Origin of the sequence: Pseudomonas sp. B19125, assembly GCF_044218855.1 — a bacterium.
Lineage (GTDB): Bacteria > Pseudomonadota > Gammaproteobacteria > Pseudomonadales > Pseudomonadaceae > Aquipseudomonas > Aquipseudomonas edaphica.
In genome coordinates, this window is record NZ_CP162589.1 from 5156306 (window position 1) to 5212143 (window position 55838).

Here is a 55838-nt window from a genome sequence, read left to right on the forward strand (position 1 = left end):
CGCGTTCTCGGGGATTGTGGCCGGTAACGTCAAGGACAAGGGTATTCGCCTGATTGAGCAGCATGGCCCGTATGAGATTCACGGTGACCCGGCGATCATGAAACCCTTGGACGAGCTGTTGCAGGCATTTGTCGCCCAGCACCGTATGAAGTTGCCGGGCGGCGCAGCCTATGTGCCGTGCTATCGCGTGGTGCAGTAACTAGCGCTGCACCGCCACGCATTTGATTTCCACCAATAGGCCGGGGTGTGCCAGTTCGGACACCCCGATCGTGGTCCAGGCGCAATGCCCGCGTGGGAACAGGCGGTTTTTCACCTCCCGAAAAACCGCCATGTGCTGGCGCATGTTCACGTGATAAGTGGTCATGTCCACCACGTCATCGAAGCTGCAACCGCCCTCTTCCAATACTTCCCTCAGGTTTTCCCAGGCCGCGATAAATTGCGCCTCGGGGTCTTCGATCACGGCCAGCTGCGGTGTACGGCCGACCTGGCCTGCGCAGTAAAGAGTGTTGCCAACTTTTACCGCAGGCACGTAGCCGGCGCGCTCGACAATGGGTTGCATGGCGGCAGGAATGATGAGCTGACGTTCGGTCATAGCGTGTATCTCTTTGGGTCGCAGGCGGGCGTGTGAGCGCGCAGAGTTCGAGCTAGGGTTTTACCTGTTCCCACTCACTCACACCAGCAGAGCACCCTATGGACCAACGGATCTTGTCCTTCATCAATCCTTACCTTAACGTAAGGAATATCACGATGGAGATTTTCACTATGGCCACCGCCACACTCACCTCGAAAGGGCAAATCACTATCCCCGTGCAAGTGCGCACCGCGCTTGGCCTGGAAACAGGCGACCGGGTTGAATTTGTCGAAACGGAAGACGGCAAGTTTTCCATTATCGCCGCGAGCAAAACCGTGCAGGACCTCAAGGGGCTGATCCGCAAGCCTGCGCAGGCCGTGTCGATCGAAGACATGAACCGCGCCATCGCCGCGCAAGGAGCAAACGCCGGATGATCGGGCTCGATACCAATGTGCTGGTGCGCTATGTCACCCAGGATGACCCCGTGCAATCGCCCAAGGCCTCGGCGCTGATCGAGTCGCTCACCAGCGTGTCACCGGGCTTTGTCAGCCTGGTGTCGGTGGTGGAATTGGTCTGGGTGCTGCAAAGCTGCTATCAATCGGCCAAAAGCGACGTGGTGACCGTGCTGGAAACCCTGCTGCGCACCCGTGAACTGACCGTCGAGCACGCCGAGATTATCTGGCAGGCACTGCGACGATTCACAGGCGGCAAAGCCGACTTCGCCGACTACCTGATCGAACGCTGCGCCCATGCAGCCGGCTGTGAATACACCGCCACCTTCGACCTTGATGCGGCAAAAGCCACGGGAATGAAGCGCCTGGCTTGAGCCGCCGCATTGCGACGCATGCCGGGCTTTGGTAAAAAACGCCACTGCCCTTGATCAAGAGAACTCCCCACGTGCGCATGCTGCTTCTTGTTGCCATGGCCCTGGCGCCCACCCTCGCCCTGGCCGAGACCATCACCTGGCCCGACCTGCCCAAAACCTGCTTCGTCAGCGGCCGCTCCGCGACCAGCGTGGATATCGACAGCGGCTGCGCGGCGTTTACGCTGAATGTGCAAGGCAAGCCCGCGGGTTCACCGATCAAGGTGGATGTGCCGCAGTACGCCCTGCATGTGGATGAAGCCACCGGCAAGGAAACACCGGTGATCATCATCCAGGCCGAAGAACACGGCGACACCCAGATAGTTGGCTATCAGGAGTTGGGCAGCGATCAACTCGGTGCCGCGCTGCTGCGCGAGGTCAAGCTGTTAGGCACCCAAAAGCCGAGCTAGCCGTTTTGTCAGGTGCCAGGTTCAGCGAACCCAGCCACCGCCCTGCCAGTGATAACCGTCATTACGCTGCACCCAGTGCGGATGCACATAACGATAACCTTCGCGCACCTGCTCCCAATGGCCGTGCACCGCCACATAGCGCCCACCTTCCCAACGCCAGTAGCCGCGTGACCACACATAACCGTAGCGAGCCGCTGGCTCGACTTCGATCACCTGCACCGGCGGCGGCTGCGGCGCCACCACCTCGACATACTCTCGTTGCACCGGCCCGCGCTCGTGCACCACGCGCTCTTGTACACACCCGGACGCCGCGACGACAAACGCCGCCAATGCCGCATAACGTAGCAACATACACACCCCTCGGGCGCCAGCGCCCAACGAATACACCGGTAAAAAATGCCCCCTTGCTGCAGCCTCGCTCCTGCTTGGCTCTGGGTTATTTTTAACAGGTGGTGTCTGTCAGGTTGCTGAACCTGAGGTATTCGCACCACAGGGCCGGTATTTGAGCGCTCAAGCGGGTCCGAAACGCCCCAGCACCGCCTCGACAAAGCGCCGCAACTTGGCCGTGCGCTGGCGGTTCGCCGTGTAGACCAGGTGCATCGAGCGGCTCGGCGCCTCGAAGCCTGGCAGCACCCGCACCAACTCGCCCTTGGCCAGTGCCGTGCGCAAGAAGTCTTCAGGGCCAAGCACGATGCCGAAACCATCCAGTGCCGCCGTCATCAACGCCCGGCTTTCGTTGACCTGCAAACGGCTGGCAACCTGCACCTTGTGCACAGTGGTGCCTTGGTAAAAGACCCATTCACGCTCTGCCGGGCGTGACCAGAACGCATAACCCAGGCATTCGTGATGCTCAAGGTCTGCCGGCACCAAAGGCACGCCCCGTGCGGCCAGGTAGGCAGGCGCGGCGCAGGCCACCAGGCGATAAGGTGCCAGCGGCCGCGCCGTAAGGCCCGTCGTTGCAAGCGGGCCAATGCGAAAAGCCGCTTCATAACCCTCCTCCACCAGGTCGACAAAACGGTCGGTCAGGTGCAAGTCGATTTCCACATCCGGGTTGTCACGCAAAAACCCGGTAATCAGCGGCATCAGGCTGTAGGAGCCGAACGTGACCGGGGCGGTGACCTTCAACTTGCCGCGCGGGGTGTCATTCATGATCTGCGCCAGCGAATCGGCCGCCTCAGCTTCCGTGAGAATATGTTTGCAGCGCTCGTAGTACGCGCTACCCAGCTCCGTCAGGCTTTGCCGGCGCGTGGTGCGGTTGAGCAAGCGGGCGCCCAGGTGTTGCTCCAGCGCGGTGACATGCTTGGCCACCATCTGCGGCGACAGGTTCAAGCGCTCGGCGGCGCGGGCATAAGAGCCCAGCTCGGCGGCCGTTACAAACGCACTCATGCTGGTTAGACGGTCCACAATTAACTACTCCCAGTAACTACACTGACTCCAAACCACACATTTATCACCCAATGGTTGCCAATCATCATAGCCACTCCCCCACTTCGCAGGAGCAAGGCCATGAAGATTGGCGTGATTGGAGCAGGTTTTATCGGGCGCGCCGTGGCCCAACTGGCCCTGGCTGCCGGGCACGGGGTGATGCTGAGCAACTCCCGTGGCCCGCAGACCATGAGCAGCGTGCGCAGCGGCATACCCGGTGTGCAAGTGGGCAGCGCGCAGGATGCCGCCCAGTTTGGCGACGTGGTGCTGGTGGCGATCCCGCTTGAACACTACCGCAGCGTGCCCGCGCAGTGGCTGGCAGGCAAAACGGTGCTGGACGCCAACAATTACTACCCTGACCGCGATGGGCATATCCCGGTGCTGGACCGTTTTGAAACCACCACCAGCCGCCTGTTGGCCGAGCATTTTGCCGACTCAAAGGTCGTCAAAGTGTTTAATGCGATCTTTGACTCAGACATCAACCGCGATGCACGCCCCCACGGCGCGCCTGACCGTCGCGCCCTGCCGGTGGCCGCCGATGATGCGACGGCAAAGGCGCATGTGATCACGCTGCTCGACGAGCTGGGTTTCGACGCCGTGGACGCGGGAACGCTGGATGAAAGCTGGCGCTTTGAGCGGGCCAAGCCTGCGTACTGCGTGGCGCTGGATAAAGCCGGTTTAAAGGCCGCATTGGCCGCCGCCGAACGCACGGTGGAACTGCCGCCAGCCGAACGCTCCCGCACCTGAACCCACGCCCACAAAAAAGCCCGCTGACCGTTACCGGTTCAGCGGGCTCTTTAAAATCAGGCTTGGCTTACAGCGCCAGGTCAGACGTCGGCTTGCTCGGCTCAGCCGCAGGCTTGGCAGCCTCGGTGGCCTGGGTTGCCTTCGGTGCGCTCAACTGCGGGATCGCAGGCGGAGGCGTCAGTTGCAGGATACCGGCGGTGTAGGCCCATTCCTTGGCAACAGCCTCAGGGCTGTCGTTCAGCTTGGTGCCGTAGCTCGGTACGATCTGGTGCAGTTTGGCCTGCCACTCAGGCGTCGCGACCTTGTCCTTGAACACTTTTTGCAGCACGGTCAGCATGATCGGAGCCGCGGTGGACGCGCCCGGCGATGCACCCAACAGGCCGGCGATGGTGTTGTCGGCGGAGCTGACCACTTCGGTGCCGAGTTTCAGGACGCCGCCCTGCTCTTCGTCACGCTTGATGATCTGCACGCGCTGACCGGCTTGCCACAGGCGCCAGTCGGACTGCTTGGCGTTCGGGAAGTACTCTTGCAGCGCCTTGAAGCGGTCGTCATCGGACAGCATCAGTTGGCCGGCGAGGTACTCGACCAGTGGGTATTCACGAATACCGACTTTGGTCATAGGCCAGATGTTGTGGGTGGTGGTGCTGGTCAGCAGGTCCAGGTACGAGCCTTCTTTGAGGAACTTGGTCGAGAAGGTCGCGAATGGGCCAAACAGAATCACACGCTTGCCATCCAGCACGCGGGTGTCCAGGTGCGGAACCGACATCGGTGGCGCGCCAACCGAAGCCTTACCGTAGGCCTTGGCCATGTGCTGCTCGGCGATGGCCGGGTTATCGGTCACCAGGAACGAACCGCCCACCGGGAAGCCTGCGTATTCCTTGGCTTCAGGAATGCCCGACTTTTGCAGCAGGTGCAGTGCACCGCCGCCGGCGCCGATGAACACGAACTTGGCGTCGGTTTCGGTCTTGGTGCCGTCTTTCAGGTTTTTGTAGCTCACACGCCACGAACCGTCGGCGTTCTTGGTGATGTCCTGCACTTCGCTCGACAGTTTGAGATCAAACTTCGGCGTGGTTTGCAGGTGAGCGACGAACTGGCGGGTGATCTCGCCGAAGTTCACGTCGGTGCCGATCGGGGTCCAGGTGGCGGCGATCTTCTGCTTCGGATCACGGCCTTCCATCATCAATGGAACCCACTTGGCGATCTGCGCCGGGTCTTCGGAGTACTGCATACCGGCGAACAGCGGGCTGGCTTGCAGGGCTTCGTAGCGTTTTTTCAGGAACTTGATGTTGTCATCGCCCCACACAAAGCTCATGTGCGGTGTGGAGTTGATGAACGAACGCGGGTTCTTCAGCACGCCCTGCTGGACCTGCCAGGACCAGAACTGACGGGAAATCTGGAACGCTTCGTTGATCTCGACCGCTTTCGGGATCTCAACGGTGCCGTCCTTGTTTTCCGGGGTGTAGTTCAGCTCGGCCAGGGCCGAGTGACCGGTACCGGCGTTGTTCCAGCCGTTGGAGCTTTCTTCGGCCACGCCATCAAGACGCTCGACCATCTCCATCGACCAGTCCGGCTGCAGCTCATTGAGCCAAACACCCAGGGTCGCACTCATGATGCCGCCGCCGATCAGCAGCACATCGACTTTCTTTGCCTCTTCCGCGTGAACGGACGTGATCCCCATCGACAAAGCCAGCCCCAGCAGGGCAGTGTTTACTTTTTTAAACATCAGTAGCACCTATGATAAAACGCCATCCGCCCCACCGCCCCTGACTCTGCAGGCCGTAGGGTGGGCACACAAGGCCGACGTAGCGACCTCACTGTTTTTGTCCCTTCTGCGCTGACTTCTTATCATTATTGGCTTCAGCTACCTGGGCGACAGCCAACCGCCGGGACGTATACGGGTGTACGCACCGGGGAAAGACTAGACCAAGACGGCGCGCAGAATATCACGCTGAACCGCATTTATGCGCCGTTTGGCCAATTGACAGCTCTAAATCGCGGCTTTTAACGCGCACGTGTCAAGCATCGCAGCCGCGACCTGGGGTCACAGGGCGTTTAATCAAACTGAACCCTCGCGCAAAACGCTGTTCTAGACACCTTCGTGGCGGCTTGCGTAGCATCGCCACTGTCCTTCGTGCACTTTTTTCCTACAGAGTTACCCATGACTATCCAGCAAACACCCGGGCACGTACTGCCCGCGCGCAGCGCCGCCAAAATGGAAGCTGCCATGGCCGTGGGCGCCTTCGCGATCGGCACCGGCGAATTCGCCATCATGGGCCTGATGCCCGACATCGCCCAAAACCTGGGCTTAAGCGAACCCCAAGTCGGCCACGCGATCAGCGCCTACGCCCTGGGCGTGATGGTCGGCGCGCCACTGCTGGCGATCCTCGGCGCCAAACTGCTGCGCAAACACATGCTCTTACTGCTGATGGGCCTCTACGCCCTGGGCAACCTCGCCACCGCCTTCACCCCTACCTTTGGCTCGCTGGTGGCCTTCCGCTTCATCAGCGGCCTGCCCCACGGCGCCTACTTCGGCATCGCCGCCGTCGTCGCCTCCAGCATGGTGCCCAACGACAAACGCGCCGGCGCCGTGGCCCGCGTGATGATGGGTCTCACCCTCGCCATGCTGCTCGGCAACCCCATCGCCACCTTCCTCGGCCAACACCTGGGCTGGCGCTCGGCGTTCGCACTGGTCAGCGCCATCGCCCTGTGCACTATCGCCCTGGTCTGGCAATTCGTCCCCGACCGCCACGACGAACCGCGCAGCGACCCGCGCAAAGAATTGCGCGCCTTCACCAAACCCCAAGTGTGGATGGCCCTGTCCATCGGCGCGATTGGCTTTGCCGGCATGTTCTGCGTGTTCAGCTACCTCGCCCCGACCATGCTCGAAGTGACCAAAGTCTCGCCCCAGTGGATCCCCTTCGGCCTCGCCGCGTTTGGCTTGGGCGGCATCATCGGCAACATCGCCGGTGGCAAACTATTCGACCGCCTGCAATTTCGCGCCGTGGGCTGGATCATGGTGTGGTCGATGGCCGTGCTGATCTTCTTCACCTTCGCCGCCAGCTCGCTGTGGAGCGTACTGCTGGGCATCGGCCTGGTCGGCACCATGATTGCCATGGCCGCGCCGCTGCAAATCCGCCTGATGGACATTGCCCACGAAGCCCCAAGTTTGGCGGCAGCCTCCAACCACGCAGCGTTCAACCTGGCAAACGCGCTAGGGCCGTGGTTCGGCGGGATGGCGATTACAGCGGGATATGGCTGGACCAGCACCGGCTACATCGGCGCCGCCACAGCACTGGTCGGCCTGGGCATCTACCTCATCGCCCGCCGCATGAAAGACGGCCACTGATACATCACAGGCCACCCCTGTACCAATGTGGGAGCCCTGCACCAATGTGGGAGCGGGCTTGCCCGCGATAGCGGTGGGCCAGTCAACATATCAATGACTGCCCACCCGCCCATTCAATCATCATGCAACAACCCCGACCCATACTCCCCATAACTACTCCCCAACCCACTCCCGCCAAAACTCATCTTGGCCGCCTTGCTCGGGCTATGGTCCCCAAACGCCTGGCATCCGCCAGTAAAACAAGGGTCACCGCTCCCGCCCGACGACTCCGTCGAACAAGCGCCCAACAGCAACGTGCCAGCAATCAGCGCGACTTTAACCAGATTCGAGATCATGTTTTCAGTTCCCTATGGGCTGGAGGTGCGGGGAGCCTCTCTTGAAGAGGATCGTAGACCTCAAAGGTGCTGGGGACTATGAAATTTTGCGCGGTGACAGCAGGGGTTCAGGTTGCCGCCTTGGGGTAAGGCGGCGGGGTTGGGGTCAGGCGGTGGCTGGGCTGGCGGCAGGGGCGACTTGCTCTTGGGCGCGGGCGACGAGTAGAGCGCTCAGGTCGATGAGTTGCTGGATGCCGAGGATGATCGCGCGGTGCGGGTCTTCGAGATCGAAGGCCAGGGTGGCGGTTATTTGGTTGGCGGAATCGAGGTGCTCGGCGGCGTTGGCTAGGAGGGTTTCGGTGTCGATGTTGGGGCTGACGGAGAATAGGTTGCCGGGTGGGTGGTCGGCGGGGGCGGCGTTGTCGTCAGATGGCGGCAGGTAATGATGAATTGCTCGTTCGGCCGCTGCGTGAAGCTTGGTGTCGATGGGTGCAGGGTTGTGATCTACATAAGGATGGCGTGATTTGTTAGGCATGGGCGAAGCTCCAAATATTTTCGGGAGTTAAAACGCCTTAGCAATACGGACTTCCACCTCCGGCCGCTGGGTTTGCAGCGGTTGGATGAGGTTAGCGATGGGTGGTCTGACGAGCAAGCTGAAAAAAGCGTAGGAAGGTTCCTATGGTATATCGTGGTCTGACCCCGATTACCCCAGATTTCTGCCTATCACCTTTCATCCATACCTTCTGCAGAAGAGCTTTATGCTTCTGTAGGGAGCCCGAAAATTGGGCAGTAGTTTGCAGACACTCAAAAGCCGCGCAATGCGCGGCTTTTGAGTTGGTGGACTCACACGGACTTGAACCGTGGACCAAAGGATTATGAGCCCGAGTTAAAGTGTCGTAAATATTGGTAACCGCCAGCAAAAATCGAGTAGCTTATGAATTTGAAGCCAGCCGACCGTACAGGTCGTCGTACTCCATTAAAGGGGAAAGACGTATTTCATTCAACCGCGACACACTGCGCACTCTTCGTAGAGCACCATACACAGCTATAAATATTTTGTTCGCAGAGCCTGGAACTGCATCTTCAAAAACGTTGGAGCTGTGAGATGCACCTAACAAAAATTTTATGACTTCTTTAAAATTATTACTCCCTGGCGACACAAAATATGAGTAATAATCACTTTCTGTACTTTTTGCCAAAACAGAAACCGCTTCTGCAGTAGATCGCTTCGAAAGAAGAAAGTCCACTGCCTGCTCAAGGCTCATAGTCGTCCCAAAGCTCTCAAAATAACTATCTAACTCTTTCCTTATAACGCCATCCTTTGGCTCCTCCCAAAGCGCACGTCTATCTGGAAGAGAGCGTGTTCTAGAGAGCATCTCAAAAAACTTTTGAATCACTGAGTCGGCCTTTTCATCCAAGTCAAGATCTCTATATAGACGCACAATACTACTTAACCGATCGACATTCAAATATTCCAAATAAGCATCCACCGCCAAATCAAACTTACCAAAAAAATCATCTTGACTCATCCCTAGTTTGCTATGAAAGCTCATCCAAGCAGAATTATACATGTATTCAGCGCTGCTCGCCCTCAAACTCTCATTTGCTGCAAGTACTACTGCATCGAGATCTTCCTGGTCGACATACCCTTTCAAAACCAAATTAATGACTGCCACGTCGAGTTGACTAGTAGATAGATAGCCATAAGACCTCATAGCATCTGCCTGCTTCTCGTGATGTTTATAAACTTCCATCTCCTCAGCACTAGCGTCCGAAAGAGGGGATGCAATCCAGCCGTCGAACTTCAAAAGCATGCTCAGTTCAATAGGAGACTGGGAGCCCGCATATCTTGCTAAAATCGCCAATGGCAAAACACAGCGGATATCAGATAAAATCTTGTCATTAGTCACATTAACTTTACTGAGAATATAATCGTAATAGTATTTAATTTTACCGATAAGTCTGATATTCCTTATATCCAACTTAGTAATTCGCGACACAAACTCCGCGTCGCCTACGCCCCCTCCATCAAAAACCAACAACGCACAATCTCTGCTTGATGGCTTATATTCAAGCTCATAACCAAATACTTTTTCGCGATAACTTGCAAATTCATCACCAACTGAAGCATGCTCATCTTCATTTAAAATAAGAACAACCTTACAGTTTCTCTTTTCAATAAGAAATGAAACAAAGCCTAAAACCTCACCATCAGCAAGGCCTTTACCTTTGCGTTCAAAGTCATCTAAGCAAACCAATACGTTATTAATTGCTGATGATTGATAGGCCTCAACTAAGAGTTCAAGCTGTTTCATTCCCGACAGTAACGTAACATTTTTACGAAAAAATCTTGAAATACTATCAGCGCCATCTTTCACCGTAACAGCATTGCCAGACAGCTCTGCTTTATCCATGCCTACTAAATTTTGATAGATAGCCTGCTTTAAATCCTTAAGACTATTCAAGCCAAAAAGAGATACGTAAGAATAAGATGCACTACAAAACTTTGTTTTGTTTTCTTTTACAATACTTTCCCAAAGATGGGTCTTCCCCACCCCCCAGCCCCCTTTAAGAATAATCGCTTCGCCTTTTTTATGACTGGCGAACTCTAATAACTTCTCCTCAACTGCGACACTCATATAATTACTCACTCTTAACTTTTTGATATTTTTTTAATATACCGTATCAAATCAAAAGTAGCTATCAGCCATCATTTCAATGATAACTCGTGGGTTCCCCATCATTCATGCCGCGAAAAGTGTCGCTGTTCAGGCCTACTGCGCCGGACAAGTGCAAACCTAGCAAACGCGCTGATTTAGAAGCAAGGTTCCGAGTCGCTACCTGCAAGCAACTGACCAGAGCTGATCAAGCCTAGTTGTAAAACTTTGGCTCATCATCTCTCTCCGCATCCCCCAATCAGGATCCATAGGCACACTAGCCAACCGAAGTGTTCCCCTTCCTCATCGTTGGTTGATCACAAAAAAGGGGACAGATTTATTTAGCCGTCCTACGGTGGCCTACCGAACCAAAACAGCAACCAACGATTTAAGATCCCGACTGGATGCAATCATTGAGGCTGCTATGACACGGAATCCCTGACGCTGCCGGAAGATTCAACTCCCTCAACGATGTAGCCGCCAACCTCACCCGATCCCAGCCCCAATCCTGATAAACTCCCCGCCTCTGCCTCACCCATTCAGATTGCCCAATGTCCTTAATCACAGCTGCCCCCCAATCCCTCTCCCGCCGCTTCTCCGTCGCCCCCATGATGGATTGGACCGACCGCCACTGCCGGTACTTCCTGCGCCTGCTCTCCAAGCACGCCCTGCTCTACACCGAGATGGTCACCACCGGCGCAATCCTGCACGGCGACCACGACCGTTTCCTGCGCCACAACGAAGCCGAGCACCCACTCGCGCTGCAGTTGGGCGGCAGTGTCCCTGCCGACCTGGCCGCTTGTGCGCGTATGGCTGAGGCTGCCGGTTACGATGAAGTGAACTTGAATGTCGGCTGCCCGAGTGATCGGGTGCAGAACAATATGATCGGCGCGATCCTGATGGCGCACCCGGCGCTGGTGGCGGATTGCGTGAAGGCGATGCGGGATGCGGTGTCGATTCCGGTGACGGTGAAGCATCGTATCGGGATCAATGGGCGGGACAGTTATGCCGAGCTGTGTGATTTCGTTGGCACGGTGAGGGATGCGGGGTGTACCAGTTTTACGGTGCATGCGCGGATTGCGATTCTGGAGGGGTTGTCGCCGAAGGAGAATCGGGATATTCCGCCGTTGCGGTATGACGTGGCGGCGCAGTTGAAGCAGGATTTCCCGGAGTTGGAGATTGTGCTGAATGGTGGGATCAAGACGCTGGAGCAGTGCCAGGAGCATTTGCAGGTGTTTGATGGGGTGATGTTGGGGCGGGAGGCTTATCACAATCCGTATGTGTTGGCGGAGGTGGATCAGCGGTTGTTTGGCAGTGAGGCGCCGGTGGTGAGTCGGGCGCAGGTGTTGGCGTTGTTGCGGCCTTATATTGCGGAGCATTTGGCCAGTGGTGGGGCGATGCATCATGTTACTCGGCATGTGTTGGGGTTGGGGACTGGGTTTCCGGGGGCTCGTCGGTTCAGGCAGTTGTTGTCGGTGGATATTCATAAGGCGAGTGATCCGTTGGCTTTGTTGGATCAGGCTGGGGAGTTGTTGGAGGGGCGGTGAGGGGTTGGGTGTCAGTTGGTTTATTTGGAGGCTGACAGGCCGCTTTCGCGAGCAAGCCCGCTCCCACAGGCTTGAGTGCAGGGTGTCAGGGGGTTGGTTGGTGGCTGGGCTGGCGTTATCGCAGGCAAGCCAGCTCCCACAGTTTGAGTGCGGGGTGTCAGGGGGTTGGTTGGTGGCTGGGCTGGCGTTATCGCAGGCAAGCCAGCTCCCACAGTTTGAGTGCGGGGTGTCAGGGGGTTGGGTGGTGGCTGGGCTGGCGTTATCGCAGGCAAGCCAGCTCCCACAGTTTGAGTGCGGGGTGTCAGGGGGTTGGGTGGTGGCTGGGCTGGCGTTATCGCAGGCAAGCCAGCTCCCACAGGTTTGAGTGCGGGGTGTCAGGGGGTTGGGTGGTGGCTGGGCTGGCGTTATCGCAGGCAAGCCAGCTCCCACCGTTTTGGGTGATGGGTGTCAGGGTTGGTCGGTGGCTGGGCTGTTGTGGCGAGCAGGCTTGCCCTGCGTTGGGGTGCGTAGCGGCCCTGATGACTATGACGGCGTTCTGAATGAAAAACTCGATCGCCTTACTGGGGCTGCTTCGCAGCCCAACGCAGGGCAAGCCTGCTCGCCACAGCAAGCCTGCTCGCCACAGGGAGCCAGCTCTCACACGGGGCCGCGTGGGTTGGGGGAACTTGGGTTGAACCTGTCGGGGGTTTTGGTCTCCTATTTAGCACCAAGACGGGGCATTCAAACGGCTGTTTTCAGGTTGTTGCCCTCGCAAACAACTGAATGTATTTGCGCCCTTGAGCGCTTGTCGGCGCTCGGGTAATGTCATCAGACCCACAGGACAGAGCACGCCCATGACTTCCAAGCTGGAACAACTCAAGCAATTCACCACCGTTGTAGCCGATACCGGCGATTTCTCCACACTCGCCAAGCTCAAGCCGCAAGACGCCACCACTAACCCTTCCCTGCTGCTCAAGGCGGCGTCGATTCCAGGCTATGCCACGCTGCTGGATGAGGCTGTGAAGGACTGCAACGGTGACGTGGGCCTGGCCAGCGACCGTTTTGCGGTGGCGGTAGGTCAAGAGATTCTCAAAGTCGTGCCGGGGCGTATTTCCACCGAGGTGGATGCGCGTTTGTCGTTCGATGAAGCCGCGATTCTCAAGCGTGCGCACCGTCTGATCGACCTGTACGACAAAGCCGGCGTAGGCCGTGACCGCGTGCTGATCAAGATCGCCTCCACCTGGGAAGGCATCCGCGCAGCGGAGAAGCTGGAAAAAGAAGGCATTCAAACCAACCTGACGCTGCTGTTTTCGTTTGCCCAGGCCGTGGCCTGCGCCGAAGCCGGTGTGTTCCTGATTTCGCCGTTCGTGGGCCGTATCTACGACTGGTACAAGAAGGCCAACGGCAACGACTACACCGGCGCTGAAGACCCAGGCGTTGTGTCGGTAACGCGCATCTACAACTACTACAAGGCCAATGGCTATAAAACTGTAGTAATGGGTGCAAGCTTCCGTAACCTCAGCCAGATTGAAGAGCTGGCCGGCTGTGACCGCCTGACCATCAGCCCGGACCTGCTGGAGAAGCTGGCCGCCGATGAAGGCAAGCTGGAGCGCAAGCTGTCGCCAGGCCATGCCGGTGAAGCGCGGGTGCATTTGACGGAAGCGCAGTTCCGTTGGGAGTCCAACGAGGATGCGATGGCGACTGAGAAGCTGGCGGAGGGGATTCGTCAGTTTGCTCGGGACCAGGAGAAACTGGAGGCGTTGTTGACTGCCAAGCTGTAAGGCAGGCGGCGACAAAAAGGGCGGCACCTGTGAGGGTGCCGCCCTTTTTCATGTTTGCTGATCTCAAACCAAACCCCATTCAAACTGTGGGAGCTGGCTTGCCTGCGATAGCGGTGGGTCAGTGATGAATAGGTGGCTGACACACCGCTATCGCAGGCAAGCCAGCTCCCACATTGGATTGTGGTTTCAACTCTGGGGCTTAGTGGCGTTCCAGCGCATTGACCAGGTCGTGGAAGGCTTCGCGGTTGGACTCGTTCAAGCCCATCAAAATCTTGTGCGCTTCCAGCACCTTGACCCGTACCACTTCTTCGGACTGGTCTTGCGAAGGCAGGTCGGTCAGGCATTCCGGGCACGGGATCGGGCGGTCAACGATGTTGAACACTTGATCAAAGCCCATGGACTGCAACAGACGGGTGATGTCTTCGTGGGTGGTGACCACAGTCGGCAACAGGCCGACCTTCTGCCGAGACAGAATGGACAACTTGGCCAGCAAGCCAAGGGTGGTGCTATCGATGCTGCGGGTTTCGGTCAGATCGATCACGATCGCTGAGAAGTTCAGCGCGGTGAAGATCCGCTCAATCGTCGCATCCAGCGCCGAACACAAGGTCAGGCGCACTTCACCGACAAACTTCAGGACGAAGGTCCCGTCTTGCTCGGCGAATTGGATTCTTCCGGTACTCATCAAAGATTCCTGCTCAACACCAATAGGGCGATATCATCCGGCATCTCCCCTAGCGTGGACAATCCAAAAACCTGCCGCAGGCCATCCAGGCTGCCGCCCGCCGACTTGACCTTTTGGGGCAAGGCGGCTTCTTTCTCTTTGAGTGTAGGCTCTGGAAGAAGGTCCAGTATGCCGTCGGACATCAGCGTGAGGCTGAACGTCGGCGGCAATTCCAGGATGTGGTCTTCGTAGGTGGCTTCGTTAAACAAGCCCACCGGCAAACCACGGCCTTCCAGGTAACGCACACTGTCGGGAGTGTATAAAACCGGCATCGGCAGGTGACCGCCGATGCTGTAGGTCAAAAGACCGGTTTCTTCATCAATAACGCCGCCAACCATCGTCACGTGCTTGCCCAGCTTGCAGCTGATCAGGCCTCGGTTGATGTGGCCCAGCACCTCGGAGGGGGTGAACTCCGGCAAGGTGCCATTGCGCTTGGATTCGAACAACAGCCGTGTGGTCATGAATTTCAACAACACGGTAACAAAAGCAGAAGAAGCGCCGTGGCCGGACACGTCGGCCAGGTAGAACGCCACACGTCGCTCATCGACGCGGAAGTAGTCGACGAAATCACCCGACAGGTACAGCGACGGGATGATCTGGTGCGCAAACTTGAATTCGTCGATGGTCCACGGGCTCACCGGCAGCATGTTCATCTGCACCTGGCGACCGGCGTTCTGGTCTTCCTGGAGCAAATTGAGGCTGGCTTCGAGTTCGCGGTTGGCGGTTTCGAGCTTTTCGCGGTAGCGCTGGTTTTCCAGCAGCAGGCGAGCACGGTCCAGCGCGCGGCGCACCGAATGCTCCAGCACCGCCAGGTCTTCCAGGGGCTTGATCAGGTAGTCGGCAGCGCCCAGGCGCAGGGCCTCGACAGCATCGTTCATCACGCCGGCACCGGACACAACAATCACTGGCGTCTGCGGCGCACGCTCGGTTACCTGGCGAATCAGCTCGAGGCCGCCCATTTGGGGCATGCGCAGGTCGCAGATCACGAGGTCGGGCTTGTCGCGCTCGAACACCTGGAGACCCTGTTGGCCATTACTGGCCTGCAGGACGCTGAAGCCACTGTCTTCCAAATAGGCCGCGAGGCTCGCGCGCACTACTTCGTCGTCATCGATTATCAGCAGCGTGGCACTGGTTTTTTGCATGTGGGCAAACGGCGCCAGAATTAGGTTGGCGTAGGCGGCTCGGCAATGGCCGGGCTCACGTACTGGATTCGCTTTCTAGCCTCTCTGTCCTACAAAGTACTGGGATTTCTCCCATGCACAACGGTAAAGCAGAGGTGCCCTTCTAAGGCGCAGACGGTACTCCCATCCGTCAGGGGTTTCAAGCTCATGCCGATGGTCGCCGGGCGTCTTTACACCGCAAATCACCGGGAGTTATAAGAACAGTCACCACCACAACACAAAGTAAGGATGGAACCCGTGAGCGAACATGAGCGCGGCTACGACGAAAAACGCGATTTCATCCGCATGCGCGTGGATGCCGATGTGGCGCTGATCCACGCGGGGCAAGAGATTGCCGGGGTTTGTGTGGACCTTTCCAGCTCCGGCATGCAGGTTGAGGCACCTCGCCAGTTTCAAGTGGGAGACCAACTGACCGTGCGCATCGATTCGGAACATGCCGCCCTCACGGGCCTGGAGGCGGACACCGAGGTGGTGTGGGCCAAAAACGAAGGCGAGCGCCAGCACCTGGGCCTCAGGATCTTGAAAATGCGCTGAAAAACGCGCACAAAAAAGGCGACCTATAGAGGTCGCCTTTTTTCATTTCAAAACGTCACGGCTTAAAAGTCGTCGACGACCTTGCCGTCTTTTACCTTGAACTCACGGTTCTGCAGGTAAGCGTTACGGATAAAGGTGTATTTGTCGCCCGTGATCAGCTTCTCGCTGTCGAGCAGGCTGGCACGGGTATCAACGATGTTCAGGCCGAAGGTGCTGTTGCGCCAGCCGATATCGTTCATGTAGCGGTACGGTTGGGTGTAGCTGTCGACGTATTTGGACGGCGCATCACGCAGGGTGCTTGGGCCGAGCAGCGGCAGCATCACGTAAGGACCGCTGCCGACGCCCCAGTAGCCGAGGGTCTGGCCGAAGTCTTCATCGCTGCGTTGCAGCCCCATTTTGGTGCCCACATCAACAAAGCCAAGCACGCCGAAGGTGGTGTTCATCAACAGGCGGGCAGTGTCCACACCAGCGGCGTGCGGCTTGAGCTGCAGCACGTTGTTGGCCAGGTTGCCGACATCGCCGATGTTGCGGAAGAAGTTGTGGATGCCGTCTTGTACAAATTGCGGGGTTACAAATTGATAACCCTGGGCAATCGGCTTGAGCGCGTAGGTATCAACGGTGTCGTTGAAGGTGAAGATCGGGCGGTTGACGCTTTCCCATGGATCGTCTTCCGACGCAGCCTGGGCCGCGAAGGGGGCGAGCAGGATAGTTGCACACACAGATAGCTGAGCGAAGTACTGGCTCCAGCGCATAGCTTTGGCTCCTTGAATGATCTGTCATGGGCGCTATGCCCTGAATAAGACCGTCAGTATATGACGGATGTGTGGATTTAGGCAGTAACGAGGAAACGACATACGCAAAATGCACAAAATTCCTACAAACAGGTTAAGTGTCATCCGCTTGTCATGCAGCCCGGATAGCGTCGTAGCTATTTCAGGATAGTTATTTCAGGGAAGTCGAAATGCCTCACGCCGAAATTGCCATAGCCAGCGCCCCCACCTTGACTGCCGTGCTGTTTGGCCTGAGTGGCTGCCTGGTGGATTTCGGTTCCCAGGCCCGCACAGACTCGCCCTGCCCCGACTCCCAGGCCACGCCCGGCGCGCTGAAGATTCTGCGCAGCCTCAAGGACCAGGGCGTGCCCTGCGCCTGGCTGGATGAACTGCCCGCTTCTGTCACCACACCCCTGTCGGCCGCATTGCCCGACTGGGTGAAGGCAACACCGCCCTCCTCCCTCCGCTGGCCGGCGCCACATGCCTGCTGGCAAGCCTTGATGGCACTGAATATCGAACGCCTCGAAGGCTGTGTGCTGGTCAGCGGCGAGCCACGTTTGCTGCAATCGGGCCTGAATGCCGGGTTATGGACCATCGGCCTGGCGTCCTGCGGCTCGCTGTGCGGCCTGTCACCTGAGCAATGGCAGGCGTTGACCGAACAACAGCGGGAGCACAAGCGCGGCAAAGCCACGGTGGCGCTGTATGGGCTGGGCGTGCATTCAGTGATCGATCACCTTGGCGAGCTGGGCACGTGCCTGGCGGATATCAGCCTGCGCCAGCTTAAAGGCGAGAAGCCCTGATAGAGATCATGCACTCAAGGCGCCGGTGGATTAATCTACAGGTCAGCCCGTAGACCTTTCACGGCGTGCCGCGGTCTATGCCAGTGCCTATCGATAAAAGGAAGAACGTCATGCCTGACCGCATAAAGCTTGAAGAACAGGTCAACATCCTGCGCGGGCAGTTGGAACAGCAACCGCCGCTGTCTGAAGAAAAACGTGAAGCACTGGAAGCCTTGATTGCCAAGTTCGAATTACAACTCGAACTTGAACCGGCCACCCAAACGCCCAGTATTTCCGACGATGTGAATCAAGCAGCCATAGAGTTCGATGCCGAACACCCGGTCATTTCCGGGACATTGCGCAATATCATGATCACCTTGGGCAACATGGGGATCTAACCCGGCCCCAAGCCAAACACAGAACCAAAATGTGGGAGCAGGCAAGCCAGCTCCCACATTTGTTTTGTGTGACGGCTACTGACGAGCCAGGCGCACGTTCTGGAACTGCACATTCTCAGTGCTGCGATACGGGTTGATATCCAACCCACCGCGCCGCACATAGCGCGCATACACCGTCAACTTCTCTGGCTTGAGCAACCGCTGCAAGTCCAAAAAGATCCGCTCAACGCACTGCTCATGAAAGTCCGAGTGCTGGCGGAAGCTCACGATATATTCCAGCAAACTGGCGTGATCCAACGCGTGACCACGGTACTCCACCACCACGCTGCCCCAATCCGGCTGGCTGGTGACCGGGCAGTTGGATTTGAGCAGGTGGCTGTGCACGCTCTCCTCGATAATGCGCGAGTCGTCGCAACGCAGCAGCTCCGGGCGCGGGTGCTCGTAGTTGCTGACGCTGATGTCCAGGTCGTCGATGCACGCGCCCGGCAACGCCATCACGCCTTCGGCCTCAACCTCGGCCAGGCTGCGGATGCGCACACTCACAGGCAGGCCGGCGGCGGCGCTGAGGTCGGTGCACAAGGTGGCTTCCAGGCTTTGCGTGTCGGCAAACGCGGTCTGGTTCAGCGAGTTGAGGTACAGCTTGAAAGATTTGGACTCGATGATGTTCGGCGACTCGGCCGGGATGCTGAATTCACCGATGGCCACCACCGGCTTGCCCGATGGCAGCAACCACGACAGTTCGAAGCAGTTCCAGAAATCCACGCCCTTATAAGGCAGGGTTTCGGCAGTCAGGCCCAGCTCGGCCCATTTGGCGGCGCGAGGGATCGGGAACAGCAACGACGGCGTGTAGGTAGAGATGTATTCACTGGACTTGCCCAGCGGCGAATGTTCGGCTGCGGGATGCATGGCGGAAACCTGGCTAAATAAACCGCGCCAGTCTACCAGCCTTTGCTCCCGCCCTTAAGAATCGCCTCACTCAACGGTCAGCTTGCCGACCATGCCCGCCTGATAATGCCCCGGAATGTTGCAGGCAAACTCAAGACCGGTGGCCTTGTTGAAGGTCCAGGTCAGCTCGGCGGTCTTGCCCGGTTCCACCAGCACGCTGTTGGGATCGTCATGCTTCATGCCACCCATCTCGCCCATATCGCCATGCCCCATGGCGGCGTGGTCCATCTTGCCCATGCCGGTGGCCGTGAGCATGCCGCTGGCCTGCATCTTGAGCATTTCTTTTTGGTGTTCGGCGTGCATCGCCGCATCACCCAGGTTGAACTCGTGCAGCAACTGGCCTTTGTTGACCAGCACAAAGCGCACGGTCTCACCGGCTTTTACATCCAGAGCCTTGGGCGAAAAGGAAATGTCCTGCAGGGTTACTTCTACGGTGCGCGTGGCTTTATCGGCCGGTGCCGGGTGACCAAACGCGTAGGTGTGAGCCTCATCAGCCATTGCATTAACGCTCAATGCCAACAAACAGCCCGCCAATAACAGAGGTGTACGCAACGCCATGACGCTTCTCCAAAAAAGTGTGTCCAGCTTGGTCAGCACTTTAAGATGGCTCTGCTGCCAGCCAGCTGACTGCTAGATTACAACTTTGTCAGGTTACGCCCTGACGCTGCCGCCCACGGTATAAAGCCCATCGCCACCTGTTGCCACGAGTTGCCCATGAAACTGCTGATCGTTGAAGACCAACCGAAAACCGGCCACTACCTGCGCCAGGGCCTGACCGAGGCTGGCTTTACCACCGAGTTGGTGGCTGACGGCACGAGTGGGCAGCATTTGGCCCTGACCGGCGATTACGACCTGCTGATCCTCGACGTGATGCTGCCCGGCCGCGACGGCTGGCAAATTCTGCACGCCGTGCGCAGTGCGGGCCTGGACATTCCGGTGTTGTTCCTCACCGCCCGCGACGCCGTGGAAGACCGTGTGCACGGCCTTGAGCTGGGCGCCGACGATTACCTGGTCAAGCCTTTCGCCTTTTCCGAATTGCTGGCGCGGGTGCGCAGCCTGTTGCGCCGTGGCAGCAGCACCCCGCAGGAAACCACGCTGCAACTGGCCGACCTGCGCCTGGACCTGATCCGCCGCCGCGTCGAGCGCGGCGGCCAGCGTATCGACCTCACCGCCAAGGAGTTCGCCCTGCTCGAACTGCTGCTGCGCCGCCAGGGCGAAGTGCTGCCCAAGAGCCTGATTGCCTCCCAGGTGTGGGACATGAATTTCGACAGTGACACCAATATCATCGAAGTGGCGATCCGCCGCTTGCGCCTTAAAGTCGACGACAACTTCCCCACCAAGCTGATCCACACCGTGCGCGGCATGGGCTATGTGCTGGAGGAACGGTGCAATTGATTGCGCGCCTGTCCCTGGCCAGCCGTCTGGCCCTGTTATTTGCCGGCTGTACGGCGGTGGTCTCGCTCATCGCTGGCGTGTTGTTCAACCAGGCCAGCGAAGCGCACTTTATCGAACTGGACCAGCAGCAACTCGACGGCAAACTGATCGCGCTGCGCAGCACCTTGCAGGGTGTCGACTCACTGGCGTCCTTTACTCAGCGAGAAGCGCAACTGCGTGCCGAACTCAGCCGCCAGCCGGACCTTGCCTTGCGCATCAGCGCCGCCGGCCAACGCTGGTTTGATGGCGCGCCGAGTGTCACGCTGCCCGCAGCGCCCGGCCTGCACAGCCTGCAAAACGCCGGCACCGACTACCGCGTGTACAACGCGCCGTTGCTGGCGGGCCAACCCGGCTCGCCGCAAGTGACGCTGATCCTCGACATCACGCACCACCAGCACTTTCTGCAACGCATGCAGCGGTTGATCTGGCTCACGGTCGGCTTGTCCGCCCTGGCCACCGCGCTGCTCGGCGCATGGGCAGCGCGCAGCGGGCTGCGGCCGTTACGGCGCATGAGTGAAGTGGCCGCCGGCGTGTCGGCCCACTCCCTGACCCAACGCTTGCCCCAGGCGCAAATGCCGGTGGAACTGGCCGAACTCGCCCAAGCGTTTAACGCGATGCTGGGGCGGCTCGACGACGCGTTCCAGCGCCTCTCGTCTTTCTCCGCCGATATCGCCCATGAACTGCGCACGCCCCTGTCGAACCTGCTGACTCAAACCCAGGTGATCCTCACCCAGCCGCGCCCGCTGGAGGACTACCGCGAGGCGCTGCACAGCAACCTGGAGGAGTTGCAGTGGATGGCGCAATTGGTGAATGACATGTTGTACCTGGCCAAAGCCGACCATGGCCTGCTGATGCCCAAGCGCGAAGCGCTGGCGCTGCACGATGAAGTGGAGGCGTTGCTGGAGTTTTTTGCGCTGTTGGCCGAAGACGCGCAGGTCAATCTGGTGTGCGAAGGCACGGCTCAAACGGCGGGCGATCGCGGTATGTTGCGCCGGGCCGTGTCGAACTTGCTGGATAACGCGCTGCGGTTTACCCCGGTGGGTGGCGAGGTGCGGGTGCGGATTATGGAAAGCGCACAGGCTGTGACGCTGACTGTGGCCAATACCGGGGAAGGTATTCCAGCGGCTTTGTTACCTAAATTGTTTGATCGGTTCTATCGGGCAGACCCGGCGCGCCGTGAAGGCAGCAGTGAACATGCGGGGCTGGGGTTGGCGATTACCCAGTCGATTGTGCGGGCGCATGGAGGGAGGATTTATTGTGAATCTGAAGCCGGGTGGACCAGGTTTGTGATTGAGTTGCCCAAGGGGGATTGATGCAAGCTGGGCCGGCCCTATCGCAGGCAAGCCAGCTCCCACATTCGAATGTATTCACACATCAAAATGTGGGAGCTGGCTTGCCTGCGATAGCGGTCTTAGCGTTTACGAATACCTGAGGGCATGCGCCGGCTCAATCTTCGCCGCCCGATACGCCGGGTAAATCGTCGCCATAAAGCTCAACACAAACCCGGCCGTGCAAATCAGCAGCACATCGCCGCCTTGCAGCTCGGAAGGCAGGTTGCTGACGAAGTACACGTCCGAACTGAAGATATGCTGCCCGGTCACGCGCTCCAGCCAGCCCACCAGTTCACTCACGTTCAGCGCCGCAATCACGCCCAGCACGCCGCCGATCAAGGTGCCGACGATACCGATCACCGTGCCCTGCACCATGAAGATCGCCATGATCTGCCGTGGCGTGGCGCCGATGGTGCGCAAAATCGCGATGTCCGCGCCTTTGTCGTTCACCACCATGATCAGGGTGGCGATGATGTTGAACGCAGCGACGGCGACGATCATCAGCAACAGCAGGCCGATCATGGTCTTTTCCATCTTCATGGCGCTGAACAGGCTGCCCTGGGTGTGGGTCCAGTCATCCGGCTTGTAGCCGGCGCCCAGGCTCGCGGCAATGTCGGCCGAAACCTTGGGGGCCGCGTACAAGTCTTTCACCGCCAGGCGCACGCTTTGCACCTGGTTCGGCTGCCAATGCTGGATCTCGGCGGCGTCGGCCATGTTGATCAGGGCCATGGAGCCATCCAGCTCGGCGCCGACCTTGAAGATACCGACCACGTTCAGGCGCTGCATGCGCGGGGTGATGCCACCCGGTGCGGCCGTGCTGATTTCCGGCACGATCAGGGTCAGCTTGTCGCCCACATTCAGGCGAAAGCGCCGTGCGGTGATGTCGCCGATCACTACGCCGAACTCGCCGGCCTTCAGGTCTTCGAGTTTGCCGCGCACGATATGCTGGGCAACGATCGACACCTTGCCTTCCTGGGCCGGGTCAACGCCGCTGATCTCGATCGGCTGCATCGCGCCCTTGTAGGAGAACATGCCGTCCATCTGTGTGAACGGCACCGCAGCGGTGACCTCGGGGTTCTTCAGCGCGGCGGCGGCCACGGGCTGCCAGTTATCAATCGGGTTTACACCGACGATAGTGGCGTGGGGCACCATGCCGAGGATGCGCGTGCTCATTTCACGCTGGAAGCCGTTCATTACCGACAGCACCACGATCATCGCCAGCACGCCCAGGGCGAGGCCGATCATCGAGGTCATCGAGATAAACGAGACAAAACGGTTGCGGCGCTTGGCGCGGGTATAGCGCGTGCCGATAAAAATCGATAACGGTCTGAACATTCGCGGGCACCGTTTAAAAAAATGAAAAAGCCTGGCTTAAAAAAGCCAGGCTTGAAACGGGTCAGATGGCGACCAGATGACCTTCCTGCAGGTGCAACACGCGGTCCATCTGGCGGGCCATGCTCATGTCATGGGTGACCACCAGGAACGCGGTGCGCATCTGGGTGCTCAGTTCCAGCATCAAGTCCTTGATGCCTTGCGCGGTATGCGAGTCGAGGTTGCCGGTCGGCTCATCGAGCATCACCAGGCCTGGGTTGTTCACCAGGGCACGGGCGATGGCCACACGCTGGCGCTCGCCGCCGGACAGTTCCGCCGGTTTGTGCTCCAGGCGATGGCCAAGGCCGACGCGCTCCAGCAGTGCCTTGGCGCGCTGGCGGGCTTCCGGGATCGCGGTCTTGCCGATCAGCAGCGGCATGCACACGTTTTCCAGTGCGGTGAATTCCGGCAGCAGGTGGTGGAACTGGTACACAAAACCGAGCGAACGGTTGCGCAGTTGGCCACGGGCTTTTTCACCCAGTGCCGACAGTTCTTCGCCGGCCAGCCACACGCTGCCCTCGGAAGGCGTATCCAGGCCGCCCAACAGGTTGAGCAAGGTACTTTTGCCGGAACCGGAACTGCCGACGATCGCCACGCGCTCGCCCGGGTGCAGTTCCAGCTGCAGGTTGGACAACACCACTACCGACTCCGGGCCTTCCTCGTAGGATTTGCCCAGGTTGCGGCAGCTCAAGATAGCTTTTTCACTCATGCCCGATTCACTCATAACGTAAGGCCTGTGCTGGCTGGGTGCGTGCCGCGCGCCAGGCTGGATACAGGGTGGCAAGGAAACTCAATAGCAACGCGGCGCCGCCCACCATCAACACGTCCTGGGCCTGAACCTGGGACGGCAAGTAGTCGATGAAGTAGACGTCAGCGTTGAGAAACTTGTGGCCGATGACTTTTTCCAGCGCGGCAATGGCGGCGCTGACGTTCAGCGCGGCCAGAATGCCGACGGCGGTACCGATCAAGGTGCCGACTACGCCGATCACGGTGCCCTGCACCATGAAGATCGCCATGATCTGGCCCGGCGTGGCGCCAAGGGTACGCAGGATGGCGATATCGCCCTTCTTGTCGTTCACCACCATCACGAGCGTGGAGATGATGTTGAACGCAGCCACGGCGACGATCAGCAGCAACAGCAGGCCAATCATGGCTTTTTCCATGCGGATGGCCTGGTAGAGGTTGCCGTGGGTGCGGGTCCAGTCGCGGGCGTAGTACTGCGAGTCGCCCAGGTGCTGGGCGATTTCCCACGCGCCGCGCGGTGCATCGAACAGGTCGTTGAACTTGAGGCGCAGGCCCTGCACCTGATCCGGCTGCCAGCGATGCAGGCGGGCCAGGTCGGTAAGGTTGGTGAGGCCCAGGTAGCCGTCGATTTCGCCGGCGCCGACGTGGAAGGTGCCGACCACGGTAAAGCGCTTCATGCGCGGGAACATGCCGGCCGGGGTCACGGTGACTTCCGGCGCGACGAAGGTCAGCTTGTCGCCGATGCCCACGCCGAGCTTGGCCGCCGCCTTGTCGCCGATCACGATGCCGAAGCTGCCGGGTGCCAAGTCGTCGAGTTTGCCCTGCAACATGAACTTGTCGATGATCGACACGTTACGTTCCTGGGCCGGGTCAACGCCATTGAGCAGGATCTTCTGCACCTTGCCGTCGTTGGTCAGCAGCCCCTGCATCTGGGTAAACGGCGCAACGGCCACCACCTTGGGGTTCTGCTTGACCTTGGCGGCCAGGCTTTGCCAGTCGTTGATGGGTTCATCGGACTCGATGGTCGCGTGGGGCACCATGCCCAGCACGCGGGTGCGCATCTCATGATCGAAGCCGTTCATCACCGACAGCACCACGATCATCACGACCACGCCCAAGGCGAGCCCGATCATTGAGGTCAGGGAAATGAACGACACAAAATGATTGCGGCGCTTTGCACGGGTATAACGCGTGCCAATAAATACGAAGAGAGGTCTGAACATGTCGGGGCTTGTTCGGAGGAAAAGAAGACGTCCCGGTGGCGGGGTCTGGTAAGCAGCTTTACACTCTGACCATTACCGTTACCTGGGGTTCGCCATGTCGACATTAGATGAAGAAGAACGCCGCGAATACTACCGTATCGACGACATGATCGCACTTCAAATCAGCACACTGTCTGCCCCGGAAGCGGCGAGCAAGGAAGTGTTGCTGGATGATTCCCCGCTGTTCAATCTGCTCAGCGAACTGCACCTCAGCGAATTCGAAGCCCAGCACCTGCTGCGCCAGATCAGCGAGAAAGATCGCAGCCTGGCGGCCTTTCTCAAAGTCCAGAACAAACGCGTGGACCTGCTCAGCCAGATCATGGCCCGTGGTCTGTTGGACGAAGTCGGCGCACCGCAGCCGGTGATCATCTCCGAAGGCGGCATCGACTTCCAGCGCCCCACGCCGCTGGCGCCCGGCGCGCACCTGGCGGTCAAGCTGGTGCTGATGCCCCAGGCGCTCGGCCTGCTGCTGCGCGCACGCGTGACGCATTGCGAGCCCAAAGGCGATGGTTTTGACGTGGGCACGGAGTTCGAATCCATGACCGACGCCCAACGCCAGTTGCTGGCGCGCTATATCCTGCAGAAACAGGCACAGGAACGCCGTCTGGCGCGGGAACAAAGCGACGACCTCTGAATACGTATTGAACACGCCAGCCTATCTGGCGCAAAGGAGCAACTGTGACCCTGATTTACGGCCACCGCGGTGCCAAAGGCGAAGCACCGGAAAACACCCTGACCAGCTTTCAGGAGTGCCTCAAGCACGGTGTACGCCGTTGCGAACTGGACTTGCACCTGTCCATGGACGGCGAGTTGATGGTGATCCACGACCCGACCCTCAAGCGCACCGCCGACCGGCGCGGCAAGGTCGTCGAATATTCAGCCGCCGACCTGGTAAAGATGGACGCGCGCAAAGGTGGCCCAGGCTGGGTCAAACCGTGCCCGATTCCGCGCCTGGAAGAACTGTTCGAACAGTGCGACTTCGATCACTGGCAGCTGGAAGTCAAAAGTGCCTCGCGCACCCGCGCCGCGACCACTGTGCTGGCGATCCGCGAGATGGCCGTGCGGCATGGCCTGATGGACAAGGTCACCGTGACCTCAAGTTCTCGGGAAGTATTAAAAGCGGCGGTTGAGCTCACCCCGGACCTGTCACGCGGCCTGGTGGCCGAATACGCCTGGCTCGACCCGTTGAAGGTCGCGCAGAACTACGGCTGTGAGTACTTGGCGTTGAACTGGACGTTGTGCACCCCCGAGCGCCTGGAAAAAGCCCAGCGTCAGGGTTTGCACGTGTCCGTGTGGACGGTCAACGAACCTGCGCTGATGCGCAGGCTCGCCGACTTCGGCGTAGATAGCCTGATTACAGACTTTCCCGGTTTGGCCACTGCCACCCTCGAGAATTACTGAAATCGGTCTCCCCGGCCGGCTCAGGCCACCGGCCGGAGCCGCTCAAAAAAGCCGGTTGAGGCCGTCGTAGGCCGCTACCCGATAGGCTTCGGCCATGGTCGGGTAGTTGAACGTGGTGTTTACAAAATACTTGAGGGTATTTTGCTCACCCGGTTGGCTCATGATCGCCTGGCCGATGTGCACGATCTCCGAGGCCTGGTAGCCGAAGCAATGCACGCCGAGAACCTCAAGGGTTTCACGGTGGAACAGGATCTTCAGCATGCCTTGCGGCTCACCGGCGATCTGCGCACGCGCCATGCTCTTGAAGAATGCCTTGCCGACTTCATAAGGCACCTTGGCCTTGGTCAGTTCGTGTTCGTTCTTGCCGATCGAGCTGATCTCGGGAATCGTGTAGATCCCGGTCGGCACGTCGTTCACATAACGCCAGCTGCCATTGTCGACGATGCTGCCAGCGGCCGAACGGCCCTGGTCATGCGCAGCACTGGCCAGGCTCGGCCAGCCGATCACGTCACCGGCACCGTAGATGTTCGGTACGCAGGTGCGGTAATTCTCATCCACTTCGATCTGGCCACGGCTGTTGACCTTGACCCCGATGTTTTCCATGCCCAGCTTGTCGGTGTTGCCGGTACGGCCGTTGCACCACAGCAAGGCGTCGGCCTTGATCTTCTTGCCGGACTTGAGGTGCAAAATCACCCCGTTATCCAGGCCTTCGACCCGCTCGTACTCTTCGTTGTGGCGCACGGTGATGTTGTTGTTGCTGAAGTGGTAGCTCAACGCCTGGGAGATTTCCGAGTCGAGGAAGCTCAGCAACTGGTCGCGGTTGTCGACCAGCTCCACCAACACACCCAGGCCACTGAAGATCGAGGCGTATTCACAGCCGATAACGCCGGCGCCATAGATGATCAGTTTGCGCGGGGTGTGGCCCAGGCTCAGGATGGTGTCGCTATCGTAGATACGCGGGTGGTGGAAATCGATATCGGCTGGGCGATACGGGCGCGAACCGGTGGCGATGATGATGTGCTTGGCCACCAGCTTCTCGACCACGCCATTGGCGCAGACCACTTCGACGGTTTGCTCGTCGGCGAAACTGCCGGTGCCAAAAAACAGGTCGACGCGGTTACGGGCGTAGTAACCCGTGCGAGACGCAACTTGCTTGGAGATGACTTTCTCGGCGCTTTTAAGCACGTCCGGGAACGAGAACCAGCGCGGCTCACCAATGGCCCGGAACATCGGGTTGGTGTTGAACTGCATGATCTGGCGCACCGAGTGACGCAAGGCCTTGGACGGGATGGTACCCAGGTGGGTGCAGTTACCGCCGACCTGGCGACGGCTATCGACCATCGCCACCTTGCGCCCCGCTTTGGCGGCGTTCATTGCCGCACCTTCTCCAGCCGGGCCGGAACCCAGTACCACCACGTCGTAGTTGTAGACAGCCATGCGTACTCCTCAGAACAGGCCAGGCGTACGGTTGGACGCCTGGCTAAATCATGCCGCGGCCAGCGGGCATGAAGGAAATTTTTGGCTCAAGTGTGTGAGCCGGGGCACAGTCTATATAAGGCTCAACGCCGCGCACATTAACCCTTGGTCGCGTCGTAGGCCAGTCTTGCCTTTACTACAGGAACTGCAAACTGGCATTACACTGCTGACACGCACCTTCGCAGGCGGGGCCATTATGCGGCATGTGGTTTTCTGTTTAATGATGATTTTTTCGCTGACAGCGCACGCCAGTGAAGCGAGTCGGCTTAAGCAAGCCGGTTTTGCTGCGCAAACGCATGAGCTGGCGCTGAAAAACCAGGCGGTGCTGGTGTATCTCTGGGCGGATGTGTATGCGGCCGCGCTGTACGCTCCAGCTGATATCAGCGCCAAACAGGCCTGGGACCAGCAAAAGGCTGTGCGCCTGGCGCTGTATTACTTTCGCGACATCGACCGCAATGATGTGATCAAGGCCGCTACGGCTACCCTTGAACGTCAGCAATCCGCTGCAACCCTCGCCCGCCTGAAGCCTGAGCTGGACCAACTGCACGCCAGTTTCCGCAACATTCGCAGCGGTGACCGTTACGCCCTGGATTTTCGTCCTGGGCGTGGGCTGAGCCTGGAGATCAATGAGCAAGTGGTGTTCAGCAGTCGCGATGATGAATTGGCAAAGGCCTACCTCGGTATCTGGCTCGCGCCGAAAGGCCTGTCGGACAGCCTGCGCAACGCCCTCCTGAACTAACCAACGCCCCCAAAAACACCAAAGAACCCTGTGGGAGCTGGATTGCCTGCGATAGCGGTGGGTCAGCCACTCATTTGCGGACTGACACGCCGCTATCGCAGGCAAGCCAGCTCCCACATTTGATTTTCATCGCCCTCGACAACTGCGCATTTAGTCATGCTTGCTATCAATTTTTATTGCCGGTAATGGCCAATACACATATGGTTACAAAACTGCAGCAAGGACGAGTAATGACCAGGGATCACTAATAAGACAGCCAACATGAGTGCATGACATGTCCACTACCACGGGCAAAGGCAAAGCGATTTTTCGCGTTGTCAGCGGCAACTTCCTCGAGATGTTCGACTTCATGGTCTACGGCTTCTACGCCACGGCCATTGCCAAGACCTTCTTTCCCAGCGACAGCGCGTTTGCCTCGTTGATGCTATCGCTTGCGACCTTCGGCGCCGGTTTCCTGATGCGGCCACTGGGCGCAATCTTCCTTGGCGCCTATATCGACCGCCACGGCCGCAAAAAGGGCCTGGTCATCACGCTGGCCTTGATGGCCGCCGGCACCATCCTGATTGCCTGTGTGCCCGGCTACGCCACATTGGGTGTGGCCGCGCCGCTGATCGTGCTGTTCGGTCGACTGCTTCAGGGTTTCTCTGCCGGCGTCGAGCTGGGCGGTGTGTCGGTGTACCTGGCAGAAATCGCCACACCGGGCCGCAAGGGCTTTTTCGTCAGTTGGCAGTCCGCCAGCCAGCAGGCTGCGGTGGTGTTCGCCGGTTTGCTCGGCGTGGGCCTCAACCACTGGCTCAGCCCGGAAGAGATGGGCGACTGGGGCTGGCGCGTGCCGTTCCTGATCGGCTGCCTGATCGTGCCGGTGATCTTCGTGATTCGCCGTTCGCTGGAGGAAACCCCAGAGTTCCAGGCACGTAAACACCGCCCTACCCTGCAGGAAATCGTGCGTTCGATCGGCCAGAACTTTGGCATCGTCATCGCCGGCATGGCGCTGGTGGTGATGACCACCGTGTCGTTCTACCTCATTACCGCTTACACCCCGACCTTCGGCAAGGCCGAACTGCACCTGTCTGACTTCGACGCATTGCTGGTGACGGTGTGCGTGGGCATCTCCAACTTTATCTGGCTGCCGGTGATGGGCGCGGTGTCCGACAAGATCGGGCGCAAACCCTTGCTGCTGGGTGCGACGATTCTGGCAATTCTCACAGCGTATCCGGCGCTGTCGTGGCTGGTGGCGAATCCGAGTTTCAGCCATCTGCTGATCGTGCTGTTGTGGTTGTCGTTCCTGTATGGCTCGTACAACGGGGCGATGGTGGTGGCGCTTACCGAGATCATGCCGATTGAAGTGCGCACCACTGGATTCTCGCTGGCTTATAGCCTGGCAACGGCGACCTTTGGTGGGTTTACGCCGGCGGCCTGTACTTACCTGATCCATGTGCTGGATAACAAGGCGGCGCCAGGGATTTGGCTCAGTGGTGCGGCGGTGTTGGGGCTGATTGCGACGTTGGTGCTGTTTAAAGGCAATCGGCATGAACTGCGGACTGCGCAGGCTTCGGTGGTTGGCGGCGCCTGATAGACCGCTATCGCAGGCAAGCCAGCCCCCACATTTGACGGTGCTCACAAGTCGAAATGTGGGAGCTGGCTTGCCTGCGATGAGGCCCTGATATTCACCACAAAACCAACAGCCACAAAAAAGCCCCGAACCAGTCGGGGCTTTTTCATTTACCGCAAAGGCTTAGCGCGGGAATGCTGGCGGGTTAACCCCGGCCATGTCTTCCATCACACGAACCACCTGGCAGCTGTAGCCGAACTCGTTGTCGTACCACACGTACAGAACAACGCGGTTGTCCTGGGTAATGGTCGCTTCAGCGTCGACCACACCGGCGTGACGCGAGCCCACGAAGTCGGTGGACACCACTTCCTGCGAGTTAACGAAGTCGATCTGCTTATGCAGGTCGGAGTGCAGCGCCATGTAGCGCAGGTACTCGTTCATCTCTTCGCGGGTGGCGGCTTTCTCAAGGTTCAGGTTGAGAATGGCCATCGACACGTTCGGCGTCGGTACGCGGATCGCGTTACCGGTCAGCTTGCCGGCCAGCTCAGGCAGGGCCTTGGCAGCAGCGGTGGCGGCACCGGTCTCGGTGATCACCATGTTCAACGCGGCGCTACGGCCGCGGCGATCGCCTTTGTGGAAGTTGTCGATCAGGTTCTGGTCGTTGGTGTACGAGTGAACCGTTTCAACGTGACCATTCACGATGCCGAACTTGTCATTCACAGCCTTCAGCACCGGCACGATGGCGTTGGTGGTGCAGGAAGCAGCGGACACGATCTTGTCGTCAGCGGTGATTTCGCCGTGGTTGATACCGTGCACGATGTTCTTGAGCTTGCCCTTGCCAGGCGCAGTCAGTACAACGCGGTCGATACCTGGGCAGGCCAGGTGCTGGCCCAGGCCTTCGGCATCACGCCATACACCGGTGTTGTCCACCAGCAGTGCGTCCTTGATGCCGTATTGGGTGTAATCCACCTCGGCCGGGTTCTTCGCGTAGATCACCTGGATCAGGTTACCGTTGGCGGTGATGGTGTTGTTTTCTTCGTCGATGACGATGGTGCCGTTGAACGGGCCATGTACCGAGTCGCGGCGCAGCAGGCTGGCACGCTTGGTCAGGTCGTTCTCGGCGCCTTTACGCACCACGATGGCACGCAGGCGCAGGCCGTCGCCGCCACCGGTTTTTTCGATCAGGATGCGCGCCAGCAGGCGGCCGATACGACCGAAGCCGTACAACACCACGTCGGTGCCTTTGCGGGCTGCAGCGTTTTGCTGGCCAACCACATCGGCCATTTCTTCACGCACGAACTGCTCGGCGCTGCGGCCGGCACCTTCTTTGCGGAACTTGTAAGCCAACTTGCCCAGGTCTACCGAAGCCGCGCCGAGCTTGAGCTCGCTCATGGCTTTAAGCAGAGGGAATGTTTCGTGGACGGAGAGTTCGCTGTCGTCGGCAGAACGATGGCGAGCAAAGCGATGGGCTTTGAGAATCGCGATGACTGACTGGTTGATCAGGCTGCGGCCATAGATCGAGCTCACCACATTGTTATTGCGGTACAGCTGACCGATAAGCGGAATCATCGCTTCAGCGAGTGCTTCACGGTCGATCCATTCACCAAGACACTGGTCGGGCTTCTGAGTCACGGGAACCTTCCACATGTAGGGGCAGAAAAAAGGGGCTACATTATGCCGCCCGACCGGCCTCGGAGCAATGCGCGTCGGGCAACAAAAAGTGCTTGCGAAAAAATCACACACCGCTGCAGCCCAGTAAATACGCGGCTTCCAGAAGGCCGCTGGTTGAGCGCCAACGCCGACTTGTCCGTAACCCTCCGAAACATCTGCACAAAATGGCACTACATATTGAGTCAAAACCCGCCATTGTTTGTCTTAGCCACTACATTTCCTGCAAACCGTAATAGGTTCAGTCAGCAACTGACAGGCGGCACCTTGGGCCGCTACAATTACCGACTTTGTCGCAACGCTTGGAGCTCAACCTTCCGTGCCCGTTCTGCGTCTACCGCTTCTCCCTGCCGCGGCAGGTAAACAGCACTGGGGCAACCTGCCCGGTGCCGCCCTGAGCCTGGCCATTGCCGAGGCTGCCAGCGCAGCCAAGCGCTTTACCCTGCTACTCACCGCCGACAGCCAAAGCGCCGAGCGGCTGGAGCAGGAGCTGAGCTTCTTCGCCCCCGATTTGCCGGTGCTGCATTTCCCCGACTGGGAAACCCTGCCCTACGACCTGTTCTCGCCGCACCAGGACATCATTTCCCAGCGCATTGCCAGCCTGTACCGCCTGCCGGAACTGGCGCACGGCGTGCTGGTGGTGCCGATCACCACCGCCCTGCACCGCCTGGCGCCGACCAAGTTCCTGCTCGGCAGCAGCCTGGTGCTGGATGTCGGCCAGAAACTCGATGTAGAGCAGATGCGCACGCGCCTGGAAGCCAGCGGCTACCGCTGCGTCGACACGGTGTACGAACACGGCGAATTCGCGGTGCGTGGTGCGTTGATCGACCTGTTCCCGATGGGCAGCAAACTGCCGTACCGCATCGACCTGTTCGATGACGAAATCGAGACGTTGCGCACCTTCGACCCGGACAACCAGCGCTCCATCGACAAAGTAGAGTCGATCAAGCTGCTGCCGGCGCGCGAATTCCCGCTGCAAAAAGACGCGGTCACGCGCTTCAAGGCGCGCTTTCGCGAACGCTTCGACGTCGACTTCCGCCGCTGCCCGATCTTTCAGGATTTAAGCAGCGGGATTACACCGGCCGGTATCGAGTACTACCTGCCGCTGTTCTTCGACGAAACCTCCACCCTGTTCGATTACCTGCCCGCAGACACCCAAGTGTTCTCGCTGCCGGGCATCGAGCAGGCGGCGGAAAACTTCTGGAACGACGTGCGCAACCGCTACGAAGAGCGCCGCGTCGACCCGTCGCGACCTTTATTGCCGCCCGCCGAGCTGTTCCTGCCGGTGGAAGACTGCTTCGCCCGCCTGAAAAACTGGCCGCGCGTGGTCGCCAGCCAGCAGGACGTGGACACCGGCAGTGGCCGCGAGCGTTTCCCGGCAAGCACGTTGCCGGACTTGGCGATCCAGGCCAAAGCCACCCAGCCACTGGAAGCGCTGTCGAATTTCCTTGGCGACTTCCCTGGCCGCGTGCTGTTTACCGCCGAATCCGCCGGCCGTCGCGAAGTGCTGCTGGAATTACTGGAACGCCTGAAGCTGCGCCCGAAAACCGTCGACAGCTGGCCGGATTTCGTCGCCAGCAAAGAGCGCCTGGCGATCACCATTGCGCCGCTGGACGAAGGCTTGTTGCTGGACGACCCGGCGCTGGCACTCATCGCCGAGAGCCCGCTGTTCGGTCAGCGCGTGATGCAGCGCCGGCGCCGTGAAAAACGCGCCGACGCCAACAACGATGCGGTGATCAAGAACCTCACCGAGCTGCGCGAAGGCGCGCCGGTGGTGCATATCGACCACGGCGTGGGCCGCTACCTGGGCCTGCAGACCCTGGAGATCGACAACCAGGCCGCCGAATTCCTCACCATGGAATACGCCGAAGGCGCCAAGCTCTATGTGCCGGTGGCCAGCCTGCACCTGATCGCCCGCTATACCGGCAGCGACGACGCGCTGGCGCCGTTGCATCGCCTGGGCTCCGAGACCTGGCAGAAAGCCAAGCGCAAGGCCGCCGAACAGGTGCGCGACGTAGCGGCCGAGTTGCTCGACATTTATGCCCGCCGTGCCGCGCGCGAAGGCTATGCGTTTGCCGACCCGAAAGCCGACTACGCCACCTTCAGCGCCGGCTTTGCCTTCGAAGAAACTCCCGACCAGCAAACCACCATCGAAGCGGTGCGCGCCGATATGCTGGCGCCCAAGCCGATGGACCGCCTGGTGTGCGGCGACGTGGGCTTCGGCAAAACCGAAGTGGCCATGCGCGCGGCGTTTATTGCCGTGCACGGTGGCCGCCAGGTGGCGATCCTGGTACCCACCACCCTGCTCGCCCAACAGCACTACAACAGCTTCCGTGATCGCTTTGCCGACTGGCCGGTGACCGTGGAAGTGATGAGCCGGTTCAAATCCGCCAAGGAAGTCAACGCCGCCGTCGCTGACCTGGCCGAGGGCAAGATCGATATCGTGATCGGCACGCACAAGCTGCTGTCGGACGATGTGAAGATCAAGAACCTGGGCCTGGTGATCATCGACGAAGAGCACCGCTTTGGTGTGCGTCAAAAAGAACAGCTCAAGGCCCTGCGCAGCGAAGTCGACATTCTTACGCTCACTGCGACGCCGATCCCACGCACGCTGAACATGGCCGTGTCGGGCATGCGCGACTTGTCGATCATTGCCACGCCGCCGGCGCGCCGGTTGTCGGTGCGCACCTTTGTGATGGAGCAGAACAAAAGCACGGTCAAGGAAGCACTGCTGCGCGAATTGCTGCGTGGCGGCCAGGTGTATTACCTGCACAACGACGTGAAGACCATCGAGAAATGCGCCGCCGACCTCGCCGAACTGGTGCCGGAAGCCCGTATTGCCATCGGCCACGGGCAGATGCGCGAGCGCGAACTCGAACAAGTCATGAGCGACTTCTATCACAAGCGCTTCAATGTGCTGATTGCCTCGACCATCATCGAGACCGGCATCGACGTGCCAAGCGCCAACACCATCATCATCGAGCGCGCCGACAAGTTTGGCCTGGCGCAATTGCACCAGCTGCGTGGCCGTGTGGGCCGTAGTCACCACCAGGCCTATGCCTACCTGCTGACTCCGCCGCGCCAACAGATCACCTCCGATGCCGAAAAGCGCCTGGAAGCGATCGCCAATACCCAGGACCTCGGTGCCGGTTTTGTACTGGCCACCAACGACCTGGAAATCCGTGGCGCCGGCGAACTGCTCGGCGACGGCCAGAGCGGACAGATCCAGGCCGTGGGTTTCACCTTGTATATGGAGATGCTCGAGCGCGCAGTGAAAGCCATCCGCAAGGGCGAACAACCGAACCTCGACCAACCCTTGGGCGGCGGCCCGGAAATCAACCTGCGTTTGCCGGCGCTGATTCCCGAGGACTACCTGCCCGACGTGCATGCGCGGCTGATTCTGTACAAGCGCATCGCCTCGGCCACCGACGAAGAAGGCCTCAAGGACTTGCAAGTCGAGATGATCGACCGCTTCGGCCTGCTGCCCGAGCCAACCAAGAACCTGGTGCGCCTGACGCTGCTGAAATTGCAGGCCGAACAGCTGGGCATCAAGAAAGTCGACGCCGGGCCGCAGGGTGGGCGCATCGAGTTCGAGGCGCAAACGCCGGTGGACCCATTGGTGCTGATCAAACTGATTCAGGGCCAACCCAACCGCTACAAGTTCGAAGGGGCTACGCTGTTCAAATTCATGGTGCCGATGGAGCGTGCCGAAGAACGCTTCAATACCCTGGAGGCGCTGTTTGAGCGCCTCATCCCGAAATCTGCTTGAAGGACGCCCCCATGCGCCTGTTCCGCATTCTGAGCTTAGTGTTGGTGGTGGTCGCACCTTCGGCGTTTGCCGACAGCCCGTACCTGGTTGAAATGATCCTGGTGCGCCAGAACGCCGAACCGGTGATCAATAGCCGCGCCGCGCCGGAAAACTGGGATGCCGGCGCGGCGCGGTTGCCGACCGACAAACTGAGCCCACCGCGGCTGGGCAACATCGTCGACAAGCTGAGTGCGGACAACAGTTACACCGTATTGCTGCACCGCGCCTGGGATCAGAACCTCGGTGAGCAACCGGTGAAGCTGGCCATTACCGACGGCCAGGAGCAGTTCGGCCAGTTCCCCATCGAAGGCACGCTGAACCTGCAGCTGGGGCGCTTTACCGATATCGACGCGGATTTCTGGATCAACCAGTTCGACGCCAATGGCAGCGTGATTGCCAGCGAACACTTGAGCCAGCAAGACGTGCGCACCAAGAACAACCAACTCAATTACCTGGATGGCGGCCACTTGGCGCTGCTGATCAAGATCACGTCGCTGACCGCCAAACCACCCAGTGCGCCACCGCCCGACATTCAGGACTGATCCAGCGCCATGCCCCTGACGTCGTCGTTGACCAAACCCCTGGCCCCTTCGTGGGCCAATCGCTTTAAAGAGCAAAGCCTTGAGCGCGGGCGGCGCTACGCCCTGGAAAACCGCGTGCGCATCGTCGAGTCCGGCGACAGCACCATCATCGCCAGCTGCGAAGGCTCGGGCGGCAATGTTTACCGACAAACCATCTCGCTGCGCGAATCGGCCAAGGGCACGCTGATCCTGGTGGACAGCCGCTGCACCTGCCCGGTACACACCAACTGCAAACACATCGCGGCAGTGCTGCTCAAGGTCCAGGAAACCCTGGCTTACCCGGCCGCCGCGCAAGATGCCGAGTTGTTGGAAAAACTCCAGGCCGTGCTGGATAACCGCGTGGTGCTGCCACAGGTGGTGATGGAAGATGTGCGGCCAGTGCCGCGCCTGTGGCTGGCCAGCGTGGAGTTCAGCGCGTTTGAACCGCGTAATGGCAAGATGCAGCGCTATATCCAGCACCGTGCGGCGCTGTCGTTCAATTACCTGGGCAACTATGTCAGCGGGCAAAAAAACGCCGACATCATCGTGCGCCAGGAAACCCAGAGCCTGCGCATCAAGCGCCATCCGGAACTGGAGCAACCCTATCGCGAACAACTGCGCCTGCTGGGCTTCAAGATCGCTACACGCCAGAGCAAGGCCTTGCCGGAGAGTGCCGGTGAATTGTTCGAAATGGTCAATGACAGCGCCTGGTTGAACTTCACCCTCAACGCCTCGCCGACCTTGCGCGCCGAGGGTTGGGAGTTGCAGATCGATGAGGATTTCGGTTTCGACTTGAGCACCGTCGATGACTGGTACGCCACCGTCGACGAAGGCCCGGAACGCGACTGGTTCGACCTGGAGCTGGGGATTATCGTCAATGGCGAGCGCCTGAGCCTGTTGCCGATTTTGCTCAACTTGATGCGTTCGCATACCGAAATCCTCAACCCGGAAAAACTTGCCCGGCGCCGTGACGACGAGCTGATCCTGGTGAATATTCCCGGCCTGCCCAACGGCCACGGCCCGCTGCAAGTGGCGTTGCCGTACGGCAGGCTCAAGCCGGTGCTGGCAACCCTTGGCGAGTTTTACCTACAGGAAACCGGCACCACCAGCTTGCGCCTGGCCAAAGCCGATGCCATACGCCTGAACCCGCTGGAAGACCTACCGCTGCAATGGGAAGGCGGTGAGAAGATCCGCAATTTCGCCCAGCGCCTGCGCGACATCAAGGACTTCACCTGCGTGGCGCCCGAGGGCTTGAACGCGACCTTGCGCCCGTATCAGCTGGAAGGCTTGAGCTGGATGCAGTCGCTGCGTCAGCTCGATGTCGGCGGGATCCTTGCCGATGACATGGGCCTGGGCAAAACCCTGCAGACCCTGGCGCATATTCTCAGCGAAAAGGCCGCCGGGCGCCTCGACCGACCGTGCATGGTGGTGATGCCCACCAGCCTGATTCCCAACTGGCTGGATGAGGCGGCGCACTTCACACCGCAACTGCGGGTGCAGGCGCTATACGGCGCTGGCCGTAAGAAACATTTCCCCCATTTGCAGGACTATGACCTGCTGCTGACCACCTACGCGCTGCTGCCCAAGGACATCGACACGCTCGCCGCCCTGCCCTTGCATGTGCTGATCCTCGATGAAGCCCAATACATCAAGAACCCCAACAGCAAGGCTGCCCAGGCCGCGCGCGAGCTCACTGCTCGCCAGCGCCTGTGCCTGAGCGGCACGCCGCTGGAAAACCACTTGGGCGAGCTGTGGTCGCTGTTCCACTTCCTGCTGCCGGGCTGGCTGGGTGACGTAAAAAGCTTCAACCGCGATTACCGCGTGCCCATCGAAAAGCGCGCCAGTGAGGTGCGCTTGCAACACCTCAACGGTCGGATAAAACCTTTCCTGCTGCGCCGCACCAAAGAGCAGGTGGCCACCGAGCTGCCGCCCAAGACCGAGATCATCCATTGGGTCGACCTCAATGAGGCCCAGCGCGACGTGTACGAAACCATGCGCCTGGCCATGGACAAGAAGGTGCGCGACGAAATCACCCGCAAGGGCGTGGCGCGCAGCCAGATCATCATTCTTGAAGCGCTGCTCAAGTTGCGCCAGGTGTGCTGCGACCTGCGCCTGGTCAACGACGCCACCCTGCCCGCCCGTGGCAGCAGCTCGGGCAAACTCGACAGCCTGCTGGAAATGCTCGAAGAGCTGTTTGCCGAAGGGCGCCGAATATTGTTGTTCTCGCAGTTCACCTCGATGCTGAGCCTGATCGAAGCCGAGCTGAAAAAACGCGGCGTGCCCTACGCATTACTCACCGGCCAGACCCGCGACCGGCGCACGCCAGTGAAGGATTTTCAGAGCGGCAAGCTGCAGATTTTTCTGATCAGCCTGAAGGCCGGCGGCGTGGGCTTGAACCTGACCGAGGCGGATACGGTGATCCACTATGACCCGTGGTGGAACCCGGCGACGGAAAACCAGGCGACCGACCGTGCGTATCGCATCGGGCAGGAGAAGCCAGTGTTCGTGTACAAGATGATTGCGCGAGGCACGGTGGAGGAGAAGATCCAACACCTGCAGAAGGAAAAGTCTGATCTGGCAGCAGGCGTGCTGGATGGGCGCACGACCGGGGATTGGCAGTTGGGTAATGAGGATATCGAGGCGTTGTTTGCGCCGTTGCCCAACAAGCAAGAGAAGCGCTGACGGTTAGATCGCTATCGCAGGCAAGCCAGCTCCCACCCTTGAATGTATTCACAAATCGAGAGTGGGAGCTGGCTTGCCTGCGATGGCAGCGACGCGGTGTTCAGTCGATCAACTGAGCATCGCGCAACGCGGTAAGCGCCACCAGCCAACGCGGATCCTGCTTGTACTCCGTAGAGGCAATCGCCTGCCCACGCATCCGCGCAATCCGCGCCGACGGCGTGACCTTCATGCGCTGCGCCGCAGTCAGTGCCAGCTCCGCAGCAGCACGGTCATTACACACCAACCCCATATCACAACCGGCCGTCAGCGCCGCCTCAATTCGACTGGCCGCATCACCGACCACATGGGCGCCGGCCATGGACAGGTCATCGCTGAAAATCACCCCATCAAATTGCAGCTCGCCGCGCAGAATGTCCTGCAACCAACGACGCGAGAAACCCGCGGGCTGTGCGTCCACTTGCGGATAAATAACGTGGGCCGGCATCACCGCCGCCAATTGCTTGCTCAGGCGTGCGAAAGGCACCAGGTCATTTGCGCGAATCTGTTCCAGGCTGCGCTCGTCGTTTGGAATCGCGACGTGGGAATCCGCCTCGGCCCAGCCATGGCCCGGGAAGTGTTTACCGGTGGCCGCCATACCGGCGCTGTTCATGCCGCGAATGAATGCACCCGCGAGCACGGCAGCGCGCTCCGGATCGCCTTCGAAGGAACGGGTGCCGACAACGGCGCTGCGTTGGTAGTCGAGGTCAAGCACCGGGGCGAAGCTCAGGTCGAGGCCGACCGCCAGCACTTCAGTGGCCATTATCCAGCCGCACTGCTCGGCCAGGTATTCGGCGTTGGGTTTATCCGCCAGCAGACGCATGGCCGGCAGGCGCACAAAGCCCTGGCGCAGGCGCTGCACACGCCCGCCTTCCTGATCGACCGCCAGCAGCAGGTCTGGGCGCACCGCGCGAATGGCCGCGCTCAATTCGCGCACTTGCCGCGGGTGCTCGATATTGCGCGCAAAAATGATCAACCCGCCCACTTCAGGCTGGCGCAACAACTGGCGATCCTCGGCCGTCAGCCAAGTACCGGCCACATCGACCATTAACGAACCTTGCAGGGCAGCAGTCATAAACTTTCCTTAAATAACGCACACAACCCGTTGCCCTCACCTGGCGCAATAAGCGCAGCGAGCACAACGGGTTGTGAGTAAATAGCTGAAATCGGCATGGCGGCTAGCTTAGCCGCCGCGCACACCTGGGGCAATCACGCCTTGGCGACGGCCGGCGTAGATTTGCTGCGCGCACGCAACTGGGCAGCGGCCATGACCGGGTCGGTCACGCCGGTTTCGGCACGCATGCCGGCGGCAAGGAACGGCACCATCAGGCGCATCACTTGTTCGATGGACGTGTTGACGCCAAAATCGGTCTCGGCAATCGCACGCAACGCCTTGATCCCGGACATGCTGAACGCGGCAGCGCCGAGCATGAAGTGCACACGCCAGAACAGTTCGATCGGCGGAATACGCGGCGCAGCTTCGTTGACCAGCAGCATGTAGCGACGGAACACCTTGCCGTACATGTCTTCCAGGTAACGGCGCAAGTGGCCCTGGCTCTGGCTGAAGGCCAGCCCTAACAGGCGCATGAAGATCGACAGGTCATTGCCGCTGCGCGGTTGAACCACCAAGGCTTGCTCAACCAGGATTTCCAGCAGGTCTTCCAGGCTTGGCTTGTTTTCGGGCTTGGTCTGGCGACGCTCCAGCTCACGGTCGAGGCTGGCGCAGAACGGCCCCAGGAAGCGCGAGAACACCGCCTGGATCAGGGCTTTTTTCGAGCCGAAATGATAGTTCACAGCGGCGAGGTTAACCCCAGCCTTGCTGGTAATCAGCCGCAATGAAGTTTCAGCAAATCCTTTTTCCGCGAACAATTGCTCGGCAGCATCGAGAATGCGTTCAACGGTTTCCGACTGGGCCATGGCTACTCCGCCTGACAAACACTTGTTTGAAACATACGTTTCAGGGTGTGTCTTGTCAAGCCTGCGAGGCCGTTTTCCGGCCGGGCAGTCATCTATTTCATCGCTATTTAATCACATCCTTCGCGCCCTGTAGGCAGCGCTGTCTATGCCTTGCAGGAAGAGTGACAGACGACCGTCCAGCGGAGTGCCAAAAAAGGATGATTGCCAAGCGCAGTTCACTGTATATAATCCCAGTCACTGTATAAAAAGACAGAGCGATCAACATGCTAAAACTGACGCCACGCCAAGCTGAGATTCTGGCTTTTATCAAGCGCTGCCTCGACGACAACGGCTACCCGCCGACGCGAGCGGAAATTGCGCTGGAACTGGGGTTCAAGTCCCCCAACGCCGCCGAAGAACACCTCAAGGCCCTCGCCCGCAAAGGCGCGATCGAGATGACCCCAGGTGCTTCACGCGGTATTCGCATCCCTGGCTTTGAAGCCAAGGCCGACGAATCGACCCTGCCGATCATCGGTCGCGTCGCCGCCGGTGCGCCGATCCTGGCGCAGCAGCACGTCGAAGAGTCCTGCAACATCAACCCGACTTTCTTCCATCCGCGTGCCGACTACCTGTTGCGCGTACACGGCATGAGCATGAAGGACGTGGGCATTTTCGACGGTGATCTGCTGGCTGTCCACACCACTCGCGAAGCCCGTAATGGTCAGATCGTCGTCGCCCGTATCGGCGACGAAGTCACCGTCAAACGCTTCAAGCGCGAAGGCAGCAAGGTCTGGCTTATGGCCGAGAACCCTGAGTTCGCCCCGATTGAAGTGAACCTGAAAGATCAGGACCTGGTGATCGAAGGCTTGAGCGTCGGCGTTATTCGCCGCTAAAGGAGGCACCATGCAACTCGTGCACACCCCACAACACACACAACTGTCGCTGTTCGAGGCCTTTATGGCCCAACCCCTTGCGCCCATTCTCAAGGAAGCGGTCGAGGCCCCTTGGGGCTCCGAACCTGAGGCGTTCAGTGAACTGTCGTTGCGCGGTGCTGCCGGGAGCTGCCTGAGCCTGCTGGCGCCGATCCTTCGAGAATTGAGCGAGGAGCAGGACGCACGCTGGCTGACGCTGATTGCCCCACCCGCCAGCCTGACCCAGGCCTGGCTGCGGGACGCCGGGCTCAACCGTGAGCGCATCCTGCTGCTGCAACCGCGCGGTGCGCAAAGTGCTCAGCAACTGACGTGCGAAGCCTTGCGCCTGGGGCGCAGCCACACGGTGGTGAGCTGGTTGAACCCACTGAATGCAACAGCCAAGCAGCAGCTGATCAGCGCCGCGCGCACGGGCGATGCGCAGAGTTTGAATATTCGATTGGGGTAATGGGATCTGCTGCAGGCCAGCCGTATGGATGGGCTTGTTATGGCAGGCGAGCCTGTTGTGGCAGGTGAGCTTGTTGTGGCGAGCGAGCTTGCTCGCGCTGGGCTGCGCAGCAGCCCCAAAACCAGGCACCGTGGAATACCTGATACAGCGCATTAAATCTATTCAGGGCCGCTTCGCAGCCCAGCGGGAGCAAGCTCCCTCGCCACAGAAGCCCGGTCGTCAGAACACTTCCGAGAGCGCGTCATTGCTACTCAGTGAAGCACCCGCGGCCCATCTTCCTTCTCCGGCTCGCCTTCGGCCAGGCGACCAGCCATCTGCACACCAACGCTCAACATGGCTTTTGCCACTTCTACATGTTGGCCCTGCAGGAACACTTTTGCATCTTCGGAAAAATCCAAAATAACCAGAGAACCCTCGTCCTCGGCCCTGCGCAGCTCGATTCGGCCGTCAGGCAACTCTACAATTTCCAGAAAGGACGTTGGCATATAAGTCTGTTCTCCACGAAAGGCCGGGATTATATCAGTCATCCACCCAGCCTCGCTGAGGATCTGAACAGGTTTCTTAACGGCTTGATGAATGGTGCTCTTCGGCAAGACTGCTCTCAATGTGGGAGCTGGCTTGCCTGCGATTACGGTGCATCAGCAAATGGCCGGCAAGCTGACCCAGCCTATCGCAGGCAAGCCAGCTCCCACCTTTGTTCAGCGCAAACCTCTTAACACTCGTTCAAGCCTTCACGAAACCGCAACGCCATCTTCTTCAGCTCCTGGCGCCAGCTTTCCAGCTCTTCGCGGCTCAAGGGCTTGGGCTCATCCTCTCCCAGCGCAACGGCCACGATCAGCGGCTGTGTCACATCACCCTTGGGCACATGGGGAACACGCGGCGGCTGGAACATATCCGCATGCGCTTTGAGCAATCGAGCAACCCAACTGTCGGGGCTCTGCGCCATTTCCACCAGTTCGGCCAGTTCAGGAATCGCCATGCTGTCCAGCACTTCGCGGTTCATGAGCATTTCTGCGCGTGGTGCGCCCGCCTGGGGCAAGCGGTAGAACCCGGCAATTTCATGGCACAGGCCCAGCAAAGCGCCATAGAGGTGGAACAACGCCGCCTCACGCCCGGCCTGGACCAGCGCGATGGCATTCATCTCCTTCCCTTCCTCGGCGCGGCCAAGGGCTTCCAGGGACAAACCCGCGAAGTAAATTTTCTGATTGGTACGGGTATAGAGTTCGTTGGCCATAACGGCAATCTCCACAACGAAATAAGCGTGATGCTGGCTGAACAGTGTCACGGATCAGCCAAGTTTCCTGCAAGCGTAAAAAAAGGCCGCCTTTTCAGGCGGCCTTTGTAGCTGGCAGATCAGCCGATCAAGCGCCCTGGCGCTTGTCCTCGACCTTCCACTTACCACCGTCGTAGAAAGCTTTCCAGCCGGTAGGCTTGCCGTCCACTTCGGTCTGCACGTACTGCTCCTTGGTTTTGCGGCTGTAGCGGATCACGGACGGGCGACCGTCGGGATCCTTCTTCGGCGCTTCACACAGGAAGTGGTACTTCGGATCGATCTCGTCCTTGTGCGGCACGATTTCCATCACCAACGGAGCACGGGTCTCGCGGTTTTTCGGAAACTGACTGGCCGCCAGGAACAGGCCCGAAGCGCCGTCACGCAGGATGTAGGTGTCGTTGACCTTCTCGCACTTGAGTTCAGGCATCTTCACCGGGTCCATCTTCGGCGGCGCCGCGTCACCGCTTTTGAGCAGTTTGCGCGTGTTCTTGCAAGTCGGGTTGGTGCAGCCGAAGAACTTGCCGAAACGACCGGTCTTGAGCTGCATCTCGCTGCCGCACTTATCGCATTCCAGGCTCGGACCTTCGTAGCCTTTGATGCGGTAGGTGCCCTCTTCGATCTCGTAGCCATTGCAATCCGGGTTGTTACCGCAGATGTGCAACTTATGCTTCTCGTCGAGCAGGTAGGCGTCCATCGCCGTGCTGCAGATCGGGCAACGGTGCTTGCCGCGCAGTACCAGCGACTCGGATTCACCTTCGTCGTCGGCTGCAATCTCATCGCCTGGCACCAGGTTAACGGTGGCCTTGCAGCGCTCTTTCGGCGGCAGGCTGTAGCCCGAGCAACCGAGGAACACACCGGTGGATGCGGTACGAATCTGCATCGGGCGGCCGCACGTCAGGCACGGGATGTCGGTCATCACCGGCTGGTTGGCGCGCATGCCGCTTTCAGGGCTTTCGGCTACTTCGAGTTTCTTTTTGAAGTCGCCGTAGAACTCATCCAGCACGTTTTTCCAGTCGCGTTCGCCCTGCGCCACGTCATCGAGGTTCTCTTCCATGCCGGCGGTGAAGCCGTAATCCATGAGGTTGGAGAAGCTCTCGGACAGGCGTTCGGTGACGATGTCGCCCATCTTTTCCGAGTAGAAACGACGGTTGTGCAGCGCTACGTAGCCACGGTCCTGGATGGTCGAGATGATTGCCGCATAGGTCGAAGGACGACCAATACCGCGTTTTTCCATCTCTTTTACCAGGCTGGCTTCGGAGTAACGCGCCGGCGGCTTGGTGAAGTGCTGGGACGGGTCGAGCTTGATCAGCTTCAACGTGTCGCCCTGGGCCATGTCCGGCAGCACGTCGTCATCGCCTGGCTTGGCGATTTGCGGCATCACGCGGGTATAGCCGTCGAACTTGAGGATACGGCCCTTGGCACGCAGCTCGAAGTCGCCTGCGCCCACGCTGACGGTGGTGGACAGGTATTGCGCCGGCAGCATCTGGCAGGCCAGGAACTGGCGCCAGATCAGCTCGTAGAGGCGCTCAGCATCACGCTCCATGCCGCTCAGCTTGCTTGGCTCGGTGTTGGCGTCGGAAGGACGAATCGCTTCGTGAGCCTCTTGTGCGCCTTCCTTGCTGCTGTAGACGTTAGGCTTTTCCGGCAGGTACTTCTTGCCGAACTCGCTTTCAATATAAGTGCGCGCCATCGCCACCGCGTCTTGCGACAGGTTGGTGGAGTCGGTACGCATATAAGTGATGTAGCCGGCTTCATACAAGCGCTGGGCCATCATCATGGTCTTCTTCACGCCAAAGCCCAGGCGGTTGCTCGCGGCCTGTTGCAAGGTGGACGTGATGAACGGCGCCGACGGCTTGCTGCTGGTTGGCTTGTCTTCGCGCTTGACGATGCTGTAGCTGGAAGCCTTGAGCTTCTCCAGCGCGGCCATGGCCTGGGCTTCGTTCAGCGGCTTGAAGGCCTCGCCTTTCTCACGGGCCACTTCAAAGCGCACGTTGGCGCCCTTGGCAGTGCCCAGGTCGGCGTGGACTTCCCAGTATTCTTCGGGGTTGAACGCACGAATCTCGCGCTCACGCTCCACCACCAGCTTGACCGCTACCGATTGCACACGGCCGGCGGACAGGCCACGGGCGATTTTCGCCCACAGCAGTGGCGAGACCATGTAACCCACCACGCGGTCGAGGAAACGACGCGCCTGCTGGGCGTTAACACGGTCGATATCCAGCTCACCCGGCTTGGAGAAGGCTTCCTGGATGGCTTTCTTGGTGATTTCGTTGAACACCACACGCTTGTAGCGGCTGTCATCACCGCCGATGGCTTCGCGCAGGTGCCAGGCAATGGCTTCCCCTTCGCGGTCCAAGTCCGTCGCGAGATAGATGGTGTCGGCATCTTTGGCGAGCCGGCGCAGCTCTTCGATGACCTTTTCCTTGCCCGGAAGGATTTCGTACTTAGCCTTCCAGCCGTGATCCGGGTCCACACCCATGCGTGAGACCAGCTGCTTGCGCGCTTTCTCTTTAGGGCTGAGCACCGGACCTTCGCCCGCAGCGGCCTTGCCGCGCTTGGCGGCAGGCTCCTTGCTGGCGCTAGCCGAACCGCTGGTGGGCAGGTCTCGGATATGGCCGATACTCGACTTCACCACGTACTCGTTGCCCAAGTACTTGTTGATGGTCTTGGCCTTAGCCGGGGATTCCACAATGACCAGCGATTTGCCCATGGATCGGAAAATTCCTGAATTCGAGAAGTGAAAGGCAGTTGGCGCCTGTCGCGGCAACGCTATATATAGTGGCAACAAGGTGAGGTCAAGCGCAGCATTCTGCGCGGCCTGCCGTTATTGCCCTGAAAAAAGACTGGGTTCGACCTGCACCAAAGCAAAGCGCGGGACCTGCTCGCCGTCAACTTCGACGGTCTCCAGGAACATGCTCAATGGGCGCACCCAAAAGCCGTAATCGCCATACAGTGCTTGGTAAAACACCACTTCTTCTTCGGTCTCGGAGTGCCGCGCCACATTAAAAACGCGGTACTGCGGGCCCTTATAATGTTGGTAGAGCCCTGGTTCGACTTTCATGCTTTGGCCCTCGTGCAAAATTTGTTGAAAAAAAATATTAAAAATTCCAAAAAACAAAAACCGGGGCACTGGGCCCCGGCTTCCATCAGCGAAACGTTTAGATACGTTCGAAGACGGTGGAAATGCCTTGGCCGAGACCAATGCACATGGTTGCAACCCCAAGGTTGCCGCCATTTTGCTTCATCACGTTAAGCAAAGTGCCGGAGATACGTGCACCGGAGCAACCGAATGGGTGGCCCAGGGCAATCGCGCCGCCGTGCAGGTTAACCTTCTCGTTCATCTTGTCGAGTACTTTCAAATCTTTCAGCACTGGCAGGGCCTGTGCGGCGAAAGCTTCGTTGAGCTCGAAGAAGTCGATATCGGAGATGGTCAGGCCCGCGCGCTTCAAGGCTTTTTGTGTGGCCGGTACTGGACCATAGCCCATGATTGCCGGGTCCACACCTGCCACTGCCATCGAACGGATCACCGCCATCGGCTGAATGCCCAGGTCCTGGGCACGTTGCGCCGACATCACGATCATGCACGAAGCACCGTCGGTGATTTGCGACGACGTACCGGCTGTCACGGTGCCGCCCTTTGGATTGAAGGCGGGTTTCAAGGCCGCCAGGCTTTCCAGGGTGGTATCCGGACGAATGGTTTCGTCGTAGTCGAACAGTTTGAGGAAACCGTTCTCGTCGTAACCGTTCATCGGGATGATTTCATCCTTGAACTTGCCTTCCACGGTCGCCTTGTGGGCCAACTGGTGGGAACGCACGCCGAATGCGTCTTGGGCTTCGCGGGTAATGCCGTGCATTTTGCCGAGCATTTCTGCGGTGAGGCCCATCATGCCCGAGGCTTTTGCCGCGTACAGCGACATGTGCGGGTTAGGGTCGACGCCGTGCATCATGCTGACGTGGCCCATGTGCTCCACGCCGCCGACCACGAACACATCGCCGTTGCCGGTCATGATCGCTTGCGCAGCGGTGTGCAGCGCGCTCATCGACGAACCACACAGGCGGCTGACGGTCTGGCCAGCTGCGGTGTGCGGGATCTGGGTCATCAACGACGCCATGCGCGCGATGTTCCAGCCCTGCTCCAGGGTCTGGTTGACGCAGCCCCAGATCACGTCTTCGACTTCGTTAGGGTCGACCTTGACGTTACGCTCCAGCAATTTGCTGATCAGGTGCGCCGACATGTCTTCGGCGCGGGTGTTGCGGTGCATGCCGCCCTTGGAGCGGCCCATTGGCGTGCGACCGAAGTCGACAATCACCACGTCTCTTGGATTCAAGCTCATAAATATTCTCGCTCTAGTCGTCTGGGCGCTTAACCGAAGAAGCTCTGGCCGTTTTTGGCCATTTCACGCAGCTTCGCGGTCGGGTGGTACAGCGGGCCCAAATCAGCGTATTTGTCAGCCAGGGCAACGAACTCAGCCACACCGATCGAGTCGATGTAACGCAGCGCACCACCACGGAATGGAGGGAAACCAATACCGTACACCAGGCCCATATCGGCCTCGGCGGCGGTTTCAACGATGCCGTCTTCCAGGCAACGCACGGTTTCCAGGCACAGGGCGATCATCATCCAGTTGATGATGTCCTCATCGGACACCTCACGCTGCTCGTAGATGACTGGCGCGAGTACTTCGTGAACCGACGGGTCGGCCACTTTCTTCTGCTTGCCCTTCTTGTCAGCCTCGTAGGCGTAGAAGCCTTTGCCGTTTTTCTGGCCCAGGCGCTTGGCCTCGTAGAGCGCGTCGATCGCCGAGCGGCGGTCGTCTTTCATGCGGTCCGGGAAGCCTTCAGCCATCACGTCACGACCGTGGTGGCCCGTGTCGATACCGACCACGTCCATCAGGTACGCCGGGCCCATTGGCCAGCCGAATTTTTCCATAACCTTGTCGATGCGTACGAAGTCGACACCGGCGCTGACCAGCTTGGCGAAACCGCCGAAGTACGGGAACAGTACGCGGTTGACCAGGAAGCCCGGGCAGTCATTGACCACGATCGGGTTCTTGCCCATTTTCTTGGCGTAGGCAACGGTGGTGGCAACCGCCAACTCGCTGGACTTCTCGCCACGGATCACTTCCACCAGCGGCATCATGTGTACCGGGTTGAAGAAGTGCATGCCGACGAAGTTTTCCGGACGCTTGAGGGCTTTGGCCAGCAGCGAGATGGAAATGGTCGAAGTGTTCGAGGCCAGGATAGTGTCGTCTTTAACCTGTGCTTCCACTTCAGCCAGTACGGCTTGCTTGACCTTCGGGTTTTCGACTACGGCTTCGACCACCAGGTCGACGTGACCGAAATCGCCGTAGGACAGCGTAGGACGAATGCCGTTAAGCACTTCAGCCATCTTCGCGGCGGTCATGCGACCTTTATCAACGCGGCCCACCAGCAGCTTGGCGGCTTCTGCCAGGCCTTGCTCGATGCCGTGCTCGTTGATGTCTTTCATCAGGATCGGCGTGCCTTTGGACGCCGACTGATAGGCGATACCGCCGCCCATGATACCGGCGCCGAGTACGGCAGCCTGTTTCACGTCGCGGGCGATTTCGTCGTAGGCCTTGGCCTTTTTCTTCAGTTCCTGATCGTTCAGGAACAGGCCGATCAAGCTTTGTGCTGCCGAGGTTTTCGCCAGTTTGACGAAACCTGCCGCTTCCACTTCCAGGGCTTTGTCGCGACCGAAGTTCGCAGCTTTCTGGATGGTCTTGATCGCTTCAACCGGCGCCGGGTAGTTCGGGCCGGCCTGGCCGGCCACAAAACCTTTGGCGGTTTCGAACGACATCATTTGTTCGATGGCGTTGAGCTTGAGTTTTTCCAGCTTCGGCTGACGCTTGGCCTTGTAGTCAAATTCGCCGCTGATGGCGCCTTTGATCAGGTTCAGGGCGGCTTCAGCCAGTTTGTCCGGGGCAACCACGGCATCGACTGCACCGACTTTCAGCGCGTCTTCGGCACGGTTTTCTTTACCGGCGGCGATCCACTCGATCGCGTTGTCAGCGCCGATCAGGCGCGGCAGACGCACAGTGCCGCCGAAACCTGGGTAGATGCCCAGTTTGACTTCAGGCAGGCCGATTTTGGCGGTGGCCGACATGACGCGGAAGTCTGCAGCCAGGCACATTTCCAGGCCGCCGCCCAACGCGATGCCATTGATGGCAGCCACGGTTGGCACGTTGAGGTCTTCGAAATCGCTGAAAATCTTGTTGGCTTCGAGGTTGCCGGCCACAAGCTCTGCATCGGGCAGCTTGAAGTTGTCGACGAATTCGGTGATGTCAGCGCCGACGATAAACACGTCCTTGCCGCTGGAGACGATCACGCCCTTGACCGAAGCATCTGCTTTGATGGTGTCTACGGCCTGACGCAGTTCGTTCAGGGTTAGACGGTTGAACTTGTTGACGGACTCACCCTTGAGGTCGAATTTCAGTTCGACGATGCCACTTTCAAGAGCCTTAACCGTGATGGCTTTACCTTCGTAAATCATCAACTGATCTCCACGATATGGAAGCTGAACAGTACACACTGGACGCTGGCCTATTGGTTGGACATTGATAGTTGCCTCAATGCTCATGCCAATCCGCCAGGCACACCCGCCAATGCGCTAGTCGGGGTTCTGTATGAGTCGTCTGACAGACAAACGCTCAATTCATACGCCCGTTTGATTTGGGTACGTCACCTTCATCCAATTCAGGGCAATTGTCAATCGCTCGAAAGGCCAGGAAAAACGCGACTTTCCAGTCAGTTCAGAACTCCACGCCCACGCCTGCGCCCTGTCAATATTCAAATATTCACAGAATCAATAATAAAAAAGATGTGGGAAAAGGCTGTACAGAATCGGATATGCCGCTAGGCTTGCGACAACCGCAAAGCGCCCCGTGATGAACACCCGGCGCGAGGAACACAGAATTACCGGCCTGCCTGGCCAACTCCAGCCCGATGATGATGTCGGGCTTTTTAATGCCTGTCTTTTAACGCTAATGGCGTCATGCCAGGGCCTTGAGCAGCGTATCGATGTCCTTCAGCACACTGGCCTCACCCTTCTCGCCCCAATACAGGGCGATCATTTGCTTGTCGGCCTCGACCTTGTAGACGTTGGCCGGCAACGTCGCAAAATGCGGCAACAACTTTTCATCCTCACACACTTCACGCCATTGATTGACCCATACGCCTGGCGACATTTGCCAATAACTCCACAGGGCCGGCGTGCTGCCGCGCCGTGGCCTGCAGTACTGCGCGCAGGGGCTCGGCGGCTCTTGCGCAAGCCAGTGCGGCCACTCCTGTGGCGCCAATTGCATGGCCAAACCGATGCGGCGCGCCTCCATGCGCAGGGCCATGCGCCCGCTCTGATGGCGCGACGGGCGCAGCCAGGCCAGGGGGCTAAGAACCACCAGAAGGATTGACACCACTATCCAGACCGTCATATGTGTACTCCCGAATTTCTAGATGCGCGGATTTGAGCTGACGCAACCCCATCCGCTTGAAACCAGCCATACTGAACTTATTGCAGTCTCCTGGAGGAACGCGCCATGCCCAACGAATATTCCTACAAACATATCCTGGTCGCGGTCGATCTGACCGAAGAGTGCGACCCGGTTATCAAGCGCGCTCAGGCTTCAGCAATCGCCAACGGCGCCAAGCTGTCACTCGTGCATATCGTCGAGCCCATGGCCATGGCCTTTGGTGGCGACGTACCCATGGACCTTTCCCAGTTGCAGCAACAGCAGTTTGACCAGGCCAAAGAGCGCCTGGACCGTTTGATTCTCAAGTACCCGCACTTGAAAAAGGAAGACTGCCACCTCACCTACGGCCAACCGCGCCAGGAAATCCATCACCTGGCCAAAGAGCAGAACTGCGACCTGATCGTGGTCGGCAGCCATGGTCGTCATGGCCTGGCGTTGTTGCTGGGTTCTACCGCCAATGACGTGCTGCACGGCGCGCCGTGTGATGTGCTGGCGGTGAAGCTGGTAAAAAGCGCGTAAGGCCGATGAAGATCTAATGTGGGAGCTGGCTTGCCTGCGATGCAGGCACCTCGGTGCTTCAGGCAGACCGAGGTGAGGCTATCGCAGGCAAGCCAGCTCCCACATTTCGAATCGCATTTCATATAAAAAGCCCGGCGATCATACCGATGAGCGCCGGGCTTTTTTATGGCGTGCGAATCAATCAGGCATCCAGCTCAGCCCAACGCTCCATCAGCACTTCCAGCTCCTGGTTCAACGTTTCCAGGGAAGCAATCACCTTGGCGGTTTCCGCCGCCGGGCGCAGGTAGAAACCCGCGTCAGCCATGTCTGCTTCTACCGCAGCGATCTGCTGTTCCTTGGCGTCGATATCACCCGGCAAGGCTTCCAGCTCGCGTTGCAGCTTGTAGCTGAGCTTCTTCTTGGCCGCCGGTGCAGCTTCCGCAACCGGTGCAGCAGCAGCGGCCACAGGCGCCACGACTGCCGAGGTCAGGTCGGCCTTGCCGGACTTGCTCTCGGTCACGCCCAGCAGGCGCGGCGAGCCGCCCTGACGGATCCAGTCCTGGTAACCACCGACGTATTCACGCACCTTGCCTTCACCTTCGAAGACCAGGGTGCTGGTCACCACGTTGTCGAGGAATGCCCGGTCGTGGCTGACCATCAGCACGGTGCCGTTGAAGGTCAGCAAAACCTCTTCCAGCAGCTCGAGGGTTTCCACGTCGAGGTCGTTGGTCGGTTCGTCGAGTACCAGCAGGTTGGACGGCTTGCTGAACAGCTTGGCCAGCAGCAGGCGCGCACGCTCACCACCGGACAGGGCTTTGACTGGCGTACGCGCACGCTGCGGGCTGAACAGGAAGTCGCCCAGGTAGCTCAGCACGTGGCGGCTCTGACCGTCGATGTCGATAAAGTCGCGGCCTTCGGCGACGTTGTCGATCACGGTCTTTTCCAGGTCCAACTGATGGCGCAACTGGTCGAAGTAGGCCACGTCGATGCGCGTGCCTTCTTCCACGGTGCCGCTGGTCGGTTGCAGGCCATTGAGCATCAGTTTGAGCAAGGTGGTCTTGCCGGTGCCGTTGGCGCCCAGCAGGCCGATACGGTCGCCGCGCTGCAGGACCATCGAAAAGTCCTTGATCAGGAACGGGCCATCCGGGTGGTGGAAGCTGACATTCTCCAGCACCATCACCTGCTTGCCCGACTTGTCGGCGGTGTCCAGCTGGATATTGGCCTTGCCGGTGCGCTCGCGGCGCTCACTGCGCTCAACACGCAGGGCTTTGAGGGCGCGTACACGGCCCTCGTTACGGGTGCGACGGGCCTTGATGCCCTGGCGGATCCAGACTTCTTCCTGGGCCAGCTTCTTGTCGAACAGCGCGTTGGCGGTTTCTTCAGCGGCCAGCGAGGCTTCTTTGTGTACCAGGAAGCTGGCGTAGTCGCCGTTCCAGTCGATCAGGCCGCCACGGTCCAGTTCGAGGATGCGCGTGGCCAGGTTTTGCAGGAAGGAGCGGTCGTGCGTGATGAACAGCACGGCGCCCTGGAAATCCTTGAGGGCTTCTTCGAGCCAGGCGATAGCGCCGATGTCCAGGTGGTTGGTTGGTTCGTCGAGCAGCAGCAGGTCGGGCTCGGACACCAGCGCCTGGGCCAGCAGCACGCGACGGCGCCAGCCACCGGACAACTCGGCGAGGGTCTTGTCGGCCGGCAGTTGCAGGCGGCTCAGGGTGCTGTCGACCAGTTGCTGCAAGCGCCAGCCGTCACGGGCTTCGAGGTCTTGCTGGACGTGCATGAGCTTGTCCAGGTCGGCTTCGGTGACGCAGTTCTGCGCCAGGTGATGGTACTGCGCGAGCAACTCGCCAACGCCGTCGAGGCCTTCGGCAACCACGTCGAACACTGTCCGTCCGTCGGCCACCGGCAATTCCTGCGGCAATTCGCCGATCTTGAGGCCCGGCGCGCGCCATACAGAGCCGTCATCGGGCTTCTGGTCGCCTTTTACCAGCTTCATCATGCTGGACTTGCCGGTGCCGTTGCGGCCGATGATGCACACCCGCTCACCACGGGCGATCTGCCAGGACACCTTGTCCAACAACGGCATAGCGCCGAAAGCAAGGGACACATCGCTGAATTTGAGCAGGGTCATACGCTTCTCCAAAAACTGGGCGCGCATTCTACCTGACTTGAGGGTGGGATGCGGCCGGCATTTTTGCCACAGACACGTTCTGTAGGACATTTACGGTGAACTGCTGCCAGCCGGCCGGCAAAGCTTTCGCCAGCCGCTGGCAAAAGGCTAAGCTAGGGGCAATCAGTGTCGGCGGTGCCGGTGCTAGTCGTGATTTCTCTGCACGGACGTCTCATGCGCAGTCGCCTTTTCAACTTTTTATCTTGTCTGCTTCTTTCCGCCACCGCCGTTCAATCCGCCCAGGCCGTGGACCTCACCACCCAACGTCAGTATTACGATGAAGCCAAACGCGCCCTCGCCAAAGGCGACAGCGGCCCGTATATGCAATACAGCCAGGCCCTGGCCGACTACCCGCTCACGCCGTACCTGGCCTACGACGAGCTGACCGCGCGCCTCAAAACCGCGAGCAACGAGGAAATCGAACAGTTCCTCGCCAAAAACGGCGACCTGCCCCAGGCCAACTGGATGAAACTGCGTTGGTTGCGCTGGCTGGCCGACCGTGGTGACTGGCAAACCTTCGAAAAGTACTACGACGCCAAGCTCAATTTCGTCGAACTGGACTGCCTGCATGGCCAGTACCAGCTGACGCACAACCTCAAAGCCGAAGGCTACAAGACCACCGAAAAACTCTGGATGACCGGCAAATCCCAGCCGGCCGCCTGTGACGCCACCTTTGGCCAGTGGGCCGCCGATGGCCAACTCACCGAACAGAAAATCTGGGACCGCGCCAAGCTCGCCGCCGAAGCCCGCAACTACGCATTGGCCAACAGCCTGGTGAAAACCCTGCCAACCCTTGGCGCCCAAGGCCGCTTGATGATCGACGTGGCGCAAAAGCCCGACATGCTCAGCGACCCGTCGCGCTTCCTGCCGGCCAACGAGGCCATGTCTGACGCTGTGGGCCTGGGCCTGCGCCGCCTGGCACGCCAGGACCCGGACAAGGCCATGGCCCTGCTCGACGGCTATGCCAGCAGCATGCACTTCTCCCGTGACGAAAAAGTGTCGATCGCCCGCGAAATCGGCCTGACCCTCGCGCGCCGCTACGACCCACGCGCCCTGGACGTGATGACCAAGTACGACCCCGAGCTGCGTGACAACACCGTCTCCGAATGGCGCCTGCGCCTGCTGTTGCGCCTGGCTCGCTGGGAAGATGCCTACCAGTTGACCCGCAAACTCCCGCAAGACCTGGCCACCACCAACCGCTGGCGCTACTGGCAGGCGCGCAGCCTGGAACTGGCCGAGCCGAAGAACCCGCAGCCGCTGGTGCTGTACAAGAATCTTGCGCAGGAACGTGATTTCTACGGGTTCCTCGCGGCTGATCGCTCCAAAGCGCCCTACCAGTTGAAAAACAAACCGTTGGTGATGAGCCAGGCGTTGATCAACAAAGTGCGCAACACCCCCGGTGTGCGCCGCGCGATGGAGTTCTATGCACGCGGCCAGATTGTTGATGGCCGCCGCGAGTGGTACCACGTCAGCCGTCACTTCAACCGCGATGAAATGGTCGCCCAGGCCAAGCTGGCCTACGACATGAAGTGGTACTTCCCGGCGATCCGCACCATCAGCCAGGCGCAGTACTGGGATGATCTGGATATTCGTTTCCCGATGGCACACCGCGACACGCTGGTACGCGAAGCCAAGGTGCGTGGCCTGCATTCAAGCTGGGTGTTCGCCATCACCCGCCAGGAAAGTGCCTTCATGGACGACGCCCGCTCCGGCGTCGGCGCCAGTGGCCTGATGCAACTGATGCCCGGCACTGCCAAAGAAACCGCACGTAAATTCAGCATCCCACTGGCCTCCCCGGCCCAGGTGCTGGACCCGGACAAAAACATCCAGCTCGGCGCCGCCTACCTGAGCCAGGTACACAGCCAATTCAACGGCAACCGCGTACTCGCCTCTGCCGCCTACAACGCCGGCCCTGGCCGTGTGCGCCAGTGGCTGCGCGGTGCCGACCACCTGAGTTTCGATGTGTGGGTGGAAAGCATCCCGTTCGACGAAACCCGCCAGTATGTGCAGAACGTGCTGTCTTATTCGGTGATCTACGGGCAGAAACTCAATTCACCGCAGCCGCTGGTGGATTGGCATGAGCGGTATTTTGATGATCAGTAAGACTGACTG

51 protein-coding genes and 1 pseudogene (1 of these 52 cut by a window edge) are annotated in these 55838 nt (G+C 59.5%); 24 read left to right on the forward strand and 28 right to left on the reverse strand.

All coding sequences use genetic code 11. The annotated features are described in order from the left end of the window. On the forward strand, positions 1 to 199 hold the 3' end of the coding sequence (ppnN, locus tag AB4P96_RS23360; protein WP_017137464.1) for a nucleotide 5'-monophosphate nucleosidase PpnN. Its footprint begins 1175 nt before the window's first position; only the last 199 of its 1374 coding nucleotides appear in the window; the start codon falls outside the window, past its left edge; it ends in the stop codon at positions 197 to 199. On the opposite strand, the gene AB4P96_RS23365 is transcribed toward ppnN, so the two are convergent. Then, positions 200 to 592 (reverse strand): RidA family protein, encoded by a 393-nt coding sequence (locus AB4P96_RS23365; RefSeq protein ID WP_099549595.1) that lies wholly within the window; start codon positions 590 to 592, stop codon positions 200 to 202. Between the two features lie 155 nt (positions 593 to 747). On the opposite strand from AB4P96_RS23365, the gene AB4P96_RS23370 reads away from it, so the two are divergent. The 3 genes from AB4P96_RS23370 to AB4P96_RS23380 all read left to right on the forward strand — a co-directional run bounded on the left by AB4P96_RS23370 (position 748) and on the right by AB4P96_RS23380 (position 1843). After that, entirely contained in the window at positions 748 to 1005 is a 258-nt protein-coding gene (locus AB4P96_RS23370) for an AbrB/MazE/SpoVT family DNA-binding domain-containing protein (protein WP_017137462.1), read from the forward strand. Next, positions 1002 to 1397 carry a PIN domain-containing protein gene (locus tag AB4P96_RS23375; RefSeq protein WP_017137461.1) on the forward strand — a complete coding sequence of 132 codons (396 nt, stop codon included), beginning with the start codon at positions 1002 to 1004 and terminating at the stop codon, positions 1395 to 1397. Before AB4P96_RS23370 ends, AB4P96_RS23375 begins: the two co-directional genes overlap by 4 nt. A gap of 77 nt (positions 1398 to 1474) precedes the next feature. Next, on the forward strand, positions 1475 to 1843 hold the full coding sequence (locus tag AB4P96_RS23380; protein WP_170039025.1) for a hypothetical protein: 369 nt from the start codon (positions 1475 to 1477) through the stop codon (positions 1841 to 1843). Between the two features lie 21 nt (positions 1844 to 1864). Here AB4P96_RS23380 and AB4P96_RS23385 read toward each other — a convergent pair whose 3' ends face one another. Beyond that, on the reverse strand, positions 1865 to 2194 hold the full coding sequence (locus tag AB4P96_RS23385) for a YXWGXW repeat-containing protein (RefSeq protein WP_099549597.1): 330 nt from the start codon (positions 2192 to 2194) through the stop codon (positions 1865 to 1867). A gap of 159 nt (positions 2195 to 2353) precedes the next feature. After that, on the reverse strand, positions 2354 to 3229 hold the full coding sequence (locus tag AB4P96_RS23390; RefSeq protein WP_176991362.1) for a LysR family transcriptional regulator: 876 nt from the start codon (positions 3227 to 3229) through the stop codon (positions 2354 to 2356). A 120-nt stretch (positions 3230 to 3349) separates the two neighbouring features. Here AB4P96_RS23390 and AB4P96_RS23395 point away from each other — a divergent pair, with 120 nt between their 5' ends. Beyond that, the gene (locus AB4P96_RS23395; protein WP_395600130.1) at positions 3350 to 4015 is read left to right on the forward strand and encodes an NADPH-dependent F420 reductase; all 666 of its coding nucleotides are present in this window, start codon (positions 3350 to 3352) and stop codon (positions 4013 to 4015) included. Between the two features lie 67 nt (positions 4016 to 4082). On the opposite strand, the gene mqo is transcribed toward AB4P96_RS23395, so the two are convergent. Further along, positions 4083 to 5738 carry a malate dehydrogenase (quinone) gene (gene mqo / locus AB4P96_RS23400; RefSeq protein ID WP_099549600.1) on the reverse strand — a complete coding sequence of 552 codons (1656 nt, stop codon included), beginning with the start codon at positions 5736 to 5738 and terminating at the stop codon, positions 4083 to 4085. Positions 5739 to 6173: 435 nt separating this feature from the next. Here mqo and AB4P96_RS23405 point away from each other — a divergent pair, with 435 nt between their 5' ends. Then, positions 6174 to 7361, forward strand: coding sequence for an MFS transporter (locus AB4P96_RS23405; RefSeq protein ID WP_395600131.1), 1188 nt, complete (start codon positions 6174 to 6176; stop codon positions 7359 to 7361). Between the two features lie 113 nt (positions 7362 to 7474). Here the strand turns inward: AB4P96_RS23405 and AB4P96_RS23410 are convergent, their stop codons facing one another. The 4 genes and pseudogenes from AB4P96_RS23410 to AB4P96_RS23425 all read right to left on the reverse strand — a co-directional run. After that, positions 7475 to 7696, reverse strand: coding sequence for a hypothetical protein (locus AB4P96_RS23410; protein ID WP_395600132.1), 222 nt, complete (start codon positions 7694 to 7696; stop codon positions 7475 to 7477). Positions 7697 to 7841: 145 nt separating this feature from the next. After that, the gene (locus AB4P96_RS23415; protein ID WP_395600133.1) at positions 7842 to 8210 is read right to left on the reverse strand and encodes a DUF6124 family protein; all 369 of its coding nucleotides are present in this window, start codon (positions 8208 to 8210) and stop codon (positions 7842 to 7844) included. 397 nt (positions 8211 to 8607) lie between these two features. Next, positions 8608 to 10314 carry a P-loop NTPase fold protein gene (locus AB4P96_RS23420; RefSeq protein WP_395600134.1) on the reverse strand — a complete coding sequence of 569 codons (1707 nt, stop codon included), beginning with the start codon at positions 10312 to 10314 and terminating at the stop codon, positions 8608 to 8610. Positions 10315 to 10512: 198 nt separating this feature from the next. Beyond that, positions 10513 to 10635 (reverse strand): annotated as a pseudogene (locus tag AB4P96_RS23425) (DUF4113 domain-containing protein); the annotation flags it as partial. A 248-nt stretch (positions 10636 to 10883) separates the two neighbouring features. On the opposite strand from AB4P96_RS23425, the gene dusA reads away from it, so the two are divergent. Further along, positions 10884 to 11879, forward strand: coding sequence for a tRNA dihydrouridine(20/20a) synthase DusA (gene dusA / locus AB4P96_RS23430; protein ID WP_395600135.1), 996 nt, complete (start codon positions 10884 to 10886; stop codon positions 11877 to 11879). 833 nt (positions 11880 to 12712) lie between these two features. Further along, positions 12713 to 13639: a transaldolase gene (tal, locus tag AB4P96_RS23435; protein ID WP_138454296.1), complete on the forward strand. Its 927-nt coding sequence runs from the start codon at positions 12713 to 12715 to the stop codon at positions 13637 to 13639. 199 nt (positions 13640 to 13838) lie between these two features. Here the strand turns inward: tal and rssC are convergent, their stop codons facing one another. Both rssC and rssB read right to left on the reverse strand, forming a co-directional pair. Then, the gene (gene rssC, locus AB4P96_RS23440; RefSeq protein WP_003172602.1) at positions 13839 to 14321 is read right to left on the reverse strand and encodes an anti-sigma factor antagonist RssC; all 483 of its coding nucleotides are present in this window, start codon (positions 14319 to 14321) and stop codon (positions 13839 to 13841) included. Continuing rightward, complete coding sequence (gene rssB / locus AB4P96_RS23445) at positions 14321 to 15502, reverse strand: two-component system response regulator RssB (RefSeq protein WP_099548684.1); 1182 nt, start codon at positions 15500 to 15502, stop codon at positions 14321 to 14323. Before rssB ends, rssC begins: the two co-directional genes overlap by 1 nt. 276 nt (positions 15503 to 15778) lie before the next feature. On the opposite strand from rssB, the gene AB4P96_RS23450 reads away from it, so the two are divergent. After that, positions 15779 to 16075: a PilZ domain-containing protein gene (locus AB4P96_RS23450; protein ID WP_017137444.1), complete on the forward strand. Its 297-nt coding sequence runs from the start codon at positions 15779 to 15781 to the stop codon at positions 16073 to 16075. Positions 16076 to 16137: 62 nt separating this feature from the next. Here AB4P96_RS23450 and AB4P96_RS23455 read toward each other — a convergent pair whose 3' ends face one another. Further along, complete coding sequence (locus AB4P96_RS23455; protein ID WP_065929195.1) at positions 16138 to 16827, reverse strand: VacJ family lipoprotein; 690 nt, start codon at positions 16825 to 16827, stop codon at positions 16138 to 16140. Between the two features lie 209 nt (positions 16828 to 17036). On the opposite strand from AB4P96_RS23455, the gene AB4P96_RS23460 reads away from it, so the two are divergent. After that, positions 17037 to 17645 carry a phosphatase gene (locus AB4P96_RS23460; RefSeq protein WP_099548682.1) on the forward strand — a complete coding sequence of 203 codons (609 nt, stop codon included), beginning with the start codon at positions 17037 to 17039 and terminating at the stop codon, positions 17643 to 17645. A 110-nt stretch (positions 17646 to 17755) separates the two neighbouring features. Further along, the gene (locus AB4P96_RS23465; RefSeq protein ID WP_017137441.1) at positions 17756 to 18022 is read left to right on the forward strand and encodes a DUF4404 family protein; all 267 of its coding nucleotides are present in this window, start codon (positions 17756 to 17758) and stop codon (positions 18020 to 18022) included. Between the two features lie 75 nt (positions 18023 to 18097). Here AB4P96_RS23465 and queF read toward each other — a convergent pair whose 3' ends face one another. Then, on the reverse strand, positions 18098 to 18928 hold the full coding sequence (gene queF / locus AB4P96_RS23470) for an NADPH-dependent 7-cyano-7-deazaguanine reductase QueF (protein ID WP_170038823.1): 831 nt from the start codon (positions 18926 to 18928) through the stop codon (positions 18098 to 18100). 66 nt (positions 18929 to 18994) lie between these two features. Continuing rightward, positions 18995 to 19525 (reverse strand): plastocyanin/azurin family copper-binding protein, encoded by a 531-nt coding sequence (locus AB4P96_RS23475; RefSeq protein WP_138453710.1) that lies wholly within the window; start codon positions 19523 to 19525, stop codon positions 18995 to 18997. Between the two features lie 156 nt (positions 19526 to 19681). Between AB4P96_RS23475 and AB4P96_RS23480 the strand changes: the two genes are divergently transcribed. Next, a complete protein-coding gene (locus tag AB4P96_RS23480) occupies positions 19682 to 20362 on the forward strand; it encodes a heavy metal response regulator transcription factor (protein ID WP_099548680.1) in 681 nt (226 codons plus the stop codon). Further along, positions 20359 to 21714 carry a heavy metal sensor histidine kinase gene (locus AB4P96_RS23485; protein ID WP_395600999.1) on the forward strand — a complete coding sequence of 452 codons (1356 nt, stop codon included), beginning with the start codon at positions 20359 to 20361 and terminating at the stop codon, positions 21712 to 21714. The genes AB4P96_RS23480 and AB4P96_RS23485 overlap by 4 nt, the downstream gene beginning before the upstream one ends. Positions 21715 to 21819: 105 nt before the next feature. Here AB4P96_RS23485 and AB4P96_RS23490 read toward each other — a convergent pair whose 3' ends face one another. The 3 genes from AB4P96_RS23490 to AB4P96_RS23500 form a co-directional block, all read right to left on the reverse strand. Next, on the reverse strand, positions 21820 to 23067 hold the full coding sequence (locus AB4P96_RS23490; protein ID WP_170038821.1) for a lipoprotein-releasing ABC transporter permease subunit: 1248 nt from the start codon (positions 23065 to 23067) through the stop codon (positions 21820 to 21822). 61 nt (positions 23068 to 23128) lie between these two features. Beyond that, entirely contained in the window at positions 23129 to 23812 is a 684-nt protein-coding gene (gene lolD / locus AB4P96_RS23495) for a lipoprotein-releasing ABC transporter ATP-binding protein LolD (protein ID WP_020372695.1), read from the reverse strand. 7 nt (positions 23813 to 23819) lie between these two features. Continuing rightward, the gene (locus AB4P96_RS23500) at positions 23820 to 25070 is read right to left on the reverse strand and encodes a lipoprotein-releasing ABC transporter permease subunit (protein WP_017137435.1); all 1251 of its coding nucleotides are present in this window, start codon (positions 25068 to 25070) and stop codon (positions 23820 to 23822) included. 94 nt (positions 25071 to 25164) lie between these two features. Here AB4P96_RS23500 and AB4P96_RS23505 point away from each other — a divergent pair, with 94 nt between their 5' ends. Together AB4P96_RS23505 and AB4P96_RS23510 are read left to right on the forward strand one after the other, a co-directional pair. Continuing rightward, complete coding sequence (locus AB4P96_RS23505; RefSeq protein WP_170038819.1) at positions 25165 to 25743, forward strand: PilZ domain-containing protein; 579 nt, start codon at positions 25165 to 25167, stop codon at positions 25741 to 25743. Positions 25744 to 25787: 44 nt separating this feature from the next. Then, positions 25788 to 26510: a glycerophosphodiester phosphodiesterase gene (locus tag AB4P96_RS23510; protein WP_017137433.1), complete on the forward strand. Its 723-nt coding sequence runs from the start codon at positions 25788 to 25790 to the stop codon at positions 26508 to 26510. A 42-nt stretch (positions 26511 to 26552) separates the two neighbouring features. Here AB4P96_RS23510 and sthA read toward each other — a convergent pair whose 3' ends face one another. Then, on the reverse strand, positions 26553 to 27947 hold the full coding sequence (gene sthA / locus AB4P96_RS23515) for a Si-specific NAD(P)(+) transhydrogenase (protein ID WP_017137432.1): 1395 nt from the start codon (positions 27945 to 27947) through the stop codon (positions 26553 to 26555). Positions 27948 to 28182: 235 nt separating this feature from the next. Here sthA and AB4P96_RS23520 point away from each other — a divergent pair, with 235 nt between their 5' ends. Beyond that, complete coding sequence (locus AB4P96_RS23520) at positions 28183 to 28725, forward strand: chalcone isomerase family protein (protein WP_138454216.1); 543 nt, start codon at positions 28183 to 28185, stop codon at positions 28723 to 28725. Between the two features lie 274 nt (positions 28726 to 28999). After that, positions 29000 to 30298, forward strand: coding sequence for an MFS transporter (locus tag AB4P96_RS23525; protein ID WP_017137430.1), 1299 nt, complete (start codon positions 29000 to 29002; stop codon positions 30296 to 30298). Between the two features lie 162 nt (positions 30299 to 30460). Here AB4P96_RS23525 and AB4P96_RS23530 read toward each other — a convergent pair whose 3' ends face one another. Further along, positions 30461 to 31924 carry a glyceraldehyde-3-phosphate dehydrogenase gene (locus AB4P96_RS23530; RefSeq protein ID WP_017137429.1) on the reverse strand — a complete coding sequence of 488 codons (1464 nt, stop codon included), beginning with the start codon at positions 31922 to 31924 and terminating at the stop codon, positions 30461 to 30463. 340 nt (positions 31925 to 32264) lie between these two features. Between AB4P96_RS23530 and mfd the strand changes: the two genes are divergently transcribed. The 3 genes from mfd to AB4P96_RS23545 are packed head-to-tail and all read left to right on the forward strand — an operon-like array spanning position 32265 to position 38995. Further along, positions 32265 to 35714 carry a transcription-repair coupling factor gene (gene mfd / locus AB4P96_RS23535; RefSeq protein ID WP_017137428.1) on the forward strand — a complete coding sequence of 1150 codons (3450 nt, stop codon included), beginning with the start codon at positions 32265 to 32267 and terminating at the stop codon, positions 35712 to 35714. 11 nt (positions 35715 to 35725) lie between these two features. Next, positions 35726 to 36295 (forward strand): CsiV family protein, encoded by a 570-nt coding sequence (locus AB4P96_RS23540; protein ID WP_017137427.1) that lies wholly within the window; start codon positions 35726 to 35728, stop codon positions 36293 to 36295. A 9-nt stretch (positions 36296 to 36304) separates the two neighbouring features. Continuing rightward, positions 36305 to 38995: a DEAD/DEAH box helicase gene (locus tag AB4P96_RS23545; protein ID WP_099548677.1), complete on the forward strand. Its 2691-nt coding sequence runs from the start codon at positions 36305 to 36307 to the stop codon at positions 38993 to 38995. 100 nt (positions 38996 to 39095) lie between these two features. On the opposite strand, the gene nagZ is transcribed toward AB4P96_RS23545, so the two are convergent. After that, positions 39096 to 40106 (reverse strand): beta-N-acetylhexosaminidase, encoded by a 1011-nt coding sequence (gene nagZ, locus AB4P96_RS23550; RefSeq protein ID WP_017137425.1) that lies wholly within the window; start codon positions 40104 to 40106, stop codon positions 39096 to 39098. Between the two features lie 134 nt (positions 40107 to 40240). Beyond that, positions 40241 to 40948, reverse strand: a complete 708-nt coding sequence (locus AB4P96_RS23555) for a TetR/AcrR family transcriptional regulator (protein WP_017137424.1) — start codon at positions 40946 to 40948, stop codon at positions 40241 to 40243. 263 nt (positions 40949 to 41211) lie between these two features. Between AB4P96_RS23555 and lexA the strand changes: the two genes are divergently transcribed. Further along, positions 41212 to 41820 (forward strand): transcriptional repressor LexA, encoded by a 609-nt coding sequence (lexA, locus tag AB4P96_RS23560; protein WP_017137423.1) that lies wholly within the window; start codon positions 41212 to 41214, stop codon positions 41818 to 41820. 10 nt (positions 41821 to 41830) lie between these two features. Continuing rightward, positions 41831 to 42304 (forward strand): SOS-induced cell division inhibitor SulA, encoded by a 474-nt coding sequence (gene sulA / locus AB4P96_RS23565; RefSeq protein WP_170038815.1) that lies wholly within the window; start codon positions 41831 to 41833, stop codon positions 42302 to 42304. A gap of 251 nt (positions 42305 to 42555) precedes the next feature. Here the strand turns inward: sulA and AB4P96_RS23570 are convergent, their stop codons facing one another. From AB4P96_RS23570 to AB4P96_RS23600, 7 genes are all read right to left on the reverse strand, one after another. Next, a complete protein-coding gene (locus AB4P96_RS23570; RefSeq protein ID WP_010212068.1) occupies positions 42556 to 42789 on the reverse strand; it encodes a hypothetical protein in 234 nt (77 codons plus the stop codon). A 227-nt stretch (positions 42790 to 43016) separates the two neighbouring features. Further along, positions 43017 to 43538: a DUF6586 family protein gene (locus tag AB4P96_RS23575; protein ID WP_026013729.1), complete on the reverse strand. Its 522-nt coding sequence runs from the start codon at positions 43536 to 43538 to the stop codon at positions 43017 to 43019. 127 nt (positions 43539 to 43665) lie between these two features. After that, positions 43666 to 46287, reverse strand: a complete 2622-nt coding sequence (gene topA / locus AB4P96_RS23580; protein WP_099548675.1) for a type I DNA topoisomerase — start codon at positions 46285 to 46287, stop codon at positions 43666 to 43668. 114 nt (positions 46288 to 46401) lie between these two features. Then, positions 46402 to 46638: a DUF1653 domain-containing protein gene (locus tag AB4P96_RS23585; protein WP_017137419.1), complete on the reverse strand. Its 237-nt coding sequence runs from the start codon at positions 46636 to 46638 to the stop codon at positions 46402 to 46404. A 97-nt stretch (positions 46639 to 46735) separates the two neighbouring features. After that, a complete protein-coding gene (gene fadA, locus AB4P96_RS23590) occupies positions 46736 to 47911 on the reverse strand; it encodes an acetyl-CoA C-acyltransferase FadA (RefSeq protein ID WP_017137418.1) in 1176 nt (391 codons plus the stop codon). 29 nt (positions 47912 to 47940) lie between these two features. After that, positions 47941 to 50088, reverse strand: coding sequence for a fatty acid oxidation complex subunit alpha FadB (fadB, locus tag AB4P96_RS23595; RefSeq protein ID WP_017137417.1), 2148 nt, complete (start codon positions 50086 to 50088; stop codon positions 47941 to 47943). Positions 50089 to 50587: 499 nt separating this feature from the next. Beyond that, positions 50588 to 51025, reverse strand: coding sequence for a hypothetical protein (locus AB4P96_RS23600; protein ID WP_017137416.1), 438 nt, complete (start codon positions 51023 to 51025; stop codon positions 50588 to 50590). A gap of 105 nt (positions 51026 to 51130) precedes the next feature. Here AB4P96_RS23600 and AB4P96_RS23605 point away from each other — a divergent pair, with 105 nt between their 5' ends. Then, positions 51131 to 51583: a universal stress protein gene (locus AB4P96_RS23605; protein WP_099548673.1), complete on the forward strand. Its 453-nt coding sequence runs from the start codon at positions 51131 to 51133 to the stop codon at positions 51581 to 51583. Positions 51584 to 51764: 181 nt separating this feature from the next. On the opposite strand, the gene AB4P96_RS23610 is transcribed toward AB4P96_RS23605, so the two are convergent. Continuing rightward, the gene (locus AB4P96_RS23610) at positions 51765 to 53687 is read right to left on the reverse strand and encodes an ATP-binding cassette domain-containing protein (RefSeq protein ID WP_017137414.1); all 1923 of its coding nucleotides are present in this window, start codon (positions 53685 to 53687) and stop codon (positions 51765 to 51767) included. Positions 53688 to 53900: 213 nt separating this feature from the next. On the opposite strand from AB4P96_RS23610, the gene AB4P96_RS23615 reads away from it, so the two are divergent. After that, the gene (locus tag AB4P96_RS23615) at positions 53901 to 55829 is read left to right on the forward strand and encodes a transglycosylase SLT domain-containing protein (protein ID WP_017137413.1); all 1929 of its coding nucleotides are present in this window, start codon (positions 53901 to 53903) and stop codon (positions 55827 to 55829) included. The last annotated feature ends 9 nt before the right edge of the window (positions 55830 to 55838 follow it).

What these genes read in the sequence shown, in the direction of transcription:
- lexA (WP_017137423.1), top strand. Translation starts at nt 41,212, where the DNA reads ATGCTAAAACTGACGCCACGCCAAGCTGAGATTCTGGCTTTTATCAAG.
- AB4P96_RS23475 (WP_138453710.1), bottom strand. Translation starts at nt 19,525, where the DNA reads ATGGCGTTGCGTACACCTCTGTTATTGGCGGGCTGTTTGTTGGCATTG.
- AB4P96_RS23505 (WP_170038819.1), top strand. Translation starts at nt 25,165, where the DNA reads ATGTCGACATTAGATGAAGAAGAACGCCGCGAATACTACCGTATCGAC.
- AB4P96_RS23615 (WP_017137413.1), top strand. Translation starts at nt 53,901, where the DNA reads ATGCGCAGTCGCCTTTTCAACTTTTTATCTTGTCTGCTTCTTTCCGCC.
- AB4P96_RS23365 (WP_099549595.1), bottom strand. Translation starts at nt 592, where the DNA reads ATGACCGAACGTCAGCTCATCATTCCTGCCGCCATGCAACCCATTGTC.
- AB4P96_RS23600 (WP_017137416.1), bottom strand. Translation starts at nt 51,025, where the DNA reads ATGACGGTCTGGATAGTGGTGTCAATCCTTCTGGTGGTTCTTAGCCCC.
- AB4P96_RS23525 (WP_017137430.1), top strand. Translation starts at nt 29,000, where the DNA reads ATGTCCACTACCACGGGCAAAGGCAAAGCGATTTTTCGCGTTGTCAGC.
- AB4P96_RS23585 (WP_017137419.1), bottom strand. Translation starts at nt 46,638, where the DNA reads ATGAAAGTCGAACCAGGGCTCTACCAACATTATAAGGGCCCGCAGTAC.
- lolD (WP_020372695.1), bottom strand. Translation starts at nt 23,812, where the DNA reads ATGAGTGAAAAAGCTATCTTGAGCTGCCGCAACCTGGGCAAATCCTAC.
- AB4P96_RS23410 (WP_395600132.1), bottom strand. Translation starts at nt 7,696, where the DNA reads ATGATCTCGAATCTGGTTAAAGTCGCGCTGATTGCTGGCACGTTGCTG.
- AB4P96_RS23370 (WP_017137462.1), top strand. Translation starts at nt 748, where the DNA reads ATGGAGATTTTCACTATGGCCACCGCCACACTCACCTCGAAAGGGCAA.
- AB4P96_RS23455 (WP_065929195.1), bottom strand. Translation starts at nt 16,827, where the DNA reads ATGCGCTGGAGCCAGTACTTCGCTCAGCTATCTGTGTGTGCAACTATC.
- AB4P96_RS23465 (WP_017137441.1), top strand. Translation starts at nt 17,756, where the DNA reads ATGCCTGACCGCATAAAGCTTGAAGAACAGGTCAACATCCTGCGCGGG.
- AB4P96_RS23610 (WP_017137414.1), bottom strand. Translation starts at nt 53,687, where the DNA reads ATGACCCTGCTCAAATTCAGCGATGTGTCCCTTGCTTTCGGCGCTATG.
- AB4P96_RS23545 (WP_099548677.1), top strand. Translation starts at nt 36,305, where the DNA reads ATGCCCCTGACGTCGTCGTTGACCAAACCCCTGGCCCCTTCGTGGGCC.
- AB4P96_RS23385 (WP_099549597.1), bottom strand. Translation starts at nt 2,194, where the DNA reads ATGTTGCTACGTTATGCGGCATTGGCGGCGTTTGTCGTCGCGGCGTCC.
- sthA (WP_017137432.1), bottom strand. Translation starts at nt 27,947, where the DNA reads ATGGCTGTCTACAACTACGACGTGGTGGTACTGGGTTCCGGCCCGGCT.
- sulA (WP_170038815.1), top strand. Translation starts at nt 41,831, where the DNA reads ATGCAACTCGTGCACACCCCACAACACACACAACTGTCGCTGTTCGAG.
- AB4P96_RS23375 (WP_017137461.1), top strand. Translation starts at nt 1,002, where the DNA reads ATGATCGGGCTCGATACCAATGTGCTGGTGCGCTATGTCACCCAGGAT.
- topA (WP_099548675.1), bottom strand. Translation starts at nt 46,287, where the DNA reads ATGGGCAAATCGCTGGTCATTGTGGAATCCCCGGCTAAGGCCAAGACC.
- AB4P96_RS23570 (WP_010212068.1), bottom strand. Translation starts at nt 42,789, where the DNA reads ATGCCAACGTCCTTTCTGGAAATTGTAGAGTTGCCTGACGGCCGAATC.
- AB4P96_RS23420 (WP_395600134.1), bottom strand. Translation starts at nt 10,314, where the DNA reads ATGAGTGTCGCAGTTGAGGAGAAGTTATTAGAGTTCGCCAGTCATAAA.
- rssB (WP_099548684.1), bottom strand. Translation starts at nt 15,502, where the DNA reads ATGCAAAAAACCAGTGCCACGCTGCTGATAATCGATGACGACGAAGTA.
- AB4P96_RS23500 (WP_017137435.1), bottom strand. Translation starts at nt 25,070, where the DNA reads ATGTTCAGACCTCTCTTCGTATTTATTGGCACGCGTTATACCCGTGCA.
- queF (WP_170038823.1), bottom strand. Translation starts at nt 18,928, where the DNA reads ATGCATCCCGCAGCCGAACATTCGCCGCTGGGCAAGTCCAGTGAATAC.
- AB4P96_RS23605 (WP_099548673.1), top strand. Translation starts at nt 51,131, where the DNA reads ATGCCCAACGAATATTCCTACAAACATATCCTGGTCGCGGTCGATCTG.
- AB4P96_RS23405 (WP_395600131.1), top strand. Translation starts at nt 6,174, where the DNA reads ATGACTATCCAGCAAACACCCGGGCACGTACTGCCCGCGCGCAGCGCC.
- AB4P96_RS23555 (WP_017137424.1), bottom strand. Translation starts at nt 40,948, where the DNA reads ATGGCCCAGTCGGAAACCGTTGAACGCATTCTCGATGCTGCCGAGCAA.
- nagZ (WP_017137425.1), bottom strand. Translation starts at nt 40,106, where the DNA reads ATGACTGCTGCCCTGCAAGGTTCGTTAATGGTCGATGTGGCCGGTACT.
- AB4P96_RS23520 (WP_138454216.1), top strand. Translation starts at nt 28,183, where the DNA reads ATGCGGCATGTGGTTTTCTGTTTAATGATGATTTTTTCGCTGACAGCG.
- AB4P96_RS23490 (WP_170038821.1), bottom strand. Translation starts at nt 23,067, where the DNA reads ATGTTCAGACCGTTATCGATTTTTATCGGCACGCGCTATACCCGCGCC.
- AB4P96_RS23540 (WP_017137427.1), top strand. Translation starts at nt 35,726, where the DNA reads ATGCGCCTGTTCCGCATTCTGAGCTTAGTGTTGGTGGTGGTCGCACCT.
- dusA (WP_395600135.1), top strand. Translation starts at nt 10,884, where the DNA reads ATGTCCTTAATCACAGCTGCCCCCCAATCCCTCTCCCGCCGCTTCTCC.
- AB4P96_RS23395 (WP_395600130.1), top strand. Translation starts at nt 3,350, where the DNA reads ATGAAGATTGGCGTGATTGGAGCAGGTTTTATCGGGCGCGCCGTGGCC.
- AB4P96_RS23480 (WP_099548680.1), top strand. Translation starts at nt 19,682, where the DNA reads ATGAAACTGCTGATCGTTGAAGACCAACCGAAAACCGGCCACTACCTG.
- mqo (WP_099549600.1), bottom strand. Translation starts at nt 5,738, where the DNA reads ATGTTTAAAAAAGTAAACACTGCCCTGCTGGGGCTGGCTTTGTCGATG.
- AB4P96_RS23575 (WP_026013729.1), bottom strand. Translation starts at nt 43,538, where the DNA reads ATGGCCAACGAACTCTATACCCGTACCAATCAGAAAATTTACTTCGCG.
- tal (WP_138454296.1), top strand. Translation starts at nt 12,713, where the DNA reads ATGACTTCCAAGCTGGAACAACTCAAGCAATTCACCACCGTTGTAGCC.
- AB4P96_RS23415 (WP_395600133.1), bottom strand. Translation starts at nt 8,210, where the DNA reads ATGCCTAACAAATCACGCCATCCTTATGTAGATCACAACCCTGCACCC.
- fadA (WP_017137418.1), bottom strand. Translation starts at nt 47,911, where the DNA reads ATGAGCTTGAATCCAAGAGACGTGGTGATTGTCGACTTCGGTCGCACG.
- rssC (WP_003172602.1), bottom strand. Translation starts at nt 14,321, where the DNA reads ATGAGTACCGGAAGAATCCAATTCGCCGAGCAAGACGGGACCTTCGTC.
- fadB (WP_017137417.1), bottom strand. Translation starts at nt 50,088, where the DNA reads ATGATTTACGAAGGTAAAGCCATCACGGTTAAGGCTCTTGAAAGTGGC.
- AB4P96_RS23380 (WP_170039025.1), top strand. Translation starts at nt 1,475, where the DNA reads ATGCTGCTTCTTGTTGCCATGGCCCTGGCGCCCACCCTCGCCCTGGCC.
- AB4P96_RS23390 (WP_176991362.1), bottom strand. Translation starts at nt 3,229, where the DNA reads ATGAGTGCGTTTGTAACGGCCGCCGAGCTGGGCTCTTATGCCCGCGCC.
- AB4P96_RS23530 (WP_017137429.1), bottom strand. Translation starts at nt 31,924, where the DNA reads ATGTGGAAGGTTCCCGTGACTCAGAAGCCCGACCAGTGTCTTGGTGAA.
- AB4P96_RS23460 (WP_099548682.1), top strand. Translation starts at nt 17,037, where the DNA reads ATGCCTCACGCCGAAATTGCCATAGCCAGCGCCCCCACCTTGACTGCC.